General features: G+C 58.7%; 39 protein-coding genes. 30 read left to right on the forward strand and 9 right to left on the reverse strand.

Going from position 1 to position 43,946, the window contains the following annotated elements; all coding sequences use genetic code 11:
- The first annotated feature begins 165 nt into the window (after positions 1-165).
- The 23 genes from G6L28_RS03740 (at position 166) to G6L28_RS03850 (ending at position 23,882) form a co-directional block, all read left to right on the forward strand.
- Positions 166-573 carry a phage major tail protein, TP901-1 family gene (locus G6L28_RS03740; protein WP_174062454.1) on the forward strand — a complete coding sequence of 136 codons (408 nt, stop codon included), beginning with the start codon at positions 166-168 and terminating at the stop codon, positions 571-573.
- Complete coding sequence (locus tag G6L28_RS03745) at positions 573-935, forward strand: gene transfer agent family protein (RefSeq protein WP_174062455.1); 363 nt, start codon at positions 573-575, stop codon at positions 933-935. Before G6L28_RS03740 ends, G6L28_RS03745 begins: the two co-directional genes overlap by 1 nt.
- The gene (locus tag G6L28_RS03750; protein ID WP_174062456.1) at positions 932-1,153 is read left to right on the forward strand and encodes a rcc01693 family protein; all 222 of its coding nucleotides are present in this window, start codon (positions 932-934) and stop codon (positions 1,151-1,153) included. The genes G6L28_RS03745 and G6L28_RS03750 overlap by 4 nt, the downstream gene beginning before the upstream one ends.
- 90 nt (positions 1,154-1,243) lie before the next feature.
- The gene (locus tag G6L28_RS03755; protein WP_174062457.1) at positions 1,244-1,822 is read left to right on the forward strand and encodes a phage tail tape measure protein; all 579 of its coding nucleotides are present in this window, start codon (positions 1,244-1,246) and stop codon (positions 1,820-1,822) included.
- Between the two features lie 293 nt (positions 1,823-2,115).
- Positions 2,116-2,754 carry a TIGR02217 family protein gene (locus tag G6L28_RS03760; protein WP_174062458.1) on the forward strand — a complete coding sequence of 213 codons (639 nt, stop codon included), beginning with the start codon at positions 2,116-2,118 and terminating at the stop codon, positions 2,752-2,754.
- Positions 2,751-3,638 carry a DUF2163 domain-containing protein gene (locus G6L28_RS03765; RefSeq protein WP_174062459.1) on the forward strand — a complete coding sequence of 296 codons (888 nt, stop codon included), beginning with the start codon at positions 2,751-2,753 and terminating at the stop codon, positions 3,636-3,638. Before G6L28_RS03760 ends, G6L28_RS03765 begins: the two co-directional genes overlap by 4 nt.
- Positions 3,635-4,069 carry an NlpC/P60 family protein gene (locus G6L28_RS03770; RefSeq protein WP_174062460.1) on the forward strand — a complete coding sequence of 145 codons (435 nt, stop codon included), beginning with the start codon at positions 3,635-3,637 and terminating at the stop codon, positions 4,067-4,069. The genes G6L28_RS03765 and G6L28_RS03770 overlap by 4 nt, the downstream gene beginning before the upstream one ends.
- A 3-nt stretch (positions 4,070-4,072) precedes the next feature.
- Positions 4,073-7,870, forward strand: a complete 3,798-nt coding sequence (locus G6L28_RS03775) for a baseplate multidomain protein megatron (protein ID WP_174062461.1) — start codon at positions 4,073-4,075, stop codon at positions 7,868-7,870.
- Positions 7,871-7,899: 29 nt separating this feature from the next.
- Positions 7,900-8,106, forward strand: a complete 207-nt coding sequence (locus G6L28_RS03780; protein WP_174062462.1) for a hypothetical protein — start codon at positions 7,900-7,902, stop codon at positions 8,104-8,106.
- Between the two features lie 430 nt (positions 8,107-8,536).
- Positions 8,537-8,806, forward strand: a complete 270-nt coding sequence (locus G6L28_RS03785) for a hypothetical protein (protein WP_174062463.1) — start codon at positions 8,537-8,539, stop codon at positions 8,804-8,806.
- Between the two features lie 82 nt (positions 8,807-8,888).
- The gene (locus G6L28_RS03790) at positions 8,889-9,560 is read left to right on the forward strand and encodes a response regulator transcription factor (RefSeq protein ID WP_174062464.1); all 672 of its coding nucleotides are present in this window, start codon (positions 8,889-8,891) and stop codon (positions 9,558-9,560) included.
- The gene (locus tag G6L28_RS03795; protein ID WP_174062465.1) at positions 9,550-10,950 is read left to right on the forward strand and encodes a sensor histidine kinase; all 1,401 of its coding nucleotides are present in this window, start codon (positions 9,550-9,552) and stop codon (positions 10,948-10,950) included. Before G6L28_RS03790 ends, G6L28_RS03795 begins: the two co-directional genes overlap by 11 nt.
- A 109-nt stretch (positions 10,951-11,059) precedes the next feature.
- Positions 11,060-11,485 (forward strand): hypothetical protein, encoded by a 426-nt coding sequence (locus G6L28_RS03800; protein WP_174062491.1) that lies wholly within the window; start codon positions 11,060-11,062, stop codon positions 11,483-11,485.
- Positions 11,486-11,675: 190 nt separating this feature from the next.
- Positions 11,676-12,824, forward strand: coding sequence for a c-type cytochrome biogenesis protein CcmI (ccmI, locus tag G6L28_RS03805; RefSeq protein WP_174062466.1), 1,149 nt, complete (start codon positions 11,676-11,678; stop codon positions 12,822-12,824).
- Complete coding sequence (gene ccmE, locus G6L28_RS03810; protein ID WP_174062467.1) at positions 12,821-13,288, forward strand: cytochrome c maturation protein CcmE; 468 nt, start codon at positions 12,821-12,823, stop codon at positions 13,286-13,288. Before ccmI ends, ccmE begins: the two co-directional genes overlap by 4 nt.
- Complete coding sequence (locus tag G6L28_RS03815; RefSeq protein ID WP_174062468.1) at positions 13,285-15,276, forward strand: heme lyase CcmF/NrfE family subunit; 1,992 nt, start codon at positions 13,285-13,287, stop codon at positions 15,274-15,276. Before ccmE ends, G6L28_RS03815 begins: the two co-directional genes overlap by 4 nt.
- A gap of 125 nt (positions 15,277-15,401) precedes the next feature.
- Positions 15,402-15,866, forward strand: a complete 465-nt coding sequence (locus tag G6L28_RS03820) for a cytochrome c-type biogenesis protein (RefSeq protein WP_174062469.1) — start codon at positions 15,402-15,404, stop codon at positions 15,864-15,866.
- A 157-nt stretch (positions 15,867-16,023) separates the two neighbouring features.
- Positions 16,024-17,586 carry a Do family serine endopeptidase gene (locus G6L28_RS03825; protein WP_174062470.1) on the forward strand — a complete coding sequence of 521 codons (1,563 nt, stop codon included), beginning with the start codon at positions 16,024-16,026 and terminating at the stop codon, positions 17,584-17,586.
- Positions 17,587-17,904: 318 nt separating this feature from the next.
- Positions 17,905-18,594 (forward strand): response regulator transcription factor, encoded by a 690-nt coding sequence (locus tag G6L28_RS03830; protein WP_425292649.1) that lies wholly within the window; start codon positions 17,905-17,907, stop codon positions 18,592-18,594.
- A gap of 45 nt (positions 18,595-18,639) precedes the next feature.
- A complete protein-coding gene (locus G6L28_RS03835) occupies positions 18,640-20,013 on the forward strand; it encodes a sensor histidine kinase (RefSeq protein WP_174062492.1) in 1,374 nt (457 codons plus the stop codon).
- Positions 20,014-20,115: 102 nt separating this feature from the next.
- The gene (locus G6L28_RS03840; RefSeq protein ID WP_425292650.1) at positions 20,116-23,046 is read left to right on the forward strand and encodes a bifunctional [glutamine synthetase] adenylyltransferase/[glutamine synthetase]-adenylyl-L-tyrosine phosphorylase; all 2,931 of its coding nucleotides are present in this window, start codon (positions 20,116-20,118) and stop codon (positions 23,044-23,046) included.
- Between the two features lie 15 nt (positions 23,047-23,061).
- Positions 23,062-23,487, forward strand: a complete 426-nt coding sequence (locus G6L28_RS03845; protein ID WP_174062473.1) for a hypothetical protein — start codon at positions 23,062-23,064, stop codon at positions 23,485-23,487.
- On the forward strand, positions 23,484-23,882 hold the full coding sequence (locus G6L28_RS03850; protein WP_174062474.1) for a VOC family protein: 399 nt from the start codon (positions 23,484-23,486) through the stop codon (positions 23,880-23,882). The genes G6L28_RS03845 and G6L28_RS03850 overlap by 4 nt, the downstream gene beginning before the upstream one ends.
- Positions 23,883-23,914: 32 nt before the next feature.
- Here the strand turns inward: G6L28_RS03850 and G6L28_RS03855 are convergent, their stop codons facing one another.
- Both G6L28_RS03855 and G6L28_RS03860 read right to left on the reverse strand, forming a co-directional pair.
- Positions 23,915-24,766, reverse strand: coding sequence for a hypothetical protein (locus G6L28_RS03855; RefSeq protein ID WP_174062475.1), 852 nt, complete (start codon positions 24,764-24,766; stop codon positions 23,915-23,917).
- 259 nt (positions 24,767-25,025) lie between these two features.
- Entirely contained in the window at positions 25,026-25,964 is a 939-nt protein-coding gene (locus G6L28_RS03860; protein ID WP_174062476.1) for a DMT family transporter, read from the reverse strand.
- Positions 25,965-26,208: 244 nt separating this feature from the next.
- Between G6L28_RS03860 and G6L28_RS03865 the strand changes: the two genes are divergently transcribed.
- From G6L28_RS03865 to G6L28_RS03875, 3 genes are all read left to right on the forward strand, one after another.
- Positions 26,209-27,600, forward strand: a complete 1,392-nt coding sequence (locus tag G6L28_RS03865) for a methyl-accepting chemotaxis protein (RefSeq protein ID WP_174062477.1) — start codon at positions 26,209-26,211, stop codon at positions 27,598-27,600.
- 375 nt (positions 27,601-27,975) lie between these two features.
- Positions 27,976-30,624 (forward strand): aminopeptidase N, encoded by a 2,649-nt coding sequence (gene pepN / locus G6L28_RS03870; protein WP_174062478.1) that lies wholly within the window; start codon positions 27,976-27,978, stop codon positions 30,622-30,624.
- Positions 30,625-30,811: 187 nt separating this feature from the next.
- The gene (locus tag G6L28_RS03875) at positions 30,812-33,193 is read left to right on the forward strand and encodes a PAS domain-containing sensor histidine kinase (RefSeq protein WP_174062479.1); all 2,382 of its coding nucleotides are present in this window, start codon (positions 30,812-30,814) and stop codon (positions 33,191-33,193) included.
- A gap of 177 nt (positions 33,194-33,370) precedes the next feature.
- Here the strand turns inward: G6L28_RS03875 and G6L28_RS03880 are convergent, their stop codons facing one another.
- The 3 genes from G6L28_RS03880 to G6L28_RS03890 all read right to left on the reverse strand — a co-directional run bounded on the left by G6L28_RS03880 (position 33,371) and on the right by G6L28_RS03890 (position 35,942).
- A complete protein-coding gene (locus tag G6L28_RS03880; RefSeq protein ID WP_174062480.1) occupies positions 33,371-33,559 on the reverse strand; it encodes a hypothetical protein in 189 nt (62 codons plus the stop codon).
- 150 nt (positions 33,560-33,709) lie between these two features.
- Entirely contained in the window at positions 33,710-34,606 is an 897-nt protein-coding gene (locus G6L28_RS03885) for a uracil-DNA glycosylase (RefSeq protein WP_174062481.1), read from the reverse strand.
- A 43-nt stretch (positions 34,607-34,649) separates the two neighbouring features.
- Positions 34,650-35,942 (reverse strand): Hsp70 family protein, encoded by a 1,293-nt coding sequence (locus G6L28_RS03890; RefSeq protein WP_174062482.1) that lies wholly within the window; start codon positions 35,940-35,942, stop codon positions 34,650-34,652.
- 227 nt (positions 35,943-36,169) lie between these two features.
- On the opposite strand from G6L28_RS03890, the gene blaOXA reads away from it, so the two are divergent.
- Entirely contained in the window at positions 36,170-36,982 is an 813-nt protein-coding gene (gene blaOXA / locus G6L28_RS03895; protein WP_174062483.1) for a class D beta-lactamase, read from the forward strand.
- A gap of 3 nt (positions 36,983-36,985) precedes the next feature.
- Here blaOXA and G6L28_RS03900 read toward each other — a convergent pair whose 3' ends face one another.
- The 3 genes from G6L28_RS03900 to G6L28_RS03910 form a co-directional block, all read right to left on the reverse strand.
- Positions 36,986-37,189 (reverse strand): hypothetical protein, encoded by a 204-nt coding sequence (locus tag G6L28_RS03900; RefSeq protein ID WP_174062484.1) that lies wholly within the window; start codon positions 37,187-37,189, stop codon positions 36,986-36,988.
- An 80-nt stretch (positions 37,190-37,269) separates the two neighbouring features.
- Positions 37,270-38,559: a hypothetical protein gene (locus tag G6L28_RS03905; RefSeq protein ID WP_174062485.1), complete on the reverse strand. Its 1,290-nt coding sequence runs from the start codon at positions 38,557-38,559 to the stop codon at positions 37,270-37,272.
- 181 nt (positions 38,560-38,740) lie between these two features.
- On the reverse strand, positions 38,741-39,529 hold the full coding sequence (locus tag G6L28_RS03910) for an SDR family oxidoreductase (protein ID WP_174062486.1): 789 nt from the start codon (positions 39,527-39,529) through the stop codon (positions 38,741-38,743).
- A 338-nt stretch (positions 39,530-39,867) separates the two neighbouring features.
- Here G6L28_RS03910 and G6L28_RS03915 point away from each other — a divergent pair, with 338 nt between their 5' ends.
- The 3 genes from G6L28_RS03915 to G6L28_RS03925 all read left to right on the forward strand — a co-directional run bounded on the left by G6L28_RS03915 (position 39,868) and on the right by G6L28_RS03925 (position 42,976).
- Positions 39,868-41,532: an electron transfer flavoprotein-ubiquinone oxidoreductase gene (locus G6L28_RS03915; RefSeq protein ID WP_174062487.1), complete on the forward strand. Its 1,665-nt coding sequence runs from the start codon at positions 39,868-39,870 to the stop codon at positions 41,530-41,532.
- On the forward strand, positions 41,532-42,071 hold the full coding sequence (locus tag G6L28_RS03920) for a GNAT family N-acetyltransferase (protein ID WP_174062488.1): 540 nt from the start codon (positions 41,532-41,534) through the stop codon (positions 42,069-42,071). The genes G6L28_RS03915 and G6L28_RS03920 overlap by 1 nt, the downstream gene beginning before the upstream one ends.
- 203 nt (positions 42,072-42,274) lie before the next feature.
- The gene (locus G6L28_RS03925; protein WP_425292651.1) at positions 42,275-42,976 is read left to right on the forward strand and encodes a pentapeptide repeat-containing protein; all 702 of its coding nucleotides are present in this window, start codon (positions 42,275-42,277) and stop codon (positions 42,974-42,976) included.
- A gap of 22 nt (positions 42,977-42,998) precedes the next feature.
- On the opposite strand, the gene G6L28_RS03930 is transcribed toward G6L28_RS03925, so the two are convergent.
- Positions 42,999-43,946 (reverse strand): zinc-binding alcohol dehydrogenase family protein (locus G6L28_RS03930; RefSeq protein WP_174062490.1); only part of this gene is annotated, 948 nt, incomplete at its 5' end.

The raw sequence follows: 43,946 nt of genomic DNA on the forward strand, positions 1-43,946 counted from the left end.
CAAAGCTGAACTGAGAACCGCTCTTCATCGCCATGCCACCGCCCCTTCGATCGCTCACAAACAAAGTGAATCATATTCGTCGGGTTTTGCAATGGTCCCACAAGGGGAGAGATAAACCCAGCCGCACCCTTTCAGTTTCATTTTCATGTTTGAAAGGACAAAGCCATGGTGGCGCAGAAGGGCAAGGACCTGCTGCTGAAGATCGATAATGCCGGGGTGTTCGTGACGGTTGCGGGCTTGCGGACCAAGCGGCTGGCGTTCAATGCGGAAAGCGTTGATGTGACGGATGCGGAAAGCTCCGGGCGGTGGCGGGAGCTGCTGGCCGGAGCAGGCGTGCAGCGCGCCGGGCTGACGGCATCCGGCATATTCAAGGATGCGCAGAGCGATGCGCTGGTGCGCACGGCGTTTTTTGGTGGCGCGATCCCCGAGTGGCAGATCGTCATCCCCGATTTCGGCACGATTGCGGGGCGGTTCCAGATGACCGCACTGGAATATTCCGGGCGTCATGACGGCGAGGTGCAGTTTGAAATCGCACTGGAATCGGCAGGCGTCATCAGCTTTGGAGCGCTTTGATGGGGGCACAGAATTTCGGACGCGCCAACCGGCGTCGCGGTGAAGTCGAGGCCATGCTGGACGGCGAACGGCGCATATTGTGCCTGACGCTTGGGGCGCTGGCGGAACTGGAAACCGCCTTCGCCGCCGATGATCTGACGGGACTGGCGGGGCGCTTTGCCAGCGGCCGGATGAAGGCGGCGGATATGATCCGCGTGATTGGCGCGGGCTTGCGCGGCGCGGGCAACGTGTTTTCCGACGACGACGTTGCAACGATGAGCATCGAGGGCGGGATTGCGGGCTATGCCGGTATCGTCGGCGACCTGCTGACAGCGACCTTTGCCGGAACCGGGGCGGAGGCCGGGGCTACGGCTTCCCCTTGAGAGCCGCAGCAGGTGCTGGCCGTTCGCAGGAAAATCGGCCCTTTCCATGGGGGCAGGTGATCCATGCGGGGCTTTGCCTGCTGCGGCTTTCTCCAACCGTTTTCTGGGCTCTCACACCGGTCGAGTTCTTCGCCATGACGGGCGGCATGCGGCCACGTGCGCCGGGGCTGAGCCGGGCCGGTCTCGATGAGCTGATGCGGGCGTTTCCGGATGGGTGAGGCTTGGATGCCGGATGAAGCCCGACATGACGGGAAATCTATTTATTTACAATCCATTAATCTCCCAACTTGAATCGGAAAGGCAAGGCGATGGCGGATGAGACGAGCTTTGCGGAAAGCCGCGAAGAGGCCGAGGCACTGGCTTCGGTGATGGACGATCTGGAGCGGCGTTCGCAGCGGTTTGGCTCGGCGCTGACCTCCGCGTTGCAGGCGGCGACGGTGGGTGGCAGGGGGCTGGACGGGGTGTTGCAGGGGCTGGGTATGCGGCTTTCCAACATCACGCTTTCAGCCGGGCTGAAGCCGCTGGAAAATATGCTGTCTTCGGCTGTTGGCAATATGATGTCAGGGGCGGGATCGCTGTTTGCCTTTGCGAATGGCGGGGTGCCCGGGCGGGTGACGCCTTTTGCGGATGGCGGGGTGGTTTCCAGCCCGACGTTTTTCCCCATGGGTGGCGATATGGGGCTGATGGGCGAGGCGGGCAGCGAGGCTATTCTGCCGCTGAAACGCGGGGCGGATGGCTCGCTGGGCGTGGCTGCCGGTGGTGGGGGTGGCGGGACGCAGATCGTGTTCAATGTGACGGCGAGTGATGCGGCGAGTTTCCGGCGTAGCGAAGGGCAGATTTCGGCGATGCTGGCGCGCAGTGTCGGGCGGGGGCAGCGGGGGTTGTGAGGGGGGCTCTAGGTGCTCCATCGGCGGGTATAAACCCCTCACCAAGAAAACTATGACTTCGCGTTGCGAAGATCGAGGTTTTCTATCCTCTCCCACAGGGGGAGAGGAAAAGACCGCACCGCTTCGATGCCATTTAACCGTAGAAAAGGCCGTGAGGGTGCGGCTGGGTTTATCTCTCCCCTTGTGGGAGAGAAAGCAATTTCAACATCTTAGCCAAAGGCTAAGTGTTAGAAATTGCCAGTGAGGGGTCGCGCTTCCCCCTCCGACTTCAAATCAATTCCAGGATCAACAACATGGCAGCATTTCATGACGTGCGGTTTCCGCTGCGGCTGGCGCTTGGCACGAGCGGCGGGCCGGTGCGGCGCACCGATATCGTCAACCTTTCCAACGGGCGGGAGAACCGCAATCAGCGCTGGCGCAATTCGCGGCGGGCTTATGATGCCGGATCGGGGGTGAGGTCGGTGACCGATCTCTATGCGGTGCTGGAGTTTTTCGAGGCGCGGGGCGGACAGCTTTACGGGTTTCGGTTTCGCGATCCCGTGGATTTTCGATCCGGGCCGCCGTTCAAGGTGCCGACGGCGATGGATCAGCGGATCGGTACCGGTGACGGCGTGACGGCAGCGTTTCAGCTGGTGAAGACCTATGCGGATGCGGGTGGAGGTTGGACGCGGACCGTTGCCAAGCCGGTGGAGGGTTCGGTTCTGGTTTCGGTTAATGGGGCGGTGGTTGCGCCTGCGAATTTCGGCGTCGACCATGCCACCGGGATCGTGACGTTTCGGACAGGGCATATCCCGACTGGTGGGGCAGTGATCCGCACCGGGTTCGAATTCGATGTGCCGGTGCGGTTCGATGTCGACCGGATCGATGTAAGCCTTAGCGCTTTCGAGGCGGGGCGTATTCCTTCCATTCCATTGGTGGAGATTTTGCCATGAAGATGGTGCCGAGAGACCTTGCCGCGCATCTTGGCGGTGAGGTGACGACGACGTGCCATTGCTGGAAGGTGAGCCTGCGTGATGGGGCGGTGCTGGGCTTTACCGAGCATGATGCGGCGCTGGCCTTTGGCGGCGTGATCTATCTGGCCGCGAGCGGGTTTCAAGCCAGCGAAAACGATAGCGAAACGGGGCTGGCGGCCAGTTCCGGCGAGGTGGCGGGCGGGTTTTCGAGTGAGGCGGTAAGCGAGACCGATCTGGCGGCGGGGCGTTTCGATGGGGCGAAAGTCGAGCTTTACCTCGTCAACTGGCAGGTGCCGGAAGAGCAGCACCTGCTGCTGAAGGTGCGCGAGATCGGCGAGGTGACGCGCTCTGGCGGCGCGTTCAAGGCGGAACTGCGCAGTTTCGCGCATCGTCTGAGCCAGCCGCAGGGGCGGGTTTATGGCAGGCGTTGCGATGCCGCGCTTGGGGATGCGCGATGTGGTGCGAAACTGGCCGGATTTCAGGCCAACGGGACGGTGGTGGCGGTGGGTGGCTCCGGGCGAATGATGGTTTCCGGGTTGGATGGTTTTGCCGAAGGGTTTTTTGGGCAAGGTAAGCTGAGTTTTGTGAGCGGTGCCAATTCGGGACGTAGCTTCGATCTGGACGACCATGCGAAGCGCGATGGCGTGACGAGCATCAGTTTCTGGCTGCCGCTGGAGGTCGCGCCGCAGGTTGGCGATGCTTTTGCGGTGACGGCGGGGTGCGACAAGAGCTTTGCGACCTGCAAGACGAAGTTTGCCAATCATCTAAATTTTCGCGGCTTTCCGCATATGCCAGGGGCAGATTTCGCCTATTCCTATGTGACCAGCCGGACGCAGCACGATGGCGGGGCGATCTTTTCATGAGTGATATCGGTGAACGGGTTTTGATGCTGGCCGAGCAATGGATCGGCACGCCCTATCGGCATCAGGCCTCGCTGAAAGGGGTCGGCTGCGATTGTCTGGGGCTGGTGCGCGGCGTCTGGCGCGAGCTTTACGGACACGAGCCGGAACTACCGCCGCCTTATGCGCGGGACTGGGCCGAGCGTGGCAGTGAAGACCGGATGATGTTGGCGGCGGGGCGGCATTTTTTGCCCGTTGCGAGCCTAGTGGAGGCGCTGCCGGGCGACCTGCTGCTGTTTCGCTGGCAAGCGGATTGCGCGGCCAAACATGCGGGCATTCTGGCCGGGCCGGATCATTTCATCCACGCCTATGAACAGGCGGCGGTGGTGCGCTCGACGCTGGTGCCTTCCTGGCGGCGTCGTGTTGCGGGCGTCTTTCGTTTTCCAGAGGAGTGAGCTTTGGCAACCCTTGTTTTTCAGGCGGCGGGTGCTGCTATTGGCAGTATTTTTGGGCCGGTTGGCGCGATTATTGGCAGGGCGGCAGGGGCTTTGGCGGGGAGTGCGGTGGACCGTGCGCTGCTCTCGCCTTCGCGCACCATCAGCGGTGCCAGGCTTTCGACGGCGCGAATTCCGGGGGCAGAGGAAGGCGGGGCGATTTCGCGGGTTTATGGCACCGCACGGATCGGGGGCACGCTGATATGGGCTACGCGGTTCGAGGAAAGCGTGACGCGTGAGCGGCAGGGCGGCAAGGGCAGTAGCAGCGGATCGACGACCGTCGAGACGTTCCGCTATTTCGCCAATATCGCCATCGGGCTTTGCGAAGGCGAGGTGGCGATGGTGCGGCGGGTGTGGGCCGATGGGCAGGAACTGGACCTGACCGGTATCGAGATGCGCTTTTACTCCGGCAGCGATACGCAGCTTCCCGACCCGCTGATCGAAGCGAAACAGGGGGCGGGCAACGCGCCTTCTTATCGCGGACTTTCCTATGTTGTGTTCGAGCGGCTGCCGCTGGAAGGGTTTGGCAATCGTATTCCGCTCATTCAGTTCGAGGTGGTGCGTCCGGTTGGAAAGCTGGAAAGCCAGATCAGGGCTGTCACAATCATTCCCGGGGCAACGGAGCATGGCTATGCAACGTCCGCCGTTTCCGAGCGCAGCGGGGCGGGGCAGAGCCGCATCCTGAACCGTAATACACTTGTTGCTGCGACGGACTGGCAGGCTTCCATCGACGAATTGCAGGCGCTTTGCCCCAATCTGGAAAGCGTGGCGCTGGTGGTGACGTGGTTCGGCACCGATATGCGGGCGGGGGAATGCCGCATTATGCCCGGCGTGGAGGTGGCGCAGCGTGAACGTGAAAGTGCGCGCTGGACAGTTGCGGGCATGGGACGCGGGCAGGTTCGGCTGGTCAGCCATCGGGATGGCGGGCCTGCCTATGGTGGTACGCCCAGCGATACATCCGTCTTGCAGGCGATTGCCGATCTGAAGGCGCGTGGGCTGAAGGTATGCCTCTATCCCTTTGTTATGATGGATGTTCCGGCGGGCAATGGTCTGCCTGATCCTTACGGGAAGGCTGAGCAGGATGCCTATGGCTGGCGCGGAAACATAACCTGCCACCCGGCAGCGGGGCGGCCTGCGAGTGTGGACAGGACGGCAGCGGCGCGGGCTCAGATCTCCATCTTCTGCAACCGGACCGATGGGTATCGGCGCATGGTGCTGCATTATGCAGCGCTGGCGCGGCAGGCGGGCGGGGTGGATGCGTTTCTGATCGGTTCCGAACTGCGCGGGCTGACGCGGGTGCGCGATGAGGCCAATGCTTTCCCCTTCGTGGAAGAACTGGTGCGGCTGGCGGGGGATGTGCGCGGTGGTCTGGGTGCTGCGACCAAGCTGACCTATGCCGCCGACTGGAGCGAGTATTTCGGCTATCATCCTGCAGATGGTTCCGGTGATGTGTTCTTCAATCTCGATCCGCTGTGGGCGAGCCCGGACATCGATGCGGTGGGTATCGACAACTATATACCGCTTTCCGACTGGCGCGACGAAGATGTTTTGGACGGAAACCCGGACGGATTCGATGGGCCGGATGATGCGGGTGGATTTGGCCGGAGCATCAAGGCGGGTGAGGGTTTCGACTGGTATTATGCCAGCGATGCGGACCGGGCGAGCCGCAAGCGCAGCGCGATTTCCGACGGGCTGAAGGGCAAGCATTGGGTCTATCGCTACAAGGATCTGGAGGGCTGGTGGCGGAACCGGCATCACGACCGGGTGGGCGGCGTGGAAAGTGCCACTGCGACGGCGTGGGTGCCGGGGATGAAGCCTATCTGGTTTACCGAGCTGGGCTGTCCGGCCATCGACAAGGGGGCGAACAGGCCGAATACTTTCATCGACCCGAAATCCTCCGAGAGCGCCTATCCGCACTTTTCCAGCCGTATGCGATCCGACAGCCAACAGCGGCGGTTTCTTGAGGCGCATCATGCATACTGGCAGGGCGAAACCATGCTGGCGGGGATGGTCGATCCGTCGCGGATTTTCGTCTGGACGTGGGATGCGCGGCCCTATCCGGACTTTCCGCAGGATACCGGTATTTGGAGCGATGGGGCGAACTGGCGCACCGGGCACTGGCTGAACGGCAGGCTGGGTGCAACGACGCTGGCGGATCTGATCGCTGCGGTGCTGACAGAACATGGCTTTGTGGATTTCGATGTTTCCGCAGTGACCGGTGATGTTGCCGGTTACGTGCAGGGTGATGTGACGGCGGCGCGCAGCCTGCTGGAACCGCTGCTGGAAGCCTTTCAGGTGGATGTGGTGGAGGATGGCGCGGTGCTGCGGTTTGTGTCTCGTGGCAGGGCTGCGAGCGCGACCAAGGTAATTTCCGCCTATGTGGATGAAGAGGGTTCGGCGCTTTGGGCTGAGGCGCGGGGCCACGACAGTGATTTCGCGGCGGAAGCGGTGATGACGGCGTTCAATCCGGCGCTGGATTACGAGCAGGCGAGTGTACGGTCCCGCCGCATCGATAACGCTGGCAACCGGGTGCTGCGCTACGATCTGGGTGCGGTGCTTTCGCAGGAAACCACTCAGAATGCGGTAGAAGTGTTGCTGCGCGATAACCGATTGTCGCGGCGCACGGTGAGTTTTGCCATTTCGCCGCAGGAGATCGAGCTCGAGCCGGGGGATTGCGTGCGGCTGGTGGACGGGCCGGGCGGGCGCTTTATGGTCAGCCGGATCGAGGACGGAGATGTGCGGCGGATCGAGGCGCGGGAGTTTTCGCGAGCCGCGCAGAGCCTGACCGGTGAAAGCGAAACGCCGCGTAGCGGTTCCGGCAATGCTTCCGATGGGTTTGATCCGGATATTCTACTGATGGATTTGCCGCAATTCGAGGCGGGGGAAGCGCAAGGCTTTGCCCGCGTGGCGGCCTTTGCGCGGCCCTGGCGGCGGATGGGGCTTTCTGTTTCTGCTGGCACGGAAGGATATGCGGGGCGGGCGCTGCTGGAACAGCCCGCCAAGATCGGTGTGCTGAATGCGACGCTGCCAACGGGATTTGCGGGGCGGTTCAATCTGGCGGGCGCAATCGACATCATGCTGCCCTATGGCGATCTGGCCTCGGCAAGGGACATTGCCGTGCTGAACGGTGCCAACCGGATCGCCATTCGCAGCGCCAGTGGTGCATGGGAAGTGGCGGCCTTTGCGCAAGCGACAGAGGTTGCGGGCGGCAGATGGCGCTTGACGCGGCTGCTGCGGGGGCTGTCCGGCACCGAGGACGCGATGATGGCGGGAGCCGCCCAGGGAGCCGAGGTCGTTATTCTGGATAATAGCGTGGTGCCGATGGGCCTGCGTGACGATGAGCGCGGGCTTCAACTCAACTGGATTATCGAGGCGGAAGGTGCGCAGATTTCCCGCGCCGGGCCCTTCGCATTTACCGGAGGTTTAAGGGCGCAGATGCCGCTTGCGCCGGTGCATCTTCGCGGGCGGCGTGGTGCGGACGGCGTTCGCCTGACGTGGATACGGCGCGGGCGGGTGGATGCGGATGGCTGGGATGCCGCCGATATTCCGCTGGACGAACCGTTCGAGCGATATCGTATCGAGATTCTCAACGGGGATGAGGTGCGACGGACAATCGAGGTGGGCGAGGCGGCGTATCTCTATGTCGCCGATGACGAGCTCGCCGATTTCGGGGCGGCGCAGGCGTCGCTTGGCCTGCGCATCCGCCAGCTCGGGCGCGCGGTGCCGCTAGGAGTTTTGGCGACTGCGGTTTTGCAGGTTTGATTTCAACAGAGCAGAAGGAAGGACGTTTTATGACCGACATGAAGGCTTGGTATCATTCGAAGACGATCTGGGGTGCGCTGATCGCGGTGTTTGCGCCGCTGTTGCAGGTGGCGGGGCTGAACCTGCCGGGCGGGTTTGAAAACGATCTGGCGGAGGGGCTGGTGACGGTGGCCGGTGGTGTGGGCGGTCTGATTGCGCTTTATGGGCGGTTGTGGGCGACGACGACGATCAGGTAGGGGATTGGGTGATGACGCTTGACGGGCGGCAGGACCCCTCACTTGCGATTTCTAACACTTAAGCCCTTACGGGCTAAGATGTTGAAATTGCTTTCTCTCCCGCAGGGGGAGAGATAAAGTTGCCGCGCCGTTTTGCCTTCTCTCAACGTTTAGAAAAGGTGGGGGCGGTGCGGCTGGTTTACCTCTACCCTTGTGGGAGAGGAAGAAAAATCATGGTCTTAGCTTCAGCTAAGTCATAGATTTTTCAGGTGAGGGGTTCATCTCGCGAGCATCATTAATGACTCCCTCAAGCACGGACTGTTGATCCCCTTTCCCCAGCCCAAACCCCGTCTGAAGGCCACATTCATTTGCCATTCAGACGCTTTCCGCTACATATTCGATCCAGAATTCGTTTCGACGTGCATCCAGTTTTTCTGTGGAAGTTTTTGCAATGGCATCACCTCTCATCATCGCGACGCTTGCAGCCGGTTTGTCCGGCTTTCCTGCGCCGCAGGCTGATTTGCGGGTGGAAGCTGTTGGCGGTCGCTTCATTCAGGTGGCCAGCGATTGTAGCGGGGCGGTCTCCAAGGTGGTGCGTGACACCGGCGGCCAGCTTCTTTCCGTTTACCCCTCCAATGATGGCCAGTCCTGTGTCGTGACCGTGTTGGTGCAGGGCAATGGCGAGCGCCCGCGCAAGGTGACGATGCGCGTGCCGATGTAGCATCGCGCTTTTCAAAATTCTGTTATAGACATGATTTGAAATGCCGGTCTCTGCAGGGCCGGTTGGAATGAAAGGGCGGACGATGCGCATTCTCGTGGTCGAGGACGACACGAACCTCAATCGGCAACTGACCGACGCGCTGAAAGAAGCGGGTTATGTGGTCGATCAGGCGTTCGACGGCGAAGAGGGGCATTATCTCGGCGATACCGAACCCTACGACGCCATCGTACTGGATATCGGCCTGCCACAGATGGACGGTATCACGGTCGTGGAGAAATGGCGGGCAAGCGGCAAATCCATGCCGGTCCTCATCCTGACCGCGCGCGACCGCTGGAGCGACAAGGTGGCGGGCATCGATGCCGGTGCCGACGACTATGTGACGAAGCCATTCCATGTGGAAGAAGTGCTTGCGCGCGTGCGTGCGCTGATCCGCCGCGCGGCGGGACATGCCTCGTCCGAAATCGTCTGCGGACCGGTGCGGCTCGACACGAAATCCTCCAAGGCGACCGTCAACGGTACGACATTGAAACTGACCTCACACGAGTTCCGGCTTCTGTCTTACCTCATGCACCATATGGGCGAAGTGGTATCGCGCACGGAACTGGTCGAGCACATGTACGATCAGGATTTCGACCGCGATTCCAACACGATCGAGGTGTTCGTTGGACGCCTGCGCAAGAAGCTGGGTGTCGATCTGATCGAGACAATCCGCGGTCTTGGCTACCGGATGCAAGCTCCGCAAGATGCGAAGTAACTCACTCACCGCCCGCGTTCTGCTGCTGGCCTCGGCATGGTCCATGCTGGCGCTGGTAGTGATCGCGGTGGTGATATCGACACTCTACCGACAAGGCGTCGAGCGCAGCTTTACAGATTTGCTCCGCGCGCAGCTTTATAACGTCATCAACTCCATCACCATTTCCAACGAAAACACGCTGGCGGGCAGCCCGCAGCTGGGCGACCTGCGGTTTTCGCAGCCCGATACCGGCTGGTACTGGGTGGTGGAGCCGCTGGGCAATTTCCAGACGGCACCCCTGGTTTCATCTTCGCTCGGCGTGGCGACGCTGCCGGTACCGAGCATTTTGGATGCGCCCTTCGATAATCGCTATGAGCGCTATTACACCGTGACGGACGAGGCAGGTAACAGCGTTCAGGTGGCGGAAACGGAAGTCGTGCTGGACGGCGAGGGCCGGGCGGCACGGTTTCGCGTGACGGGCAATCTCAATGTCGTCGAACAGGATGTCAGCGATTTCTCCAACAGCCTTTATTTGGCGCTTGCCGTGTTCGGTGTCGGCAGTCTCGTCGTCAATGGTCTCGCCATTCTCTATAGTCTAAGGCCGCTCGATCAAGCGCGTGTGGCGCTCGGCAAGATACGCGGAGGTGAGGCGGAAAGTCTGGAGGGTGATTTCCCGCGCGAAATCCAGCCGCTGGCCAATGAGGTCAATGCACTGATCGACAGCAACCGCCGCATCGTGGAACGGGCCCGTATGCAGGTCGGCAACCTCGCGCATTCGTTGAAAACGCCGATTGCCGTGCTGTTGAACGAGGCACGCACGCTGGACAGCCAGCATGGCGACCTGGTGCGGGCGCAGGCGGATGCGATGCAGGCGCAGGTTCAGTCCTATCTTTCCCGCGCCCGTATCGCCGCGCAACGCGGTTCGATTCTCGCGCGAGCCGAGGCTGATCCTGCGCTGGAACGGCTGGTGCGTGTGATGCGCCGCCTGAACCCTGACAAGCAGTTTGAGCTGGACATGCGTGAGCCCGGAACGGTGCTTGCGATGGAGCAGCAGGATCTGGAAGAGGTGGTCGGCAACCTGCTGGAAAATGCCGCGCGATTTGCCCAGACGAAGGTGGTCGTCTGCATCGAATCCGGCTCTCACCCGTCTTCCGACCCGGAAGTGACGCGGCGCGCATGGGTGACGCTGACGGTGGAGGACGATGGGCCGGGGCTGGAGCCAGATCAGATCACCGAAGCGATGAAGCGCGGCAAGAGGCTGGACGAAAGCAAGCCCGGTACGGGGCTTGGTCTGTCCATCGTCAGCGAAGTAGTCTCCGAATACCATGGCAAGTTTGCGATGTCGCGAAGCAACATGGGCGGATTAAAGGCAGAGCTATTGCTGCCGGGCCTTTCGAAAGAGCTTGCGTAAGCTTTCAAAAAAAGCAAAAAAATTCAACGAATAACAGGGCCGCGGATGAATGCGGTTTACAAGGAGCATGGTGTTGGTTGACGTGGTGTGCAGTGCCGGTTTTGCAAGGATGGGCTCGGTGGTGTCGCGCCCGGCGGTGTTTTCGCTGATTTGCCTTTCAGTGCTGAGCTCCTGCACCACATCGGACACGCGCATTACCGGCGGCGGTTTGTTGGGGCGCGGTGCGGCGTCTTCGACGCCTTATATTTCCAGCCTGCAGGGCGGGATCGTTTCCAGAAGTGGCATCCAGCTGGATCGTGGTGACTTCAACAAGGCGCTGGAAGCGGAATATCGCGCGCTGGAAACCGCACCCGGCGGACAGGCCGTGGCATGGAAGGGCGATGCAAGCGGTGAAGTCGTCGCCAACGCGCCCTATCAGGTCGGCAATCAGAACTGCCGCCAGTATTCGCACACCGTGAAGCAGGATGGACGCGAGGCGAAGGTGCGCGGCGCTGCCTGTCGCAATACGGACGGTACCTGGACGCCGCTGACGTAAGAGCGTTCAGTTTACGTATTGCTGAGCGCAGCTCCCGGCGTGGCTTGGTGTATCGGCATGCGCGACTTGACGTATATCAAGGCGCGCGAGCGGCCTCTGATCCAGAACAATTGCGGCATACTGCCTCAAATTCATGTCATCCCTCTGGGGCTTATTTCAAAGCGGTCCGCATTCGAGTAATTGAATCACCATGTTCTGGATCATCGTTGCCGTATTGACGGCTGTCGTCGCCATTTTTCTCACTCGTCCACTGATGCGCAGCGGGCAAGTCGCCGCCGTGGCTGACCGCGAGGGCGAGGTCGCCGTCTATAGAGACCAACTTTCCGAGTTGCAGCGGGAGCGCGACTCCGGCCTGATCGGCGAGACGGAAGCCGAATATGCGCGTGCGGAAATCGGGCGGCGACTTCTGGCGGCGGCATCCGGCAAAAGCGAGGGTACAGATGGTTCTGCTCCACGCAGGCACAACCGCATCGCGACGTTTGTTACCGTGCTGCTGCCGCTGACGGGGCTCTGTCTTTACCTCTATATGGGCAGTCCGGAGCGACCGGACATGCCGCTGCAAGCACGTCTTGAAAACCCCGGCAACGACATGAATTTGTTGATCGCAAGGGCGGAGCGACATCTGGCGCAGAACCCGAATGATGGCGCGGGATGGGACGTTCTGGCGCCGATCTATTTCAAGACTCTTCGCCTTGGCGATGCGGAAATGGCGTATCGCAACGCGATCCGTATCATGGGCGAAAGCCCGGAGCGTCTGACGGGGCTGGGCGAAACACTGGTTGCGGCGAATGAGGGCATCGTGGTCGAGGATGCGCGCTCCGCATTTGCCGATGCCGAGAAGATGCGGCCCGGAAATCCGCGCGCGCAGTTCTATCTGGCGCTGGCGCTGGAGCAGGCGGGCAAGATGGTGGAAGCGCGTGAGGCCTTTGACAATATCCTGAAGGCATCTCCTGCCGGTGCGCCGTGGATACCTTTGGTGCAGGCGCATTTGCAGGCGACTGGTGGAGACACCGCAATCGCTGCTGCGCCGCAGCCTGAAGCGCCGGGTAATCCAAGCGCACAGGACATCGCTGCTGCCAACGATATGACACCCGCAGACCGTCAGGCGATGATCGCCGGTATGGTGGAGAGCCTGGACGCAAAGCTGAAGGAAAATCCCGACAATTTCGAAGGCTGGATGCGACTGGTGCGCTCCTACGCGATGTTGAAGGATGCAGACAAAGCGAAGGAAGCGTTGCAGAGTGGCCTCAAGGTTTTTCCGCCTGCGGGCGAGCAGGGCAAGCAGCTTCTGGCGCTGGCGCGTGAGTTGGGTGTCGCGGCAGATGGAGTAACGCAATGACACGCAAGCAGAAGAGACTGGCCATCATCGGTGGTGGTATGGGCTTCATCATGATCGCGGCCTTTCTGGTGATGTTCGCCTTCGGTCAGTCCATCGCCTATTTCTACATGCCTGCGGACCTTGAAAAGACCGCCGTTGCGCCCGGAACGCGCATCCGTTTGGGCGGGCTGGTGGCTGAAGGGTCGGTCAAACGCGGCGAAGGGCGCACGGTGAGTTTTGCCGTGACGGACGGTTCCGGCACTGTGCCGGTGAGCTACACCGGCATCCTGCCCGACCTGTTTCGCGAGGGCCAGGGCGTGGTGACGGAAGGCGTGTTCGATGCGACGACGCATTCCTTCATGGCCGATAGCGTGCTGGCAAAGCACGATGAAAACTACATGCCGAAGGAAGTTGCCGACCGCCTGAAGGATCAGGGTCTATGGCAACAGGACGGGCAGGGCGGAAAAACCGGGGCGACGCAATGATTACGGAAATCGGTCATTATTCCCTCATTCTGGCTCTCGCCGTATCGCTCGTCGTTTCGGTCCTGCCGGTCATCGGCGCGCGCCGCAACGACCGGGCGCTGATGGATCTCGCGCCGGTCGGTTCCGTGCTGATGTTCCTGCTTGTCGGACTGTCCTTCGCGGCGTTGACGCACGCCTATGTCGTCTCCGATTTCTCGCTGAAGAACGTCTTCGAAAATTCTCATTCGCTGATGCCGATGCTCTATAAATGGACCGGTGTGTGGGGCAACCATGAAGGGTCCATGCTTCTGTGGCTGTTGATCCTCGTGCTGTTCAGCGCGCTGGTGGCCGTCTATGGTCGCAATCTGCCCGACACGCTGCGGGCGAATGTGCTGGCTGTGCAGGCATGGGTAACGACGGCGTTTCTGCTGTTCATTCTCTTGACTTCCAACCCGTTTGCGCGGCTTGATCCGGTGCCTGCCGAGGGGCAGGACCTGAACCCGATCCTTCAGGATTTCGGTCTGGCGATCCACCCGCCGCTGCTCTATCTCGGCTATGTCGGCTTTTCCGTCTGTTTCTCCTTTGCGGTGGCGGCGCTGATCGAAGGGCGTATCGATGCGGCGTGGGCGCGCTGGGTGCGGCCATGGACGCTGGCCGCATGGACCTTCCTTACCGCAGGTATTTCAATGGGTTCCTACTGGGCCTATTACGAACTAGGCTGGGGTGGCTGGTGGTTCTGGGACCCGGTGGAAAACGCATCCTTCATGCCGTGGCTCGCGGGAACCGCACTGTTGCATTCCGCGCTGGTGATGGAAAAGCGCGAGGCGCTGAAAATCTGGACCGTGCTTCTGGCAATCATGACGTTTTCGCTGTCACTGCTCGGGACCTTCCTCGTGCGCTCTGGCGTGCTGACCTCGGTCCATGCCTTTGCGACCGATCCGAGCCGGGGCATTTTCATCCTCTGCATATTGATGATCTTCATCGGCGGTGCGTTTTCGCTGTTTGCATGGCGTGCGCCGACGCTGAAGGCGGGCGGGCTCTTCGCGCCGATTTCGCGTGAGGGGGCGCTGGTTCTCAACAACCTGATCCTGACCGTTTCCACCGCAACCGTGCTGATCGGTACGCTCTATCCGCTGGTGCTGGAAACGTTGACGGGGAACAAAGTTTCGGTGGGTGCGCCTTTCTTCAATCTGACATTCGGGTTGCTGATGATCCCCATCCTGATTGTGACTCCGTTCGGGCCGATGCTGGCGTGGAAACGAGGCGATCTGCTGGGTGCGTTTCAAAGGCTCTATGTAGCGGCGGCACTTGCGGCGATGGCTGGGCTTGCGCTGTGGTACATCGAGAACGGTGGCCCGGTTCTGGCGGCACTTGGCATTGCTGCCGGGTTCTGGTTGATTTTCGGCGCGATGGCCGATCTCTGGTATCGCGCCAATTTCGGTAAGCTCGCGCTCGGCATTGCATGGCGACGATTGAAAGGCCTGCCGCGTTCCGCCTTCGGCACGGCGCTCGCCCATATCGGCCTTGGTGTGACCGTGCTTGGTATCGTTATCGTCACCACCTTCGAGACGGAAACCGTGGTCGAGATGAAGCAGGGTATGACCGTCGAGGCGGGCGGATACAGCCTCACCTTCGATGGTATGCGCCATCATGTCGGGCAGAATTACACCGAGGATCGGGGCCACTTCACCGCCCGCAAGAGCGGCATCGAGGTGGCCGATGTCTGGTCGTCCAAACGGCTCTATACGGCGCGCCGCATGCCGACGACCGAGGCGGGAATCATGACCTTCGGGCTCTCGCAGCTTTACGTTTCGCTTGGCGACCCGATGGATGACGGTGGCATCGTGGTTCGCATATGGTGGAAGCCGTTCATCCTGTGCATATGGGGCGGAACGGTATTCATGATGATCGGCGGGTTCGTTTCGCTTTCCGATAGACGCCTACGGGTAGGGGCGCCAAGCCGAAAGGCAAAGGCGGCGAAAGCGCCTGTGTTGGGGGCGGCGGAATGAGACGCCTCCGATCTCCCTCATTCCTGTGCTCGTTACAGGAAACCAGTGCGTCCAAGTCCTTGGACGCAAAAGAGTCTTCTCCGGCGCGGACGCGCCTGCGCTGGATTCCTGTGACGAGCACAGGAATGAGGAGAATAGGAGCGAGGTTTTCACTCCTTCTCATGCTCCTGTTCTCGACCCTCCCCGCATTTGCCTTCAATCCCGACGAGGTTCTATCTGACCCGGCGCTCGAAGCCCGCGCACGGAATTTGACCGTGCAACTGCGCTGCATGGTGTGCCAGAACCAGTCCATCGATGACAGTAATGCGGAGTTGGCGCGCGATCTTCGCGTGCTGGTGCGCGAGCGTCTGACGCAAGGCGATAGCAACGAGGCCGTGCTGGATTACGTCGTTTCGCGTTACGGTGAGTTCGTGCTGTTGAAGCCGCGCCTCAGCGCCAGAACAGTGCTTCTGTGGGGTGCGCCGATTGGGCTCATTCTCGTCGGCATCTTTGCGGTTTTCATCTTTACGCGCCGAAGGGCAGCATTGCCGGAAGGGCAAAAGCTGACGGTCGATGAAGAGAGACGTATCCAAGAGCTCCTTCAAAAATAACAGCTTAGCACGTTCGTTCGAATCCTTTTGCCAACATTACGGATTTTTCATTCCTCAGACACTTCGTTGTAAGGTGAGGGCTCCTATATCTTTCTTCATCCACCGCTTTCCCGGTTTCGCCGGGTTCCAGTCTGAATGAAGAAAGAAGGTAGTACCCATGTCTAATATGCAAAACGGACGTACCTCGTTGAAGACGATCCTCAAGTCTTCCGCCGTCGGTGGTCTTGCTGCCCTCATGCTGACGACGGGCGTTGCAGGACCAATCGTACATTCCTTTGCCGCACCCGTAGATGTGACTGCGCCGCAGGTTCCGAGCTTCGCCAATGTGGTCGATGCCGTTTCGCCTGCCGTTGTTTCCGTCCGCGTCCAATCCAACGTGCAGCAGACCTCCGACGATAACAGCAATTTCTCCTTCAATTTCGGTGGGCGCGGCTTGGACCAGCTGCCCGACGACCATCCGCTGAAGCGCTTCTTCAAGGAGTTCGGTGGTCCTGGATCTGGCGATGACAAGCGCGCCGATCGTGGGCCGAACCGTCATCGTGATGGTAAAGGTCCGCTTCGCCCCGTCGCTCAGGGCTCCGGCTTCTTTATCTCCGAAGACGGTTACATCGTGACCAATAACCACGTCGTCGATGACGGCTCCGCCTACACAGTGGTTATGAATGATGGCACGGAACTCGACGCGAAACTCGTGGGACGTGACAGCCGCACTGACCTTGCGGTGCTCAAAGTCGATGTGAACCGCAAGTTCACCTATGTGAAGTTTGCCGATGACAGCAAAATCCGGGTCGGTGACTGGGTGGTTGCCGTCGGTAATCCGTTCGGTCTTGGCGGCACGGTAACATCCGGCATCATTTCGGCGCGTGGGCGTGATATCGGCTCCGGCCCTTACGACGATTATCTCCAGATCGACGCCGCGGTAAACCGTGGCAACTCGGGTGGTCCGGCATTCAACCTCAACGGCGAAGTCGTTGGTATCAACACCGCTATCTTCTCTCCTTCCGGCGGCAATGTCGGTATCGCCTTTGCCATTTCCTCGACGGTTGCCAAGGACGTGGTGCAGGATCTGATCAAGGACGGTAAGGTCGAGCGTGGCTGGCTGGGCGTACAAATCCAGCCGGTGAGCAAGGATATTGCCGAATCGCTTGGTCTTTCCGAGGCAAGTGGCGCGCTGGTCGTGGCACCGCAAGCAGGTTCGCCAGGTGACAAGGCTGGCATCAAGCAGGGCGACATTATCACCGCCGTCAACGGCGATCCTATCAAGGACGCGCGTGACCTGTCCCGCCGGATCGGCGCTCTTGCACCGAACAGCAAGGTCGAGCTTTCGCTCTGGCGTTCCGGCAAGTCGCAGTCTGTCAGCGTGACACTCGGCGATATGGCAAGCGACGACGCATCCAAGGCGACGCAGAGCCAAAGCGAGGACAATAGCGGACAGTCGTCCACCGAAAAGGCGCTGTCCAGCCTCGGACTGACGGTTGCTCCTTCGGATGATGGAACCGGCCTTGCGATCACCGATGTCGATCCTGACTCCGATGCCGCCGCTCGTGGTCTCAAGGCCGGCGAGCGCATCACCTCCGTCAACAACCAGCAGGTTGCTTCCGCTGCCGATGTCGAGAAGGTTCTCGAACAGGCCAAGAAGGACGGTCGCTCCAAGGCGCTGTTCCAGATCCAGACGGACGATGGCAGCCGCTTCATTGCTCTGGATATCGACCAGGGTTGATGAGCAAGGAAGTCTACCAAACACTCTGACGTCATCCTCGGGCTTGTCCCGAGGATCTAACCACGTTGACGTTGGGGTTCGTCAGATCCTCGGGACAAGCCCGAGGATGACGTTGCGCAAAATGTAACGTCTGTGATCACCTGAACCTGACGGTGGTGGTGCAAAACCAGAGCGATGGCGGAGTTAGCAGCTGTCGAAGACTTAACTCCTTTTCTTCTTAGCCGGACAAATCGATCAGGAGCGCATCTTATGGAAAGTAATCTGCATAACGTTGACGGCACACCTGTTTCCGGTTGTGCGGCAGAGGGAGCCGACGCTATGGTTCCGCACATGAAGATTCTTGTCATTGAAGATGATCTGGAAGCCGCAGCCTATATGACCAAGGCGTTCCGTGAAGCCGGGATTGTGGCAGACCACGCCAGCGATGGCGAAAGCGGCCTGTTTATGGGCTGCGAGAATTCCTATGACGTCATGGTGATAGACCGGATGCTGCCGCGCCGGGATGGGCTGTCCGTCATTTCCGAGCTGCGCCGTCGCGGTATCGAAACGCCTGTGCTGATACTTTCCGCGCTGGGGCAGGTGGACGACCGCGTGACGGGTCTTAAGGCCGGTGGAGACGATTATCTGCCGAAGCCCTATGCGTTCAGCGAACTTCTGGCCCGCATCGAGGTTTTGGGCCGCCGCAAGGGCAAGCCGGAGCAGGACATGGTGTGCCGGGTCGGCGATCTGGAACTGGACCGCCTTTCCCATGACGTGCGCCGTGGCGGCAAGGAAATACTGCTTCAGCCGAGGGAATATCGCCTGCTGGAATATCTGATGAAGAATGCCGGACAGGTCGTGACCCGCACCATGCTTCTGGAAAATGTGTGGGATTACCATTTCGACCCGCAGACCAATGTCATCGATGTGCATGTCTCCCGCCTTCGCTCGAAGATCGAGAAGGATTTCGAAAAGCCGCTGCTTAAGACCATACGCGGCGCGGGTTACATGATGAAGGACGAGGGGTAAGCCTTGTTCAGGGACCGTGTGCGTATGTTGTTCCGGTCCGCAGCCATGCGGCTGTCTGCACTTTATATTCTGCTGTTTGCGCTCTGCGCTGCCTTCCTCGTCTTCTACGTCACGGCTCTCTCGGAGCGCCTGCTGAACCAGCAGACGCAGGACGCCGTGCAGCAGGAGGTGGGCGATGTCCAGCGCGTCTATAATCGCGGAGGCATCAATCCGCTGTTGCGGATGATGGAGCGTCGCGCGCGTCAGCCGGGCGCTGGCCTTTATGTGATTGCAGGTCCGAATGGCGAGATTCTGGCCGGGAACGTTGCTTCCGTGCAGCCAGGCGTTTTCGACCGGGAGGGATGGACGGAGTTTCCATTCCGCTATGAACGCTATTCCGAAACCGGCGACACCGTAAAGCACATGGCGACGGCCAATGTCTTCACTCTTGATAATGGCCTGCGTATTCTCGTGGGACGGGATCTGGGCGAGCCGACGAAATTTCGCCTGCTGGTACGCAACGCGCTGATGGTCGCTCTGGCCATCATGGGTGGTGGTGCGGTCCTGATTTGGTTCGCAATCGGTCGCAACGCCCTCAAACGCATCGATCGCATGTCGGCGGCGACCAAGAAGATCATGGCGGGTGATCTTTCGCAGCGGCTCCCGCAAGGGCGGGCCGGTGACGAGTTCGACCGGCTATCGGGTTCTCTCAACGCCATGTTGGGGCGCATCGAAAAGCTGAATGAGGGCTTGCGGCAGGTTTCCGACAACATCGCCCACGATCTCAAGACACCGCTGACGCGCCTGAGAAACAAGGCGGCGGACGCGCTGGAAGATCGTGATGAAGGTAAGCGAAGGGCAGCGCTCGAGGGTATCATTGCCGAATCCGACCAGCTAATCCGCACCTTCAACGCGCTTCTCATGATCTCCCGCGTAGAGGCGGGGTCGATTGCAGCGGAGATGACCGATGTGGATATTTCCGCCATCGCTGCCGACAGTGCGGAGCTTTACGAGCCTGTTGCAGACGAGGAAGGGCTGGCGCTGACGGCGGACATCGCGCCCGGCCTGATCGTAAAGGGAAATCGTGAATTGATAGGCCAGGCGCTGACCAACCTCATCGACAACGCCATCAAATATGCCGCTGGGCAAGAGGGCGAGAAAAAGCTCGTCGTTCGGCTTTCTCAAGGTCATGAGGGCATCGTTCTGTCCGTTGCCGATAACGGGCCGGGCGTGCCGTCCGAGAAACGGGCTGAGGTCATCAAGCGCTTCGTTCGGCTGGATGAGAGCCGCTCCAAGCCCGGAACAGGTTTGGGCCTTTCGTTAGTGGAGGCTGTCATGGAGCTTCACGGCGGCGTTCTCCAGCTTTCCGATACCGTCCCGGACAATCAGCAGTCGCCGGGTCTGACGGTTTCGATGGTTTTTCCGGTTTCCAGCCCTTAAAGTCTCCTTCAACGATGAAGCCGAATCCGAGAGGCGGCATTCACCGACAAAGGGAGAGAGACTTTGACAGAAGCCGTAACTGCCGAGAGGCGGCTCGATGAGGTGCAGCCGGACGCTATCCGGGCCTTTACGCAAGCAGAACTGAAATCGGTTCTCTCCTCCCTTAAGGACATCGGTAAGCGCGAACCCGCCGTGGCTGAGCTTCTGGTGGGGGACAGCAAGCTCAAGCATTTCATGGCCAATGCTTTCACACTGTCTCCCTATTTGCGGGACGCCGCCGTTGCGGATGAAGGGTTGTTGACGCTGGCGATTTCGGAGCCCGTGGAAAAGGCATTGGGCGATCTGGTGGCCGAAGCGCGTCATTGCTGGCGTCCGGGCGAGGATGGTAATGTGCCGACCGAAGCGGAGGTGATGACGCGACTGCGTGTTGCCAAGCGACGGCTTTCCTTCATCGCGGCACTGGCCGACCTTGGGCGCATCTTTACGGCGCGCGACACGACGCTGTGGCTGAGCGATATGGCCGATGCGGCGCTTGCGGCGGCGATCGATCATCTGCTGCTTGCCAACCACAATAATGGAAAGCTGAAACTGATAAACCCGGATATGCCGAGTGAGCATTCCGGTCTGGTTGTCCTGGGCATGGGCAAGCTGGGTGCGCGAGAGCTGAATTACTCCTCTGACATCGACGCCGTGGTGTTCTTCGAGCCTTCTGCCGGTATCGTTCCCGATCCACTGGATGCGCTGGAGACCTTCGGGCGGATGATGCGCAGACTTATCCGCATCATGCAGGAGCGGACGGCGGATGGATATGTGTTCCGCACCGACCTTCGCCTGCGGCCCGACCCCGGTTCGACGCCGCTTGCCATCCCGGTAGAGGCCGCGCTGCTCTATTATGAGGGCAGGGGACAGAATTGGGAGCGAGCGGCTTACATCAAGGCCAGACCGGTGGCGGGGGACATCAAGGCGGGCGAGAATTTCCTGCGGGAACTGACGCCTTTCGTGTTTCGTAAATATCTCGACTATGCGGCGATTGCCGACATTCATTCCATCAAGCGGCAGATCCATGCCCATAAGGGGCATGGGGCTATTGCGGTGAAGGGGCATAACGTCAAGCTGGGGCGCGGCGGCATTCGCGAGATCGAGTTCTTTGCACAGACACAGCAGTTGATCGCAGGCGGGCGAATGGCGCCGCTGCGGGTGCGTTCGACCGAAGAAGCGCTTTGCGCTCTGACGGACGCAAAATGGATCGATGCAGGTACGCGTGACAGCTTGAAGGATGCCTACTGGTTTCTGCGCGAAGTCGAGCACCGCATCCAGATGGTGCGAGACGAGCAGACTCATATTTTGCCGGAAACGGAAGCGGAGTTGAAGCGGATCGCTTTCATGCTGGGCTTTGCAGATACCAAGGCATTTTCGCAGAAATTGGAGGAAGTGTTGCGGCTGGTGGAGCGGAAATATTCCGCCCTGTTCGAGCAGGAAACCAGGCTTTCCGGCGAGAGCGGTAATCTCGTCTTCACCGGTCAGAAGGATGACCCCGATACGCTGAAGACTTTGGCACGGCTTGGCTTCGAGCGTCCCGAAGACATGTCGCGCGTCATTCGCACATGGCACAATGGGCGTTACCGGGCAACGCAATCTGTGGAGGCGCGCGAGCGGCTGACCGAATTGACACCGGACCTGCTGAAGGCCTTTGGCGCGAGCAAGCGGGCGGATGAAGCTCTGTTGCGTTTCGATAATTTTCTATCCGGTCTCCCCGCAGGCATCCAGCTCTTCTCTCTGCTTGGCAACAATCCGGCGCTGCTCTCGCTGCTGGTGAAGATCATGTCGTCTGCGCCGAGGCTGGCCGAAATCATCGCAGCGCGACCGCATGTTTTCGATGGAATGCTGGACCCGGCACTGATGACAGAGATTCCGACGCGCGATTATCTGTTGGAGCGGATGGACGGCTTTCTCGCACCTGCGCGTCACTACGAGGATGTGCTGGACCGGCTGCGCATCTTTGCTGCGGAGCAACGTTTCCTGATCGGCGTGCGGCTGCTGACGGGGGCAATCTCCGGCCAGGTGGCGGCGCGTACTTTCACGCACCTTGCCGATCTGGTCATCGAAAACTGCTTGAAAGCGGTGCTGGCTGAGATGGAAACCGCGCATGGCACATATCCGAGTGGCCGGGTAACCGTGGTTGGCATGGGCAAGCTCGGCTCATTCGAGCTGACCGCCGGTTCTGACGTCGACTTGATTTTGCTTTACGATTACGACGATGGGGTCACGGAATCCGATGGGGCGAAGCCGCTGGATGCGGTGCGTTATTTCACCCGCGTAACGCAACGGCTGATCTCGGCTCTCTCCGCACCGACTGCCGAAGGCGTTCTCTACGAAGTGGATATGCGGCTTCGCCCTTCCGGCAACAAGGGGCCGGTGGCGACGCGCATCGCTACGTTCGAGAAATACCAGCGTGAAGAGGCGTGGACATGGGAGCATCTGGCGCTCTCCCGCGCTCGGCTGATTTGCGGCGATGTTTCGCTGATCGAGGATGCAGAAGGCATTATCGCTTCGGTGCTTTCTCAAAAACGCGACGTCGCAAAAATCGCCGCCGACGTGCTGGAAATGCGAAAGCTGATCGGTGACGAAAAGCCGCCCGCCAATAGCTGGGACTTCAAGCTCATTCCCGGCGGGCTGGTCGATCTGGAGTTCATCGCGCAGTATCTGACGCTGGTCGCCCCTGCAAAAGAACTGCCATTGCATAAGCCGGGTGAAAGCACCGCAGACGTTCTGAAGCGCATTGCGCCTGCCGCGATGGATGCGCAGGCCTTTGACGATTGCATCGCGGCGATGCGGCTTTTCACAGAACTCTCGCAGATCATCCGCCTTTGCATCGACAGCGAGTTCGAACCGAAGGAGGCTCCCGCAGGACTTGTCGACCTCGTCTGCCGCGCCGGTGATTGCCCGGATATTTCGACACTGGAAAGCGAAGTGAAGCGGCTGTCGAAAACCGTGCGTAAGAGTTTTTCGCAGGTTGTGAAAGATGGCGTCTAGATTGTAGGATTAGCAATGGACACCAACTGGAAGCTGATAAGAGAGCTGCTGAATGCCGCTATCGACACGTGCGAACGGATTGAGGCAAGTGGCTACAAAGAGACTGATCGTGATGCCGTGATCGATGTAATCGGTCAGCCGGTGAGCGTTCAGGACTTGCTGACAAGCGCGTGGACTGCTCCTGAAAGTCTGCGTTACGCCATCATTCGCCACAGGCACGATGTCGGGATAAACGCAGCCTATGTTTCGGAAACCGCGCGGATTCTTGTGTCCACCGTCCAAGCAGCCGCGGAGATGATTGGCGCCGGTGGAGGAGACACTTTTACGGCGTTGCAGTCTCAAAAAATGACGGCGTGGTTCAACGAGCACGCCGCCCCCGCAATAGAGCGCGCTATCGCCGCGCGGCGGCAGCAGGAAAAAGACGAAGGGTTTACAGAATGATCGGATACACGATGGTCGGCACGCGAGATCTCGACCGTGCCGTTGAGTTTTACGATGCGGTTTTTGCCGAGATGGGTTTGAAGCAGTGCTTCAAGGACGAGCAGGTCGCTTTCTGGGGCGACAAGTCCGATGCCAATGCGCCGCGCTTTGCTACCGGCTACCCCTTCAACGGAGACAAGGCCAATGTCGGCAATGGCGTGATGACCGCTTTTCTCATCAACAGTTCCGACAAGATCGACAGGCTATATGAAATCGGCATGTCCAACGGTGGTGCGGATGAGGGCGCGCCGGGTCTGCGGCCAGACTATGGCGAAGGGTTCTATGCGGCCTATATCCGCGACCCGGACGGCAACAAGATTGCGTTCGTTTGCTACGATGCCAGTAAGGCGAGTTGAGCAAGAGCGTTTTGGCGTTTTCAGGAAATTCTCTAGCTGGAAGCTCTGTCGAGAGAAGCCTTCGCCGCCTGAAAGGCGTCATTGACGTGTATAAATTTCCGGGCCTGCCAACGGCAGTATTCCTCCAGAAAATCCCCTGAGAACCACATGCCGCTGCGGGGGCTATCGTCGTGCCAGCCGATCGTTCCCTGCGCTGCCGCACTGTTGAGGAGACGCTGCAGGTGGGTCCGTGACATCATGAAATCGGCGGCCATAGCCCTTGCATCCACAAAGCCGATATCGATGCGCTGTTTTTTCCGGTCTGCGTCCTCGATACGGCTGATGAACTCATCCATCACGAGCGCCCCTGCCTCCGTCCACAGAAAAAGGCCCACGCGTTCGGGAGGTTCGATCCAGTTCTTGTCGGCAAGGCAGGCGCGCGCGGTCAGCGGTTGTGCCAGGCTGAAGATGTCTGGTCTTGCCATCAGCTCTTCCAATCGCGTGCCTGCATCCATGCCATCGAGAACCATCAGATTGGCGGCATGCCAGCGAAACATCATCTGTTCACTGATTGGCGTTGCCCTGTATCGCTTTGGGCGAAGTCCTGCGGCCTTTTCGATGTAACGATAGATTTCGAGCTGATCGAGGTAGTTCTGCACGGTATTGCGGCTGGCGATACCATTTGGCGTTACCAGTTCACGCAGTTGCGCCACGGTGAAACCGCGCGGTCCGATCTCAAGGTTAAGCGCCATGCCGGCCTGGGTCAGAAGCCATTTCTGGTGGGCTGACAGAAGCCGCGCGATGCGAGGGTTTTCATCATAGGCCGATCGAAGGTTGCGGGCCAGGTTTCTGACGGCTGCGAGTAGTTCCGGCGCTGCGACGAGTTCGGCATAGGAAACCGTCATCGCATGTCCTGCGAGGTTCGAAATCCAACGTCGTGATACCTGTCGTGCAATGGAGGAGCCCCAGCAATCCAATTCCGCCACGGTAGATCGATGCAGCGGTTTTATAAAATCGATATGCGTCGAACAGAGTCTACAAGTCGGATATCACGCAAACTGTTACTCCACGTTTATTGAATAAAATTTTCAAAAAAAACAATGCCGTTTGTCCGCAAACACATTGAAATGCCACAGCGCGGGAGAGGCGAGCGCGGCTGATTCATCATCCTTGAGGCGTGGACGCCTTTCGCGCGGCTTTTCGCGCCAATCCAAGCCGATGTTCGCGGAAGATAATGAATATGCCAGCCGATATGACGATTGACGTCCCGATCAACATTGTGACTGTCGGCACGTCCCCGAACAAGATGTAAGAGACAACGATGCCGAACAGGATTGAGCTGTATTCAAACGGCGCAATCGTCGACACCTCTGCGTGGCGGTAGCTTTCGGTCAGCAAAATCTGGGCAATTCCCCCCGCAATACCGCAGGATACCAGAAGCGAGGTCTGCTTCCAGTCCAGCCATGCCCAGTCGAATGGCAGGCTGACAGCCGATATAAGACTGCCGGTCAGCGAAAAATACAAAACGATCGTCGCTGTTTTTTCCGTTACCACCAATTGACGCACCTGCACCATCGCAAGTCCACCAAGAACTGCGCCAACGAGCACCGCCAGAGCGCCGATACCCTCATCGGCAGCAAAACCACCTTGGCGTAGCAATGTAAGTTTGGGCCACAGGATAATGACGACACCTGTCATACCGACCAAAACGGCGGACCAGCGATAGACACGCACATTTTCACCCAAGAGAAGGGCGGCAAAAACGACTGCCATCAAAGGCGACGCATAGCCGATGGCAATGAACTCCGGCAGCGGCAACAACGTCAGCCCATAAAATCCGCAAATCATCGAAAGGATGCCAAGGAAGCCGCGCTTGAAATGTCCGGCAAGATTGTTGGTATGAAAAGCGCTTGGGAGGCTGCGCAGCCACAACAGGTAGATGACAATCGGAACGATAGCGAATGTCGAACGAAAAAAGCTGATTTCTCCCGCTGGGATATTCGGCCCGGCTGCCTTGATGCAGGTCTGCATGATGAGAAAAAAAGCGACGGATAGCAGTTTGAAGCTAATGCCCCGAAAGGGATTACTGGCGGCGGCATTCATATGAAAAGCGACTTTCAACGAGCGGCAGGCGGCGTGCCTCACGGCACGAGATTTTCAGAAGCCCCACCTTAGCGCATCACCCCTCAAATCGGAATCGATTTTTTGGTGACATTGTTTGCATGAGTGCAAAGCATATCTGTGCGCGAGGTCTGTTACTAATCACAACGTATAATTAAACCAATTTTAGTATGTACTCGTTAATCATAACATGAATGCTCTAACGTACCTCCGCAGGATAGTATTAATGTTTTTCAAGGCGCCCAAAGATAACTTGCAGCAGACCCTCGCGGACTTCATTTTTCGTAACTCCCCCGATGCCTATTGGGCCACCATGGATAACAAGGTTGTCGCCTGCAACGACGCGATGGCGAAAATGATCGGTACCACGGTGGATAAGGTGATCGGTCTCAACCCGATCCGTTTTTCCGTCCCCCACCAGCCCGGCGGCATTCCATCGGCAGAAGCGATTGTCCCGCATCGCGAAGTCTTGAAGCGCAACGGCGTGGTTCGTTTTGAATGGCGCGTCCAGACGCTGGATGGACGTCAGTTTCCGGTTAATTCCACACTGATGCTGAGCGAAATCAACGGCCAGTCGACAACCATCTGCTTCTGGCAGGATATTTCGGAGACGGTGCGTCTGCGCGAGGAGCAGGAAAAGGCACAGGACGCCGAAAAAAGAGCTGCACTGGAACAGAAACAGGCGCTCGATTTGCTCGCAAATGGTCTGCGCAAACTGGCGCAAAGGGATTTGGGTATTCGCGTTGCGGAAACAGGCTCTTCCGTTTATCGCGCCATCTGCCAGGACTTCAACACGGCTGCCAAAGGCTTGGAGGGCGCGGTTTCCACCGTGACGTCCGGCATCAACTCCATCAGTGCCAATGCCGGGGAACTGTCCGACGCGGTCACGGATATGTCGGTTCGCATCGAGCGTCAGGCCGCCAATCTGGAGCAAACGGCGGCAGCGGTGACCGAGATCACCGAAACGGTTCACAACACCACAGCCAATGTTCAGCTGGCAACGCAGGCGACGAGATCGGCGCGCGCTGCTGCGGAAAACGGTGGAGCCATCGTTAGCGATGCGACTAATGCAATGTCCAGTATCGAAAGCTCGTCGCGTTCCATTTCGACAATCATGTCCGTCATCGATGAAATTGCTTTCCAGACCAACCTTCTGGCACTGAATGCTGGCGTGGAAGCCGCCCGTGCTGGCGAAAGCGGGAAAGGTTTTGCGGTGGTTGCGCAGGAAGTCCGCGCCTTGGCGCAACGGACCGCCGATGCGTCGCGCGAGGTTAAAGTTCTCGTGGAGCAGTCAGAAAAGGATGTCGGGAGAGGCGTTACGCTGGTTCAGCAAACAGGCGAAGCTCTCCAGCATATCGTCGCCCACGTTCAGGACCTCGGCAAGCTGGTCGAGGAAATCTCCGTTTCCTCTTCAGAACAGACGAATGCGCTTCGCGAAATCAGTGCCGCCGTCAACCAGATGGATCAGACCACGCAACAAAACGCAGCCATGATCGAGGAATCGACATCGGCAACGCGTGCATTGGCCAGCGAAGCCATGGATATTGCGCAACTGACGGGTACTTTCCGGCTTGGTGAAGAAGCCAGCTATAGACCCTCCGTCAGGGCCGCAGCCTGAACCATATAGTACAACGATCATAGTTCGCCTGCCGGGCTCGAATATCTCACGATATTCGGGCCTGTTTTACTACGGATATACCCGTCGCACTCCCCCCGCCCAATTCGAAAAGGAGGAATTCGCTAACCAAATGAACGTTTTGTCATAATATCATTTCGCAACCGCCGTAACTTCAGTAATCGTTCAACATTTAATGGAATGATATGTTACTGCGAGACACATTCATTGCCTGCCATTGAACCGCGCGTCTAGCAAAACTACGCTGGACATCACGTCTTGCGATTTTCACATGAACGTGACCCAAATTAATCGATTTCAGGTGACATGCGGCATGATACCTGAATTGTGGCAGACAAGGTTCATTCAGGAATAGTCATGCGAACAGACACGGGCCAGATCGTTCACCTGGCGGATTACCGCCCTACCGATTTCGTTCTCGAACGGGTGGACCTCACCTTCGAACTCGATCCCCAGAACACCAAGGTCGAAGCGCGACTGATCTTCCATCGCCGCCAAGGCGTGGATGCGTCGGCTCCTCTGGTGCTCGATGGTGACGAATTGACGCTCTCCAGTGTGCTTCTGGACCAGATCGAATTACCTGTCGCGCAATATGATGCGACACCGGATAGTCTGACGATCCGCGATCTCCCTGCTGAAACGCCATTCGAGATCTGTGTCACCAATTACATCAATCCGGAAACCAACACGCAGTTGATGGGCCTTTACCGCACCAACGGCGTCTATTGCACCCAGTGCGAGGCAGAAGGTTTCCGCCGCATCACCTATTTCCCGGATCGCCCGGATGTGCTGGCGCCTTACACCATCACCATCATTGCCGCCAAGGAAGGCAACACCTTCCTTCTGTCCAACGGCAACTTCCTCGGTGGCGGCAACTACGACGAAGGCCGTCATTTTGCCGCATGGTTCGATCCGCATCCCAAGCCGAGCTATCTCTTTGCGCTGGTTGCTGGTGATCTGGGCATCGTTGAAGACACATTCACCACCATGTCGGGTCGTGACGTCGCGCTGAAGATATACGTCGAACATGGCAAGGAGCCGCGCGCGGCCTATGCCATGGACGCCTTGAAACGCTCCATGAAATGGGACGAAGAGCGCTTCGGCCGTGAATACGATCTCGATATCTTCATGATCGTCGCCGTGTCGGATTTCAACATGGGCGCGATGGAGAACAAGGGTCTTAACGTCTTCAACGACAAGTATGTTCTGGCCGACCCGGAAACCGCGACCGATGCCGATTACGCCAATATCGAACGCATCATCGCGCATGAATATTTCCACAACTGGACCGGCAACCGCATCACCTGCCGCGACTGGTTCCAGCTGTGCCTGAAAGAAGGCCTGACGGTTTATCGCGATCAGGAATTCTCGTCCGACATGCGTTCGCGCCCGGTAAAGCGCATCGCCGATGTGCGTCATCTGAAGTCTGAACAGTTTCCAGAAGATGGTGGCCCGCTCGCGCACCCACCACGGCCGGATAAATACCGCGAAATCAACAACTTCTATACGACGACAGTCTATGAGAAGGGTGCCGAAATCACCGGCATGATTGCAACGATCCTGGGGGAAGACGGCTTCCGCAAGGGCATGGACCTCTATTTCGAGCGTCACGACGGCGATGCTGCCACCGTCGAGGACTTCGTCAAGTGCTTCGAGGATGCTTCTGGCCGCGATCTCAGCCAGTTCTTCCGCTGGTATGTGCAGGCGGGTACGCCGCTCGTCAGCGCATCGACGGCCTATGACGCCGTGTCATCCACCTTCACCCTTACGCTGGAACAGACCGTTCCACCAACGCCGGGTCAGACCAAGAAAGAGCCGCTGCACATTCCGCTCTCCGCAGCGCTCATTCTGGACAACGGCCAGATTGCCGAACCTTCCAGCGTCGAAGGTGGAGATTATAACAACGGCATTCTGCATCTTAAAGAGCGCAGCCAGACCTTCACTTTCTCCGGCATCTCATCGCGGCCTTCCTTATCGTTGAACCGCAGCTTCTCCGCTCCAATCAACCTGCATCTGGAACAGTCGGCAGAGGATCTGGTGCAGATTGCACGGCATGAAACCGACCTGTTTTCCCGCTGGCAGGCGCTGACAGCGCTTGCAATGCCAAATCTCGTCAAGGCAACCGAAGCCCTTCGCAATGGTGCTGAGGTTTCGGTCGATCAGGCCTTCGTCGCCGCACTCGTTGAGATCGCGGGCAACGATACGCTTGAGCCCGCATTCCGGGCGCAGGCGCTTGCCCTGCCGAGCGAGGGCGATGTGGCGCGTGAAATCGGCAGCGACAACGATCCCGATGCCATCCACAAGGCCCGCACGGCCGTCATGCGCGCAATCGCGACGTCCGGTCTGGAAACCTTCAAGGCACTCTTCGCTGGCTTCGAAGACAAAGGCGCTTACTCGCCTGACGCTGAAAGCGCCGGTCGCCGGTCGTTGCGCAACATCGCCATGAGCTACCTTTCCTACGCGGAAGAAACGCCGGAGCGGGCCGCCAAGGCCTTCGTCGACGCAAGCAACATGACCGATCTCGCTCATGCTCTCAGCGTTCTCACGCAGCGTTTCCCGCAGGCACCGGAAGCCACCCAGGCTCTCGCCACCTTTGAAGCCCGCTTTTCAGACAATGCACTGGTCATGGACAAGTGGTTCGCGCTTCAGGCTGCCATCCCGGGCGAGGGCGCGCTGGATCGCATCAAATCGCTGATGGCCTCGAAGCACTTCAGCGCTACCAATCCGAATCGCGTGCGCTCGCTCATCGGCACCTTTGCATTCGGCAATCCGACCGGCTTTAACCGTGAAGATGGTCAATCCTACGCGTTCCTGGCGGAACAGATTATCGGCATCGACAAGCGCAACCCGCAACTGGCGGCGCGCATTCTGACTTCCATGCGCTCCTGGCGCTCACTGGAGTCTGTCAGGGCCGATCACGCACGGGCGGCTCTTACAACCATAGAGCGATCCTCCGCGCTTTCGACGGACGTTCGGGATATCGTTGAACGCATGCTCAAAGCATGACGTAACGGCAGTTCGGCGGCCTGGAAACGGGCTGCCGAAACCACTCGAAGAAAAGTTTGAGTCGGTTCAAAGGGTTAAAAATCTTTTAACTTCCAGCTCTGGACAAGCAGAATCGCCAATGATTCATTGTGTATAGATTCGAGCGGCGGCGCTTCGAATTTACACGAGGGATATCAAGGCGGGGACGATGACAGACGTGCGGCGGGCGACTGCGGGCGATGAGCGCTCGTATGCCAAAATTTTTGATATTGCAGCGGTCAGTGCGAAGCTTGCCGGCAATCTCGCTGGCCTCGCCGCCGCCTTTTCCGGGCTGCGGCAATTGCCGAAGCTGGAGACGTTGTTAAAGCGTCTCATTCCTGTTCTGATCCTGTCATTTCTGGTTGTGGTTGCTGCTTCACGCATGCTGGGCATCACGTCAGAGTATGGGCGCATGGAAGAGGCCGCGCGCCAGACCACTGCGCTGTCGGCACTTGCCGCCAAGGCGGCTCTGGCGGGGGCTGAGAACCTCTTCACCACGCAGGATCGCGCTGCCGTCGAAAGCCGCCTTAGCGCATATTTCCCCGCAGGCAGCATCGAGCAGGATACGGTCATCCTCGTCGCGGGTATCAACGGACGCGTTTTCGGTGGTGTCGGCGCGCTTTCTGGCCGGTATGCCGGATCGTCCCTGACGACGCTGCTGCCTGAGATTGCCATCGTTCGCCGCTTTCCCGGCGCGCCCGGAACTGTTGAGACCGATATCAAAGGCATTGCGCATTATGCCACCATGATCCCGCTCGGAACTGAAGGCGGCATGGTCATCGCTGCCCGCTCGCTGGAGCCGGTGCGCAGCTTCTGGCGCAGCGAAGTGGCCATGAACGTTACGCTCTTTGCTGGAATTTCCGCCATTCTGCTGGTCATTCTTTATGCCTATTACATGCAGGTGAAGCGGGCCCGCATGGCGGACGATGTTTTCGTAGAATCCAATCTGCGTGTCGAAACCGCTCTCTCGCGTGGTCGCTGTGGTCTGTGGGACTTCGATCTGGCTAGCCGCCGAATGTTCTGGTCCACTTCGCTTTATGAAATTCTGGGTCTGCCGCCACGCACGGAGCCGCTGTCCTTCAGCGATGCTGCGCGGATGATGCATTCGGAAGACGGCAATCTCTATGAGTTGGCCCGTTCTGTCGGTTCTGGCGATCTGCGCCAGATCGACCAGATTTTCCGCATGCGCCATGTCCACGGCCATTACGTCTGGCTTCGCGCCCGCGCTCAGGTCATCCATACCTCAAGCGGCCCCCGCGTCATCGGCATTGCCATGGATGTGACTGAGCAGCATCGTCTGGCGCAGCGCTATGCCGAAGCCGACCAGCGCCTTGCGGACGCCATCGAATCCACCTCCGAAGCCTTCGTGCTGTGGGACAAGAACGACCGTCTGGTCATGTGCAATACGCACTTCCAGCAGGCCTACGGTCTTCCAGACAGCGCACTCGTTCCGGGCACTGAGCGCGCCGTGGTCAACGCTGCCGCCACCCGCCCGATCGAAGAGCGACGCGTGGCCGATGCCGATCAGTCCGGTCTTTCGCGCACGACGGAAGTCCAGCTTGCCGATGAACGCTGGCTACAAATCACCGAACGCCGCACCCGCGATGGCGGTCTGGTTTCGGTCGGAACAGATATCACTCTTCTCAAGCGACATCAGGATCGCCTGCGCGAATCTGAGCGCCGCCTGATGGCGACCATTGGTGATCTGTCCGCCTCCCGGCACAAGCTGGAGCGCCAAAAGACAGAGCTTTCCGACGCAAACGCCCTCTATCAAAAGGAAAAAGACCGCGCCGAAGCCGCGAACAAGGCGAAATCCGAATTCCTCGCCAATATGAGCCACGAGCTTCGCACGCCGCTTAACGCCATCCTTGGGTTCTCGGAAATCCTCGTGGCGGAAATGTTTGGGCAGCTCGGATCGCCGAAGTATAACGAATACGCCCGCGATATTCATGACAGCGGTCAACATCTGTTGAACGTCATCAATGACATTCTCGACATGTCGAAGATCGAGGCCGGTCACATGCGCATCAACCGTGAGAAGGTCGATCTCGCCCCGCTCATGGAAGAAACCTTGCGTTTGACAGCCATTCAGGCGGCACAGAAGAGCATCACGATCCAGCACCGTGTCTGTAAGGACATGCACATGACGGGCGATCGTCGCGCCATGAAGCAGATCATGCTCAACCTCTTGTCCAATGCGGTAAAATTTACCGATGAGGGCGGGCGCGTTGCATTGCGCACGCATGTTTATCAAGGTGGCCTGATGCTGACGATTGCCGACACCGGCATTGGTATTCCCTCAACCGCCATCAAAAAGATCGGCCAGCCTTTCGAGCAGGTCCAGAGCCAGTATGCCAGGAGCCAGGGTGGCTCCGGTCTAGGCCTCGCAATTTCCCGCTCGCTGGTCAGGCTGCATGGCGGCAAGATGAAGATACGCTCTCGCGAGGGCAAAGGCACCGTGGTGACCCTGCTTATTCCGCACATCGATGCCTTCCGCGATGCCCCGTATCTGGCATACGCCGCTCGCAGCAAGCTTGCGCTATTCCGCTAAATTACCCAGATTTGCCGTTGCCAACACGGTTATGAGACAGAAGCGCTTGGAAAGCGCGGTGGCGGAGTGGGTGCGCACATTCATATGCTAGAAACGCAAAAGCGCCTTTCCATGGGAAAGGCGCTGCAAAGCGTCAGCCTGTAGACGTGTCCGTGTCACCGGAAGGCCAACCCCTTATCAGCGTTCACGGAAATCCGCGAAGACAGCCGATGGCCGGGTGGTGCGGACCTGCTGCGCGGAAGCGCGGGCGGTCAGCTGTTCGTTGGTTCCACCGAAACGGTGGTAGCCCTGGCTGGAGCGTGGGCCGAGGCCCGCCAGACGGAGCGTTTCAAAGCCGGAATGTACCGGACGGAAGCGAGTGGTCATTGCCTTGGTTCCTTAAACCTATTCCTCCCAAGACAGTCAGGCTTATTGCAGTGCGGCATGGATTCGGCAATCGGGGCAAATGCGCCGCTGTTATGCGTGATTTGCATGGCTATTTTCACAAATCATTTACAATGGTCAAAAAGGAAGCATTCACATTTCGCGAAGGCGAGACTGAAATGCTAATAAATCCTGCCATGCCAATGACTTACTGGCCGGAGCATTCAAAAGTTCCTGCGGATGCAAGGTGGCTATCGCGGGTGCGACGCCAGCGCCAACTGCGACATCACGCCACTGTCCGCGAAGAGTATGAATAGTGCCGGAGCCGCCAAAGAAAAAACGCGCTGTAAAGTTGCCTAGAAGCAACAGTATTTTTGGTTCCGCCAATGCAATCTGCCGCTCGATGAAGGGGCGGCAAATCTCCATTTCGGGACCGGAAGGCGGCCGATTGCCCGGCGGCCGCCATGGCACGACGTTGGTAAGCAGCAGATTTGCGCGCTCGAGTCCGATGGCTGCCAACATGCGATCCAAGAGCAGGCCTGTCTTGCCGACGAAGGGCAAGCCTTCCCGGTCATCGTCCGCATCCGGCATGGGGCCGATGACCATAATGCCGGAGGAGGGATCGCCCTCTGCGAAGACGGTATTACGGGCGCTGTTCTTGAGATTGCAGCCGTTGAAGCTTTCAAGCGCCGTTTTCAGCTCGACGAGCGAGCGTGCGCTCTCGGCAGCAAAGCGGGCCGAGGCGATGGCCTGATCATCCGGCAGTGCGACGTTGACCTGAGTAGAAGGCGGTGGCGGGGCGTTACGCGATGCGGTCGCGCTTGCGCGTGATTCGTTGCCTTGGTGGGAAGGGCGCTGTTGTGGCTGCCCCTGCTGCGGTTGCGCTTGTGGATCGGAGCTTCTCTGCGGAGCGCGGTTTTGACGGCTTGCGGCAAACTCCACGAAGCGATCCACCGGCTCGTCTTCCAGCAACCAGTCCACACCCGCATCCGCATGGAAATGCAGGAGCGCGGCCAGTTCTGCCGGAGAAAGGTCTTGAGCCGAAATCATGGGCGCAAGTTATCCGATGTTTTCGGCCCATGATACCCCAATGTCACGCTGTCCAGCGTTCAATATCGCCGCTTTCACCGATCATGGCGAGACCGTGTGCAATCGAGAGAAGCTCGCCACCGCTTTCGATCTTGTCCGCGTCGAAGCGGCGGGTGAAGAGCTGGCGGACGGCTGGCACGAAGGAGGTGCCGCCAGTGAGGAACACTTTGTCGATGGCTTCGGGGGCTGTGTTGGTCTTTACCAGAACTTCGTCCAACGCCTCTTCGATCTTAGCAAGATCATCCGAAATCCACTGGTCAAAGTCCGAGCGCTTCACCGTTTTGCGGCCAGCTGAGCCGAGCGGCGAGAAGTTGAACTCGGCTTCCTCCTGCGCGGAGAGCGCCATCTTGGTGGCGGAGATGGCCTGGTAGAGTGGATAGCCCTCATCGTGCTCGACCAGTTCGATGAACATCTCAAGCTTTTCTGGCTCCAGTGCGGAACGCACCAGTGACTTCAGGTCGGAAAATTCCTTGGTGGTCTTGAAGATTGAGAGCTGATTCCAGCGGCCGAAATTGACGTAATAGCCGGCCGGAACATCGAGGATCTTGTCGAAGCTCTTGAATTTGCTGCCCTTGCCGATCTCCGGTGAGACGAGATTGTCGATCATGCGGAAGTCGAAATGATCGCCCGCGACGCCAACGCCGGAATGGCCGATGGGCGTGGCGGAAAGCTTGCCGCCGTGGGTCTCAAAACGGATCAACGAATAGTCGGTGGTGCCGCCGCCGAAGTCTGCCACCAGAACATTGGCATCCTTCTTCAGGCTCTGGGCGAAGTAATAGGCGGCGGCCACGGGCTCGTAGACGTAATGGATCTGCGGGAAACCGGCGCGCGTGAGCGCTTCGTTGTAGCGTTGAAGGGCAAGCTCCTCATTGGGGTTGGAGCCCGAGAAACGTACGGGGCGACCGGCGATCACGGTGGAAACATCGTCCTTCCACTCTTCCCCGGCATAGGATTTCAGCTTCCGAAGGAAGACCTCCATCAGGTCTTCGAAGCTCTGGCGCTTTGCAAAGACCAGCGTCCCCTGAAACATCGACGAGGCGGCGAAGGTCTTGATGGATTGCAGGAAGCGGCAGTCGCCGGGATTGTCGATGAACTGACGGATGGCGGCCTGACCGGCTTCGACGTGAAGTGCTGCTGCACCAAGCGCGCCATCTTTCATGAAGGAGAGCGCAGTGCGCATGCTGTCCGTCGTACCGGCACTTGAGGTAAAGCGCATGGAGTGGCTTGTGGAGCCGGTATCCGAAAGTGCCATGACGGTGTTGGTCGTGCCGAAATCGAGGCCGAGTGTCCGAGCCATAGCGAATATCCTTATGCGTCAAGAAAAATGTGCCGGAAGCCTGAAGGCATTCCGGTATGAAAAGACGCGAGTGCGCCGCCTGTTTTGAGGAGGGCGCGTGATGGCATAGCGAATTGTGAATAGCAAGCGCGGGTGACGGTTTTTCTGCGGGGCGCCGCAAGAAAGCCATGCCGGGTTGTCGTAACGGCCACCGGGGTATTTTAGTATTGAGTAATTGGAGGACGCCCATGCCGTTCGGCATACGCATAACACTGGCCACACTAACCTTATTGGCAGGAAGCTTTCCCCTGACGGCGGCGCTTGCAGCGGAAACGGCGCATTGCACTGTTATTCTGGATGCTGCGTCAGGCGAAACACTTCATCGTGACGGCACGTGCGATAAGGGCTTTGCACCACAATCTACCTTCAAGTTTCCACTTGCCTTGATGGGATATGATGCCGGAATTTTGAAAGATGAGACCACGCCGCGCTGGGATTACAGGGCGGAATGGAAGCGCCCGAAGCGCGAGCAGAAATCCGTCGATCCAACCATATGGGAAAAGGATTCCATCGTCTGGTACTCGCAGGAAGTGACACGCAAACTCGGCAAGGAAAAGTTTGCTGATTACACCCGGCGCTTCGACTACGGCAACGCGGATGTGCGCGGCATCAAGGGCCAGACGGACGGGCTGACGGAAGCCTGGTTGATGTCTTCACTGAAGATTTCGGGCGACCAGCAGGCAGATTTCGTGCGCCGTTTCGTCACCGGTAAACTGCCGGTTTCCAAGGAAGCACAGACGAAAACCGAAGCCATTATTCCGCAGTTTGATGCGGCGGATGGCTGGAAGGTGCATGGCAAGACCGGCTCCGGTCGCATGCGCGACAAGGCGGGCAAGCCGGATGGCGATAGCTGGCTCGGTTGGTTCGTCGGTTGGGCCATCAAGGGTGAGCGCAAGGTGGTCTTCGCCCGGCTGAACGTTCAGGACTGGAAGCGCAAAGAACCGATTAGTTTCGTGACGAGGGATAGGCTGATTGCCGACCTGCCGAAGCTGGTGAAGTGAGGCTTACCGGATGAAGCGCCGGGCTGAAACTATCACGACCAGTCCGGCGATCGCCGTCAAGGCACCGCGCAACATCCAAGGGCTCTGATTGATCATGAAGCTGGAGGCGGGGTAAGGGAAATAGCCACTGCCCTGACCAATCCAGATGAGGCCGATAAGCACAATCGATATGCCAAGAACGATGAGCGAGATACGAAGTGCCGGCATGATGAGCCTCAATATGGCAGAAACCTCCTCGGAGATTAACCCGAAGAGGTTCGATACGCCACGAATTTTACCGGATGGCATCAAGCCTCGGCGTAGTATTTCTCTACGAGACTGGGCTGTTCTTGATCCGCATTCTGATCGGCAAGGCTGGTCTTGCTCTCGGCGGTCTCGTCGCTGTTGACGATGGCGTCCAGCAGACCCTGTATGATGCGGCTTCTCTGGACTTCTTCAGCGCGGCTGCGCGCAACCTCGATCGCGGCTTCCTCTTCCGCGCGGCTGATACGAAGCGATGATCTGGCTTCCATTTCATCGGACCTGAGGGTGCTGGCCGCTGCAGATGCCGACGAACGTGTGCCTGATGTGGAAGAAGCATTCGCGGTGCTGGATGGCGAGGGCTGCGCCACGACAGCCTCATCGTCATTGCTGCCGTCCTCAATAGACTGCGGTTCTTCGTCGGTTTCAGGAAGAACTTCGTCTTCAACCGGCGTTTCCGCAGATGCATCGGTCTCTTCGAAATTAACCGGCTCACCATCCGCCTCGGAAAGCTCGCTGGATGCAGAGGGTTCAGCCGCAGGCTCTGCTTCGGCTTCGTCCGTCGCAATCTCTTCCGCGTTGGCATCTGCTGGAGCTTCTGGGGATGCGAAATCTTCATTAGTGTCGGTAGAGCCCGCGTCTTCTTCGACTTTCTCTTCCGCTGGCGTTTCGGCAGAAGCTTCAGCCTCGTCAGGGGAGACCTGGTATCCGTCCGAGCCTTCAGCTTCCTCAGCCGGGGCTGGGTCCGCAGCGTCTTCTGCTACGGCTTCATCGGCAATGTCGTCCTGCCCTTCTGCCGGCTCGCCGTCATCGACCGGTTGTGCCGATTGCCAATCCTCCTCGGTTTCCGCAGGGGTAATGGCTTCCTGTTCCGCTGGCGCTTCGGCGGGAATTTCGGTCTCGTCGGCGGGATAAGACTCGGCGTCCAGGTCCGGAGCCTCATCGGTCGCTGTGGGGTCGCCTGCCTCGCCGGTGCTTTCTTCCGCTACGGTTTCATCGGTCGGCGCTTCCTCGGCGGGTGCATCTTCTACCTGCTCGGGCTCGACTGCTGTTTCGGTCTCTTCCGAGCCGGAGGTCTCTTCGACAGATGAAGGCTGAGGAGAATAGGTGCCATCATCGTAGCCGCCGTCAGCTTCCTCTGCCGTTGTCGGGCCGGTCGTTGCTGGCTGACTGGCCGGCTGGCTGGCATTTTGCGACGAGTTCTGCGTAGCCGAAGGTTGCGTACCCGAAGTCTGGCTGCTGCCCTGGGAGGATGCAGGCTGGCTGCTGGCGGTTTGCTGATTGGAAGAGGTGTTGCCAGTTGCGGCGGTGGTAGGCGGGAGAATGCTTGTCAACATGGAAGGAGGACCAAAGATTGATGTTGCGCAATCTTTAGGTCACCACCCCGGAATTTTCGGTGCAAACTCGTGGTTGCATTTAATTAAAATGCGATCTATCTGCCGCTTTTTGCGATAATTATCGAAAATAATTATATTGGAGACGCATGGCGCGCCTCCAGCTTCGTTTTTTCTTTCGAAATCAGATCGATTTCGCTGCGCCACCATCCACATGCAGCATGGTGCCGGTGATGTAGCTGGCGGGTTGCGAGCACAGGAATGCACCGGCTGCCCCAAACTCTTCCACGGTGCCGAGGCGAGCAGCCGGGATGCTTTTGATCGATGCTTCGCGGACCTCATCGACGCTCTTTCCGAGCCGCTTGGCATTCGCGCCATCAAGCTCGTCTATGCGGTCGGTGTGAATGCGCCCGGGCAGCAGCATGTTTGCGGTGATGCCGAAGCCCGCAAGTTCCGTGGACAGTGTCTTGTTGAAGCCGACCAGAGCGCCGCGCAATGTGTTGGAAAGCGCCAGATTGGGGATCGGCTCGAACACGCCGGAAGAGGCGACGGTGAGGATGCGGCCCCAGCCTTGCTCCTTCATCTGTGGCACAAGGGCATTGGTGAGGGTGACGACGCGTAACACCATAGTCTGGAAGAAGGTGTCCAGCTTTTCCGCCGTAATATCCTGCGCCAGACCCGGCGTCGGGCCGCCGGTGTTGTTGACCAGAATATCGATGCCGCCGAGCCGCGTCTTGACCGCTTCGACCATGGATGGCACGAAATTGTCTTCCGCAAGATCGCCCCACACCCAATCCGCCTTGCCCTTGCCAAGCGCGTTTATCGCCTTGGCGTTGGCCTCCAGCTTCTCGCCGCTGCGTCCCACCAGCAGCACGTTTGCACCTTCTTTCGCAAGGGCTGTCGCGATGCCGAGACCGAGGCCGCGGGAAGAGGCGAGAACGAGTGCGCGTTTGCCGGAAATGCCGAAATCCATTTGATCCTCCTGAATGCTTTCTTCATCTATAAGCAGGGTTACCAATGATTTGAAGGTCTCAGCCGCAAACTCTGGCAGCACTTGACCGGCGAAACATCACCCATTAAATTCCATTTTACGTAAACGTAAGATTATCATCATCCGGTTGTCAGACAACAGTCTTGCGGCAGGACAGGATTTGCCGCTATTGAAGCTCGACAACGGCTTCCGGCTTTGCGAAGAGAGTAGAGAATCTCTCAAGTTTTCTTGCAAGGCTGATACGGGGAACTGGAAGACTGCGCACTGGTTGGGAACCACAATAAAAAGCCGGAAGAGACCGGCGAACTGACGAGGACCTTATGACGGAAGAAATGGAATTGCCGGAACGCGAATCGATGGAATTCGACGTGGTCATCGTCGGTGCAGGCCCTGCGGGTCTCTCCGCAGCCATTCGGCTGAAACAGGTCAATCCCGAACTCTCCGTCGTGGTGCTTGAAAAAGGCACCGAAGTCGGTGCGCACATCCTTTCCGGCGCGGTGGTCGATCCCGTTGGAATAGACAGGCTTCTGCCGGGCTGGCGCGAGGAAGAGGGGCATCCCTTCAAGACAGAAGTCAAGGACGACCAGTTCCTGTTTTTAGGCCCTGCTGGCTCCATTCGCCTGCCGAATTTCCTGATGCCGCCGCTGATGAACAACCACGGCAATTACATCGTCTCGCTTGGCCTCGTCTGTCGGTGGCTGGCGGAAAAGGCGGAAGCTCTCGGCGTCGAGATCTATCCCGGCTTTGCCGCAACCGAAGTGCTTTATAATGACGACGGTGCTGTGATCGGCGTTGCGACCGGCGACATGGGTGTGGAGCGCAATGGCGAGCCGGGACCGGCCTATACGCGCGGCATGGCGCTGATGGGCAAGTACGTGCTGATCGGTGAGGGCGTGCGTGGTTCGCTGGCAAAGCAGCTCATCAAGAAGTTCGATCTCTCAAAAGACAGCGACGTTCAGAAATTCGGCATCGGCATCAAGGAACTATGGCAGGTGAAGCCGGAGAACCACCGCCAAGGCCTGGTGCAGCACTCCTTCGGTTGGCCACTGGGCATGAAGGTGGGCGGCGGCTCGTTCCTTTACCATCTGGAAGACAACCTCGTTGCCGTCGGTTTCGTGGTGCATCTCAACTACAAGAACCCCTATCTTTATCCTTTTGAGGAATTCCAGCGTTTCAAGACGCACCCGGCGATTGCCCCGACATTCGAAGGCGGAAAGCGCCTGTCCTACGGTGCGCGCGCGATTACCGAAGGCGGCTATCAGTCGGTGCCGAAGCTGACCTTCCCCGGCGGCGCGCTGATCGGCTGTTCCGCCGGTCTCGTCAACGTGCCGCGCATCAAGGGCAGCCACAATGCCGTGCTTTCCGGTATGCTGGCGGCGGACAAGATCGCGCAAGCGCTGGCAGCAGGCCGTGCCAACGACGAAGTCATCGAGATCGAAAACGAGTGGCGCGATACGGACATCGGCAAGGATCTGAAGCGCGTTCGCAACGTCAAACCGCTCTGGTCGAAATTCGGCACGGCGATTGGCGTCGGCCTCGGCGGTCTCGATATGTGGACAAACCAGTTGTTCGGCTTCTCCATCTTCGGAACGCTGAAACACGGCAAGACGGACGCCGAAAGCCTTGAGCCTGCAAAGCTGCACAAGCCGATTGCCTATCCCAAGCCGGACGGCGTTCTGACCTTCGACCGCCTTTCCTCCGTATACCTCTCGTCCACCAACCATGAAGAGGACCAGCCGGTCCACCTTCAGGTAAAGGACATGGAGTTGCAGAAGCGTTCCGAGCATGACGTCTATGCCGGACCTTCGACGCGCTACTGTCCCGCCGGGGTCTATGAGTGGGTGGAAAAAGACGGAGAGGAAGTCTACGTCATCAACGCCCAAAACTGCGTCCACTGCAAGACTTGCGATATCAAGGACCCGAACCAGAACATAAACTGGGTGCCGCCGCAGGGTGGTGAGGGGCCGGTCTACGCGAATATGTGATGGGCGAAACCTTAGCGCAAAGGCCATCGGGAATAACGATACGCCAAGGCGTGAAGGGAGACTTCGACCGGCTGGCCGAGATCGAGCTGGATGCCTTCGTCGTATGGGCAACTGCTTGCGAGGTGGCGCTTGAGGCTTCCGCTACGCCGCACCGTTTGTTTCAAGAAGGTATGGATCAAGGCCTTCTTCTGGTTGCCGACGACGAGCATACCCAACGGAGTATCGGATTTGTGCTTGGATTTGCCACGCTTGGTTATCTCTATATTGCAGAGGTGGATGTTGAGCGCGCATCACAGGGGCGCGGTGTCGGTCGCTGTCTGATGCAAAGCGTACTGAATAAAGGGCGAGACCGGGGGCTCACATCTGCCGTTCTGACGACAGATCGATATGCCCGATTTAACGCACCCTTTTACAGACAGCTTGGATTTGAGATTATTGACGAAGGCGAGACGCCAGCCTTTCTGCGGGAACGGCTGGACAAACAGATTGAATCCGGGCTGGATCCGCAGAGACGCGTTGCAATGCTGGCGCGTCTGTAACTGGACGTCGACGTCATGACATGAACAAATTGTCTGTGATCTTGTTAGGAGCGGTTGTTCTTGTGTCTCGGGAGTTTGCAGGAACGGTACGGATAATCTAGTAATATGGAAACCTTGGAGAGCCTGTTAGGGTATTCACATCCGGGTTTGGGAGTAGGTAAATGGCGAATCTGAGCAGTAAGGTTTCGGTTCTGCGAAGAAATATGAAACTAGCCTGTGGCGCGTCGATGTTAGCTGCTGTTCTACTGGCAGTCGCCGGCCCTGCGAAAGCGGCAAGCTGCCGAGCCGATGCTGTCGCAGCTATCGACTGGACCGAGTGCAACAAGCGCTTGCTGATGCTTGGTGGCAGCGTTCTGGACGGAGCCACGCTGAAAGGCACCGATTTCACTTATACCGATCTTCGAGGCTCTTCCTTCAACAAGGCCAATTTCGAAAAGGCCAAGCTGATCCGCACGTCGCTTGCATCGTCGCAACTCGAAGGTGCCAACCTGAGCAAGATTGAGGCCTATCGCAGTGATTTCAGCGATGTAAATGCCGAAAATGCAGTCTTTCTCAGTGCGGAAATGCAGCGCGCCAACTTTGAGAATGCCAAGCTGGTGAACGCAAATTTCAGCAAGGCGGAACTCGGCAGGGCCGATTTTAATGGGGCGACGCTGACCGGCACCAAGTTCAGCAAAACAAACCTGTCTCGCGCCAGCTTCAAGGGCGCCAGTTTCAACGGGCCAATCGATTTCGAAGATTCGTTCCTGTTGCTCACGCGGATCGAGGGTCTGGACCTTTCGTCTGCGACGGGGCTGGACCAGCGGCAGATCGATATCGCCTGTGGAGATGATAAAACGAAGCTTCCATCCGGGCTGACCAAGCCAGGAAACTGGCCTTGCCCGGAAGATTCGGAAGATGAATGAGGGTAGGGTGTCTTCGCCACCCTCAAAACCCTGACAGCACAACCTTACCCTTCGCCGTTCCACTTTCCATCAGCGCATGCGCCTTGATAAGATTGTCGGCGTTGATCTTTCCGAAAACCTCGGTCAGCGTTGTCCTGATCTTGCCCGCGTCCACGAGCTCTGAAACGTGGTCGAGCAGCTTGTGCTGTTCCAGAATATCTGCGGTTTCGAAGACGGGGCGAGCGAACATCATTTCCCAGTGGATGGAAATCGCCTTGCGCTTGAAGGGCATGACATCGAAGCCACCTTTGGGATCATCGATGAGGCAGTAGCGACCCTGTGGTACTATCAGCGCGATGCTATCTGCGACGTGGAGATCGCTTTGGGTGGTGGAGAAGACGAAGGACGGGGAGCCCAAACCCAGAGCCTCTACCTGTGGGGCGAGCGGCTGGCTGTGATCCAGCACATGATGCGCGCCGAGTTGCTTTACCCATTCCTTCGTTTCAGGGCGGGAGGCGGTGGCAATGACGGTGAGGTCCGTCAACTGTCGCGCCAACTGGATGGCAATGGAACCAACGCCGCCAGCGCCGCCGATGATGAGGATTGCATTTGCGCCACCTGGAACCGGGTCATTCACTTTAAGACGATGAAACAGCGCCTCATAGGCGGTGATCGCGGTCAGCGGAAGGGCGGCGGCTTCTTCGAAGCTCAGAGTTTTCGGCTTTTTGCCGACGATGCGCTCATCCACCAGATGAAACTCGCTGTTGGAGCCGGGACGGTTGATCGCGCCTGCATAGAAGACTTCGTCTCCCGGTCTGAATAGCGTGACGCTTTCACCGACCGCCTTGACGATACCTGCGGCATCAAAACAGAGGTGGCTCGGAAAATCTGCACAGCTAGGATAAGTGGAATTTCTGCCTGACTTCAGCTTAAATGCTGAGAACAGGAGATACCATGACGAGACGACCGCGCCGGAACCATAGCCCGGCTT

Source organism: Agrobacterium larrymoorei, assembly GCF_013322225.1.
Taxonomy (GTDB): Bacteria; Pseudomonadota; Alphaproteobacteria; order Rhizobiales; family Rhizobiaceae; genus Agrobacterium; species Agrobacterium larrymoorei_A.

What these genes read in the sequence shown, in the direction of transcription:
- G6L28_RS03830 (WP_425292649.1), top strand. Translation starts at nt 17,905, where the DNA reads ATGGTTCCGCACATGAAGATTCTTGTCATTGAAGATGATCTGGAAGCC.
- G6L28_RS03860 (WP_174062476.1), bottom strand. Translation starts at nt 25,964, where the DNA reads ATGAATGCCGCCGCCAGTAATCCCTTTCGGGGCATTAGCTTCAAACTG.
- G6L28_RS03835 (WP_174062492.1), top strand. Translation starts at nt 18,640, where the DNA reads ATGCGGCTGTCTGCACTTTATATTCTGCTGTTTGCGCTCTGCGCTGCC.
- G6L28_RS03850 (WP_174062474.1), top strand. Translation starts at nt 23,484, where the DNA reads ATGATCGGATACACGATGGTCGGCACGCGAGATCTCGACCGTGCCGTT.
- ccmE (WP_174062467.1), top strand. Translation starts at nt 12,821, where the DNA reads ATGACACGCAAGCAGAAGAGACTGGCCATCATCGGTGGTGGTATGGGC.
- G6L28_RS03780 (WP_174062462.1), top strand. Translation starts at nt 7,900, where the DNA reads ATGACCGACATGAAGGCTTGGTATCATTCGAAGACGATCTGGGGTGCG.
- G6L28_RS03925 (WP_425292651.1), top strand. Translation starts at nt 42,275, where the DNA reads ATGAAACTAGCCTGTGGCGCGTCGATGTTAGCTGCTGTTCTACTGGCA.
- G6L28_RS03795 (WP_174062465.1), top strand. Translation starts at nt 9,550, where the DNA reads ATGCGAAGTAACTCACTCACCGCCCGCGTTCTGCTGCTGGCCTCGGCA.
- G6L28_RS03740 (WP_174062454.1), top strand. Translation starts at nt 166, where the DNA reads ATGGTGGCGCAGAAGGGCAAGGACCTGCTGCTGAAGATCGATAATGCC.
- G6L28_RS03880 (WP_174062480.1), bottom strand. Translation starts at nt 33,559, where the DNA reads ATGACCACTCGCTTCCGTCCGGTACATTCCGGCTTTGAAACGCTCCGT.
- G6L28_RS03885 (WP_174062481.1), bottom strand. Translation starts at nt 34,606, where the DNA reads ATGATTTCGGCTCAAGACCTTTCTCCGGCAGAACTGGCCGCGCTCCTG.
- G6L28_RS03790 (WP_174062464.1), top strand. Translation starts at nt 8,889, where the DNA reads ATGCGCATTCTCGTGGTCGAGGACGACACGAACCTCAATCGGCAACTG.
- G6L28_RS03800 (WP_174062491.1), top strand. Translation starts at nt 11,060, where the DNA reads ATGGGCTCGGTGGTGTCGCGCCCGGCGGTGTTTTCGCTGATTTGCCTT.
- G6L28_RS03745 (WP_174062455.1), top strand. Translation starts at nt 573, where the DNA reads ATGGGGGCACAGAATTTCGGACGCGCCAACCGGCGTCGCGGTGAAGTC.
- G6L28_RS03890 (WP_174062482.1), bottom strand. Translation starts at nt 35,942, where the DNA reads ATGGCTCGGACACTCGGCCTCGATTTCGGCACGACCAACACCGTCATG.
- G6L28_RS03905 (WP_174062485.1), bottom strand. Translation starts at nt 38,559, where the DNA reads ATGTTGACAAGCATTCTCCCGCCTACCACCGCCGCAACTGGCAACACC.
- G6L28_RS03915 (WP_174062487.1), top strand. Translation starts at nt 39,868, where the DNA reads ATGACGGAAGAAATGGAATTGCCGGAACGCGAATCGATGGAATTCGAC.
- ccmI (WP_174062466.1), top strand. Translation starts at nt 11,676, where the DNA reads ATGTTCTGGATCATCGTTGCCGTATTGACGGCTGTCGTCGCCATTTTT.
- G6L28_RS03770 (WP_174062460.1), top strand. Translation starts at nt 3,635, where the DNA reads ATGAGTGATATCGGTGAACGGGTTTTGATGCTGGCCGAGCAATGGATC.
- G6L28_RS03785 (WP_174062463.1), top strand. Translation starts at nt 8,537, where the DNA reads ATGGCATCACCTCTCATCATCGCGACGCTTGCAGCCGGTTTGTCCGGC.
- G6L28_RS03825 (WP_174062470.1), top strand. Translation starts at nt 16,024, where the DNA reads ATGTCTAATATGCAAAACGGACGTACCTCGTTGAAGACGATCCTCAAG.
- G6L28_RS03855 (WP_174062475.1), bottom strand. Translation starts at nt 24,766, where the DNA reads ATGACGGTTTCCTATGCCGAACTCGTCGCAGCGCCGGAACTACTCGCA.
- pepN (WP_174062478.1), top strand. Translation starts at nt 27,976, where the DNA reads ATGCGAACAGACACGGGCCAGATCGTTCACCTGGCGGATTACCGCCCT.
- G6L28_RS03815 (WP_174062468.1), top strand. Translation starts at nt 13,285, where the DNA reads ATGATTACGGAAATCGGTCATTATTCCCTCATTCTGGCTCTCGCCGTA.
- G6L28_RS03900 (WP_174062484.1), bottom strand. Translation starts at nt 37,189, where the DNA reads ATGCCGGCACTTCGTATCTCGCTCATCGTTCTTGGCATATCGATTGTG.
- blaOXA (WP_174062483.1), top strand. Translation starts at nt 36,170, where the DNA reads ATGCCGTTCGGCATACGCATAACACTGGCCACACTAACCTTATTGGCA.
- G6L28_RS03765 (WP_174062459.1), top strand. Translation starts at nt 2,751, where the DNA reads ATGAAGATGGTGCCGAGAGACCTTGCCGCGCATCTTGGCGGTGAGGTG.
- G6L28_RS03865 (WP_174062477.1), top strand. Translation starts at nt 26,209, where the DNA reads ATGTTTTTCAAGGCGCCCAAAGATAACTTGCAGCAGACCCTCGCGGAC.
- G6L28_RS03760 (WP_174062458.1), top strand. Translation starts at nt 2,116, where the DNA reads ATGGCAGCATTTCATGACGTGCGGTTTCCGCTGCGGCTGGCGCTTGGC.
- G6L28_RS03875 (WP_174062479.1), top strand. Translation starts at nt 30,812, where the DNA reads ATGACAGACGTGCGGCGGGCGACTGCGGGCGATGAGCGCTCGTATGCC.
- G6L28_RS03755 (WP_174062457.1), top strand. Translation starts at nt 1,244, where the DNA reads ATGGCGGATGAGACGAGCTTTGCGGAAAGCCGCGAAGAGGCCGAGGCA.
- G6L28_RS03845 (WP_174062473.1), top strand. Translation starts at nt 23,062, where the DNA reads ATGGACACCAACTGGAAGCTGATAAGAGAGCTGCTGAATGCCGCTATC.
- G6L28_RS03910 (WP_174062486.1), bottom strand. Translation starts at nt 39,529, where the DNA reads ATGGATTTCGGCATTTCCGGCAAACGCGCACTCGTTCTCGCCTCTTCC.
- G6L28_RS03920 (WP_174062488.1), top strand. Translation starts at nt 41,532, where the DNA reads ATGGGCGAAACCTTAGCGCAAAGGCCATCGGGAATAACGATACGCCAA.
- G6L28_RS03820 (WP_174062469.1), top strand. Translation starts at nt 15,402, where the DNA reads ATGAGGAGAATAGGAGCGAGGTTTTCACTCCTTCTCATGCTCCTGTTC.